The organism is Psychrobacter glacincola (assembly GCF_904846215.1).
Classification (GTDB): Bacteria; Pseudomonadota; Gammaproteobacteria; order Pseudomonadales; family Moraxellaceae; genus Psychrobacter; species Psychrobacter glacincola.
Genome location: NZ_CAJGZK010000023.1, coordinates 1 through 47,882, shown reverse-complemented (window position 1 = coordinate 47,882; position 47,882 = coordinate 1). Strand labels below are relative to the sequence as shown.

At 42.1% G+C, this 47,882-nt stretch carries 42 protein-coding genes, 3 tRNA genes and 2 pseudogenes; 25 read left to right on the top strand and 22 right to left on the bottom strand.

Features of this window, described 5'->3' with window-relative positions; genetic code table 11:
- Positions 1-101: pseudogene (locus JMW90_RS14110) on the top strand (IS30 family transposase); the annotation flags it as partial.
- Positions 102-365: 264 nt separating this feature from the next.
- Here the strand turns inward: JMW90_RS14110 and JMW90_RS11645 are convergent.
- A complete protein-coding gene (locus tag JMW90_RS11645; protein ID WP_201564378.1) occupies positions 366-1,178 on the bottom strand; it encodes an alpha/beta fold hydrolase in 813 nt (270 codons plus the stop codon).
- Positions 1,179-1,621: 443 nt separating this feature from the next.
- On the opposite strand from JMW90_RS11645, the gene JMW90_RS11640 reads away from it, so the two are divergent.
- Positions 1,622-2,419, top strand: a complete 798-nt coding sequence (locus JMW90_RS11640) for an enoyl-CoA hydratase/isomerase family protein (RefSeq protein WP_201564376.1) — start codon at positions 1,622-1,624, stop codon at positions 2,417-2,419.
- Positions 2,420-2,535: 116 nt separating this feature from the next.
- Here JMW90_RS11640 and JMW90_RS11635 read toward each other — a convergent pair whose 3' ends face one another.
- Positions 2,536-2,979 (bottom strand): PACE efflux transporter, encoded by a 444-nt coding sequence (locus tag JMW90_RS11635; protein ID WP_201564374.1) that lies wholly within the window; start codon positions 2,977-2,979, stop codon positions 2,536-2,538.
- A 423-nt stretch (positions 2,980-3,402) separates the two neighbouring features.
- The gene (acnB, locus tag JMW90_RS11630; RefSeq protein ID WP_201564372.1) at positions 3,403-6,006 is read right to left on the bottom strand and encodes a bifunctional aconitate hydratase 2/2-methylisocitrate dehydratase; all 2,604 of its coding nucleotides are present in this window, start codon (positions 6,004-6,006) and stop codon (positions 3,403-3,405) included.
- A gap of 627 nt (positions 6,007-6,633) precedes the next feature.
- On the opposite strand from acnB, the gene JMW90_RS11625 reads away from it, so the two are divergent.
- Both JMW90_RS11625 and lipA read left to right on the top strand, forming a co-directional pair.
- A complete protein-coding gene (locus JMW90_RS11625; protein WP_201564380.1) occupies positions 6,634-6,978 on the top strand; it encodes a carboxymuconolactone decarboxylase family protein in 345 nt (114 codons plus the stop codon).
- A gap of 216 nt (positions 6,979-7,194) precedes the next feature.
- Positions 7,195-8,238 (top strand): lipoyl synthase, encoded by a 1,044-nt coding sequence (lipA, locus tag JMW90_RS11620; RefSeq protein WP_201564370.1) that lies wholly within the window; start codon positions 7,195-7,197, stop codon positions 8,236-8,238.
- Between the two features lie 277 nt (positions 8,239-8,515).
- Here the strand turns inward: lipA and JMW90_RS11615 are convergent, their stop codons facing one another.
- Genes JMW90_RS11615 through JMW90_RS11605 form a run of 3 tightly spaced genes read right to left on the bottom strand, consistent with a single transcriptional unit; the run spans position 8,516 to position 12,108 of the window.
- Complete coding sequence (locus JMW90_RS11615) at positions 8,516-10,594, bottom strand: TRAP transporter permease (RefSeq protein WP_201564368.1); 2,079 nt, start codon at positions 10,592-10,594, stop codon at positions 8,516-8,518.
- Positions 10,566-11,111: a DUF1850 domain-containing protein gene (locus JMW90_RS11610; protein WP_201564366.1), complete on the bottom strand. Its 546-nt coding sequence runs from the start codon at positions 11,109-11,111 to the stop codon at positions 10,566-10,568. The genes JMW90_RS11615 and JMW90_RS11610 overlap by 29 nt, the downstream gene beginning before the upstream one ends.
- Positions 11,089-12,108 (bottom strand): TAXI family TRAP transporter solute-binding subunit, encoded by a 1,020-nt coding sequence (locus JMW90_RS11605; protein ID WP_201564364.1) that lies wholly within the window; start codon positions 12,106-12,108, stop codon positions 11,089-11,091. Before JMW90_RS11605 ends, JMW90_RS11610 begins: the two co-directional genes overlap by 23 nt.
- A 777-nt stretch (positions 12,109-12,885) precedes the next feature.
- On the opposite strand from JMW90_RS11605, the gene JMW90_RS11600 reads away from it, so the two are divergent.
- Positions 12,886-13,272 (top strand): hypothetical protein, encoded by a 387-nt coding sequence (locus JMW90_RS11600; RefSeq protein ID WP_201564362.1) that lies wholly within the window; start codon positions 12,886-12,888, stop codon positions 13,270-13,272.
- Between the two features lie 251 nt (positions 13,273-13,523).
- On the opposite strand, the gene JMW90_RS11595 is transcribed toward JMW90_RS11600, so the two are convergent.
- Positions 13,524-13,892, bottom strand: coding sequence for a hypothetical protein (locus tag JMW90_RS11595; RefSeq protein WP_201564360.1), 369 nt, complete (start codon positions 13,890-13,892; stop codon positions 13,524-13,526).
- A 199-nt stretch (positions 13,893-14,091) separates the two neighbouring features.
- A complete protein-coding gene (gene uvrB / locus JMW90_RS11590) occupies positions 14,092-16,203 on the bottom strand; it encodes an excinuclease ABC subunit UvrB (RefSeq protein ID WP_201564358.1) in 2,112 nt (703 codons plus the stop codon).
- Between the two features lie 184 nt (positions 16,204-16,387).
- On the opposite strand from uvrB, the gene JMW90_RS11585 reads away from it, so the two are divergent.
- Positions 16,388-16,807, top strand: coding sequence for a GFA family protein (locus tag JMW90_RS11585; protein ID WP_201564356.1), 420 nt, complete (start codon positions 16,388-16,390; stop codon positions 16,805-16,807).
- 339 nt (positions 16,808-17,146) lie between these two features.
- Positions 17,147-17,644 (top strand): DNA starvation/stationary phase protection protein Dps, encoded by a 498-nt coding sequence (dps, locus tag JMW90_RS11580; RefSeq protein WP_201564354.1) that lies wholly within the window; start codon positions 17,147-17,149, stop codon positions 17,642-17,644.
- Between the two features lie 242 nt (positions 17,645-17,886).
- On the opposite strand, the gene JMW90_RS11575 is transcribed toward dps, so the two are convergent.
- The 8 genes from JMW90_RS11575 to JMW90_RS11540 form a co-directional block, all read right to left on the bottom strand.
- Positions 17,887-18,588: a DUF2059 domain-containing protein gene (locus JMW90_RS11575; protein WP_201564352.1), complete on the bottom strand. Its 702-nt coding sequence runs from the start codon at positions 18,586-18,588 to the stop codon at positions 17,887-17,889.
- A gap of 39 nt (positions 18,589-18,627) precedes the next feature.
- Positions 18,628-19,725, bottom strand: coding sequence for a cation diffusion facilitator family transporter (locus JMW90_RS11570; protein ID WP_201564350.1), 1,098 nt, complete (start codon positions 19,723-19,725; stop codon positions 18,628-18,630).
- Between the two features lie 156 nt (positions 19,726-19,881).
- Positions 19,882-20,430, bottom strand: a complete 549-nt coding sequence (locus JMW90_RS11565; RefSeq protein WP_201564348.1) for an acyl-CoA thioesterase — start codon at positions 20,428-20,430, stop codon at positions 19,882-19,884.
- Positions 20,431-20,525: 95 nt separating this feature from the next.
- On the bottom strand, positions 20,526-20,936 hold the full coding sequence (locus tag JMW90_RS11560) for a DUF2177 family protein (RefSeq protein ID WP_201564346.1): 411 nt from the start codon (positions 20,934-20,936) through the stop codon (positions 20,526-20,528).
- Positions 20,937-20,974: 38 nt separating this feature from the next.
- Positions 20,975-22,333 (bottom strand): SAM-dependent methyltransferase, encoded by a 1,359-nt coding sequence (locus JMW90_RS11555; protein WP_201564344.1) that lies wholly within the window; start codon positions 22,331-22,333, stop codon positions 20,975-20,977.
- 225 nt (positions 22,334-22,558) lie between these two features.
- Complete coding sequence (locus JMW90_RS11550) at positions 22,559-23,635, bottom strand: DUF1365 domain-containing protein (protein WP_201564342.1); 1,077 nt, start codon at positions 23,633-23,635, stop codon at positions 22,559-22,561.
- Positions 23,636-23,678: 43 nt separating this feature from the next.
- Positions 23,679-25,385 carry an NAD(P)/FAD-dependent oxidoreductase gene (locus tag JMW90_RS11545; RefSeq protein WP_201564340.1) on the bottom strand — a complete coding sequence of 569 codons (1,707 nt, stop codon included), beginning with the start codon at positions 25,383-25,385 and terminating at the stop codon, positions 23,679-23,681.
- A 51-nt stretch (positions 25,386-25,436) separates the two neighbouring features.
- Entirely contained in the window at positions 25,437-26,174 is a 738-nt protein-coding gene (locus JMW90_RS11540; RefSeq protein WP_201564338.1) for an SDR family NAD(P)-dependent oxidoreductase, read from the bottom strand.
- A gap of 397 nt (positions 26,175-26,571) precedes the next feature.
- On the opposite strand from JMW90_RS11540, the gene JMW90_RS11535 reads away from it, so the two are divergent.
- From JMW90_RS11535 to JMW90_RS11505, 7 genes are all read left to right on the top strand, one after another.
- Positions 26,572-26,647 (top strand) — tRNA-Asn (locus tag JMW90_RS11535).
- A 275-nt stretch (positions 26,648-26,922) separates the two neighbouring features.
- Positions 26,923-27,855 carry an alpha/beta fold hydrolase gene (locus JMW90_RS11530; RefSeq protein WP_201564336.1) on the top strand — a complete coding sequence of 311 codons (933 nt, stop codon included), beginning with the start codon at positions 26,923-26,925 and terminating at the stop codon, positions 27,853-27,855.
- Between the two features lie 111 nt (positions 27,856-27,966).
- Entirely contained in the window at positions 27,967-28,788 is an 822-nt protein-coding gene (gene dapD, locus JMW90_RS11525; RefSeq protein ID WP_020443027.1) for a 2,3,4,5-tetrahydropyridine-2,6-dicarboxylate N-succinyltransferase, read from the top strand.
- Between the two features lie 390 nt (positions 28,789-29,178).
- The gene (queE, locus tag JMW90_RS11520) at positions 29,179-29,913 is read left to right on the top strand and encodes a 7-carboxy-7-deazaguanine synthase QueE (RefSeq protein ID WP_201564334.1); all 735 of its coding nucleotides are present in this window, start codon (positions 29,179-29,181) and stop codon (positions 29,911-29,913) included.
- Between the two features lie 194 nt (positions 29,914-30,107).
- Positions 30,108-31,217 carry a multidrug resistance efflux transporter family protein gene (locus JMW90_RS11515; protein WP_201564332.1) on the top strand — a complete coding sequence of 370 codons (1,110 nt, stop codon included), beginning with the start codon at positions 30,108-30,110 and terminating at the stop codon, positions 31,215-31,217.
- Between the two features lie 15 nt (positions 31,218-31,232).
- Entirely contained in the window at positions 31,233-31,868 is a 636-nt protein-coding gene (locus JMW90_RS11510) for a trimeric intracellular cation channel family protein (RefSeq protein ID WP_201564330.1), read from the top strand.
- Positions 31,869-31,970: 102 nt separating this feature from the next.
- Entirely contained in the window at positions 31,971-32,633 is a 663-nt protein-coding gene (locus JMW90_RS11505; RefSeq protein WP_201564328.1) for a trimeric intracellular cation channel family protein, read from the top strand.
- Between the two features lie 61 nt (positions 32,634-32,694).
- On the opposite strand, the gene recJ is transcribed toward JMW90_RS11505, so the two are convergent.
- A complete protein-coding gene (gene recJ, locus JMW90_RS11500; RefSeq protein ID WP_201564326.1) occupies positions 32,695-34,527 on the bottom strand; it encodes a single-stranded-DNA-specific exonuclease RecJ in 1,833 nt (610 codons plus the stop codon).
- 404 nt (positions 34,528-34,931) lie between these two features.
- Between recJ and JMW90_RS11495 the strand changes: the two genes are divergently transcribed.
- The 11 genes from JMW90_RS11495 to modB all read left to right on the top strand — a co-directional run bounded on the left by JMW90_RS11495 (position 34,932) and on the right by modB (position 44,911).
- Positions 34,932-35,447 carry a hypothetical protein gene (locus JMW90_RS11495; RefSeq protein WP_201564324.1) on the top strand — a complete coding sequence of 172 codons (516 nt, stop codon included), beginning with the start codon at positions 34,932-34,934 and terminating at the stop codon, positions 35,445-35,447.
- A 565-nt stretch (positions 35,448-36,012) separates the two neighbouring features.
- Positions 36,013-37,212: a globin domain-containing protein gene (locus JMW90_RS11490; RefSeq protein WP_201564322.1), complete on the top strand. Its 1,200-nt coding sequence runs from the start codon at positions 36,013-36,015 to the stop codon at positions 37,210-37,212.
- A gap of 383 nt (positions 37,213-37,595) precedes the next feature.
- The gene (locus JMW90_RS11485; protein WP_201564320.1) at positions 37,596-38,885 is read left to right on the top strand and encodes a molybdopterin molybdotransferase MoeA; all 1,290 of its coding nucleotides are present in this window, start codon (positions 37,596-37,598) and stop codon (positions 38,883-38,885) included.
- A gap of 231 nt (positions 38,886-39,116) precedes the next feature.
- Entirely contained in the window at positions 39,117-40,220 is a 1,104-nt protein-coding gene (moaA, locus tag JMW90_RS11480; RefSeq protein WP_201564318.1) for a GTP 3',8-cyclase MoaA, read from the top strand.
- A 61-nt stretch (positions 40,221-40,281) separates the two neighbouring features.
- Complete coding sequence (gene moaB / locus JMW90_RS11475; protein WP_201564316.1) at positions 40,282-40,812, top strand: molybdenum cofactor biosynthesis protein B; 531 nt, start codon at positions 40,282-40,284, stop codon at positions 40,810-40,812.
- A gap of 3 nt (positions 40,813-40,815) precedes the next feature.
- The gene (mobA, locus tag JMW90_RS11470) at positions 40,816-41,604 is read left to right on the top strand and encodes a molybdenum cofactor guanylyltransferase (RefSeq protein ID WP_201564313.1); all 789 of its coding nucleotides are present in this window, start codon (positions 40,816-40,818) and stop codon (positions 41,602-41,604) included.
- Between the two features lie 40 nt (positions 41,605-41,644).
- On the top strand, positions 41,645-42,151 hold the full coding sequence (gene moaC / locus JMW90_RS11465; RefSeq protein ID WP_201564311.1) for a cyclic pyranopterin monophosphate synthase MoaC: 507 nt from the start codon (positions 41,645-41,647) through the stop codon (positions 42,149-42,151).
- Positions 42,152-42,211: 60 nt separating this feature from the next.
- Positions 42,212-42,514, top strand: coding sequence for a MoaD/ThiS family protein (locus JMW90_RS11460; protein ID WP_201564309.1), 303 nt, complete (start codon positions 42,212-42,214; stop codon positions 42,512-42,514).
- A 61-nt stretch (positions 42,515-42,575) separates the two neighbouring features.
- The gene (locus JMW90_RS11455) at positions 42,576-43,067 is read left to right on the top strand and encodes a molybdenum cofactor biosynthesis protein MoaE (RefSeq protein WP_201564307.1); all 492 of its coding nucleotides are present in this window, start codon (positions 42,576-42,578) and stop codon (positions 43,065-43,067) included.
- A gap of 182 nt (positions 43,068-43,249) precedes the next feature.
- The gene (gene modA / locus JMW90_RS11450) at positions 43,250-44,158 is read left to right on the top strand and encodes a molybdate ABC transporter substrate-binding protein (RefSeq protein ID WP_201564305.1); all 909 of its coding nucleotides are present in this window, start codon (positions 43,250-43,252) and stop codon (positions 44,156-44,158) included.
- 51 nt (positions 44,159-44,209) lie between these two features.
- The gene (modB, locus tag JMW90_RS11445; RefSeq protein ID WP_201564303.1) at positions 44,210-44,911 is read left to right on the top strand and encodes a molybdate ABC transporter permease subunit; all 702 of its coding nucleotides are present in this window, start codon (positions 44,210-44,212) and stop codon (positions 44,909-44,911) included.
- 209 nt (positions 44,912-45,120) lie between these two features.
- Here the strand turns inward: modB and JMW90_RS11440 are convergent, their stop codons facing one another.
- From JMW90_RS11440 to JMW90_RS11420, 5 genes and pseudogenes are all read right to left on the bottom strand, one after another.
- Positions 45,121-45,891, bottom strand: a complete 771-nt coding sequence (locus tag JMW90_RS11440; protein ID WP_201564301.1) for a DUF5020 domain-containing protein — start codon at positions 45,889-45,891, stop codon at positions 45,121-45,123.
- Between the two features lie 841 nt (positions 45,892-46,732).
- Positions 46,733-46,809 (bottom strand) — tRNA-Asp (locus JMW90_RS11435).
- A gap of 54 nt (positions 46,810-46,863) precedes the next feature.
- Positions 46,864-46,939: transfer RNA gene (locus JMW90_RS11430), tRNA-Val, on the bottom strand.
- A 223-nt stretch (positions 46,940-47,162) separates the two neighbouring features.
- Positions 47,163-47,648, bottom strand: a complete 486-nt coding sequence (locus JMW90_RS11425; RefSeq protein ID WP_201564299.1) for a glutathione peroxidase — start codon at positions 47,646-47,648, stop codon at positions 47,163-47,165.
- Between the two features lie 88 nt (positions 47,649-47,736).
- Positions 47,737-47,882 (bottom strand): annotated as a pseudogene (locus tag JMW90_RS11420) (IS5/IS1182 family transposase); the annotation flags it as partial.

Genomic DNA, 47,882 nt, shown 5'->3' with positions numbered 1-47,882 from the left:
CTGATAATGAGATACAGGACATTGAGAATAAACTAAACAACAGACCAAGAAAACGCTTAGGGTTTAAAACGCCCAATCAGGTGTTCTATAATATAATTTAGCGTTGCACTTGGTATGTTAATCTAAGGCGTTAAAAAAGCCGTCATTCATTTTATGATAACGGCTTTTTTGCTACATTTTTTGCGATAATAAACGCTGTTATATCAGGTATATATAGTCAGTGAAAATTAATATCGACACATTATGTACTGCGGGTATCAATTTTTCTTGCTTGCTGTGCCTACGCAGACAGAGGCTGCAAAAAATTTGTACCAGCAGTACCGTAGCGTTTTTAGAGTATTTTGACTATAGATAAGCGATGAGTGCTACATAAAGTTTGCCAAAAATTTGTTAATCGCTTTATTCACTTGCTCCGGCTCTTCAACTGTTGAAGTATGCCCAGCGCCTTTAATCACCACCAGCTTAGAGCCTGCTATCGCAAAATGCATGCGCTCAGCTTTTGCATAGGGCGTTGCCACATCTTCATCGCCTACAATAATAAGCGTCGGCGTCTTTATGTCACTTAGCTGATCGTACGTTGCAGAGCGCTCAATCACACCAGTAGTCGCTTTTACGACTCCACCCTTTCGATTGCTTTGTAACATAGACAACCACTCTCTACGGTCAGCCTTACGCGACTTATCTGACAAAAAGCTGCTGCCAAACATAATGGGCATTACCTTTTGGCTGACGCGCTTCATGCCAAGCCAGCGAATGGCTTTAATCAGCTTGCGATATTGCGGTACGTTTTTTGGGTCTTCAGGATCAGCGGAGGTTTCAAGCAGCGTCAGCGATAGTAATAACTCAGGACGCTTTAGAGCGATACGTTGGGCAACAAACCCACCCATCGAAAGTCCTAAAAAATGACATTGATCAATATCTAGCGCATCTAACAACGCCAATGTATCCTCAGTTAAGGTTTCCATATCGTAGCCAGTTTTGGTAATTTCAGACTGACCTTGTCCCCGAAAATCAAACGCAATACAGCGATAACCCGCTTTAAAGTACTCGACTTGCTTGTCATACATACGCGTATTCCATAGCAAACCATGGGCAAACACCATGACAGGCTTTTGATTGTCATTCGGCGCGCTGTCTTCATAATAAATATCGACATTATTGACATGAATAATTGGCATAACCACTCCCTTGTTGGTTTAATAAATAAAAAATCAGCCTTTTAAAACCTGCCTTCTAGCATAATTCAACCCTCTTGCAGATAGTAGCCTTATTTTTGAATGATAGGTTTTATAGCTTTAGTCATACAGATAATAGCAAAAAATGTTATTTAAAACGTGTCTTAAGCGCGCACAAATCTCGCTTCTATAATAAGCTCAAGCTGCTATAGTAACTGACATTGCCCTATTTGTTTTACTTACTGCCGATATAGTTGTTCCAATTTTAAAAGAGTACAACACTACTGAGGTTAATTATTCGCAGCCTCTGTCTGCGCAGGCACAGCAAGCAAGAAAAATTAACCTCAGTAGTGCTTTATAACATGTATATTTCTTTTATTCAGGCATGACTATACCAGTATTTTATTGCAACCATTATCTAGAACATCATTTTAAGGATATCCAAAATGCCACAAGCTCTTGTCGAATACCAAGCAGAAAACCATATCGCTACCATCACAATGAACGATCCTAAAACCTTGAACGCCTTTAGCACGCTACTTAAAGATGCCATGATGGCAGCACTGACAAAGGCAGATGAAGATGAGCAAGTACGAGTCATTATTTTGCAGGGCGCCGGCAATAATTTTTCAAGTGGCGGACATATCGGTGAGATGTTAGAAACCGGTATGGAAAGCGAGGCATTGTCCACTAAGCTGAACTTTATGGTTGGCGAAGTGGCTGAGATTAGCTTAAAGCTGCGTGATATCCATAAACCAATTATTGCCAAACTAGAAGGTGCCGTGGCAGGCGCTGGGATGAACTTGGCGCTGACTTGTGACTTTCGGATTGCTAGCGATAATGCCAAATTTGTACAAGCTTTTGTCAATATTGGTCTGGTTCCAGATGCTGGTGGTATTTACTTATTGAATCAATTGATTGGCGTCGCAAAAACGACTGAAATGGTCATGCTTGGCGATAAGCTCAAAGCTGACGATATGGCACGCTTAAACTTGGTTAATGATGTGGTCAGTAGTGAGGAGCTTGATGCAAGCGTTTTGGCGTTGGCAACGCGTCTGAGCAATCTACCCGGAAAAGCATTGGCATCGATGAAACATATGATTAATACGCATGCGTATATGGGGCTAAATGAAGCACTGGATATGGAAGTAGATCAACAAACCATGCTAGCAAAAACCGATGACTTTAAAGAAGGTATTACCGCCTTTATGGAAAAGCGCAAACCAGTTTATCAAGGTAAATAGTACGTTGATGACATTGTTCTTTGCAATATTATCAAAAAGGCTACCAAGGTGCAGTCTTTTTTTGAATGAATTATATAATTAATGGACAAAACCATTTCCATTAACCTCTTTATTTATCAAGAAGCAGAAGCACTTTTATGTTGATGCGGTAAGGTAAATATTTTATCAAAACCCAAGGTAAAGAAAAAAGTATAGACCAAGAAAAACAGCAGTAACGCAGCTTCCATTATAAAGGCCTTTATAACACCAACATCGTACCAAATCATATATAGCGGTAGGCAAATCAGAACCAACCCGCCTTCAAAACCTATCGCATGAGCGCTGCGTACCAATAACGTGCGCTGCGTCACCTGCTGACGACGTTCCCAACTTTCAAACGCCGTATTATAAATGAAATTCCAAATAACCGCTGCCAATGAAACCATGGTGGCAATCGGTAGAGATTCTGCGGCGCTGCTGTTACTCAACAGCATAAGAACCAAGGTAGATGAAATGATAGCAATGATTTCAAAGACAGTCACATAGACGATGCGACGTTTGAGTGGGGATAAAGTAATCAACCAAAACTCCAAAGCACTTGAGCATAAACAAAAAAGTGCCTATAAAAGTATCGGTCCGTCCCGAGATATAAAAGAGAAGAAATTACAGAGCCACGGTTTCCGCCTGCTCTCATATTATATAGTCAGTGAAAAGTAATATCGACACATTATGTATTGCTGGTATAGTCAGAGAAAAGTAATATCGATACATCAAGTACTGCTGATATCAATTTTTCTTGCTTGCTGTGCCCGTGCAGACAGAGGCTGCAAAAAATTTGTACCCGCAGCACCGTAGCGTTTGTAGAGTATTTTGACTATACATAAGATAATAAAAGGAATCAGCCATTGCCCATAGCAAAAAACCCCGCATCATGACGATACGGGGTTTCTACTTAAATAATAATTGTAAAACTTCAAATCATTTAATTTAAGATTTGACCAAAATTAGCTCAGCTGAGCAACGTTGATCTTATCAGCTTCTTCAGTATAGTCTTCCATACGGTCGAAGTTCATGTATTGATACACCTCTTCGCCCATACTATCAAGCATGCCAGCGTACTGCTGATACTCTTCGTTGGTTGGTAATTTACCAAGTACCGCAGCAACAGAAGCCAATTCAGCAGATGCTAGATAGACGTTAGCACCTTGACCTAAACGGTTCGGGAAATTACGGGTTGACGTCGATACCGCAGTAGAATTCGGTGCGATACGCGCCTGATTACCCATGCATAATGAACAACCTGGCATCTCAGTACGAGCGCCGGCTTGTGCATAGATGTTGTAGTAACCCTCTTCCATCAACTGACGCGCATCCATCTTAGTTGGCGGCGCAATCCATAGACGAGTTTGCAAGCTACCTGCTGGAACATCTTTTAGCAATTTGCCGGCAGCGCGGAAGTGACCAATGTTAGTCATACACGAACCAATGAATACTTCATCAATGGTGTCACCAGCGACATCAGCCAATGTTTTTGCATCATCTGGATCGTTCGGGCAGCAAAGAATCGGCTCTTTGATTTCAGACATATCGATAACCATATCGATGGTATATTCTGCATCTTCATCAGCACGCATCAGGCTTGGATTGGCCAACCACTCTTGCATACCTTCGATACGACGGCTAATCGTACGTGCATCGCCGTAACCTTCTGAGATCATCCATTTTAATAATGTGATGTTCGACGTTAGATACTCGGCAACTGACTTTTCAGATAAAGTAATCGTACAACCAGCAGCACTACGCTCAGCTGAGGCATCAGACAATTCAAACGCTTGTTCAGCGGTTAAATCTTCTAAACCTTCGATTTCTAAAATACGACCGTTAAACTCGTTGATTTTACCTTTCTTATCAACGGTTAACAGACCTTCTTTAATCGCTTGATAAGGAATCGCATGGACTAAGTCACGTAAGGTGATACCGGCTTGACGCTCACCAATGAAACGGACACGGACCGATTCAGGCATATCAAGTGGCATAACACCAGTCGCAGCAGCAAAGGCGACTAGACCAGAACCGGCTGGAAATGAGATACCAATTGGGAAACGGGTATGCGAGTCACCACCAGTACCAACGGTATCCGGAAGTAGCATACGGTTCAACCACGAGTGAATAATACCATCGCCCGGACGTAAGCTTACGCCGCCACGGTTCATAATAAAGTCAGGAAGGGTATGCTGAGTTTCGATGTCAACTGGCTTTGGATAAGCAGCCGTATGACAGAATGACTGCATCACCAAATCTGCTTGGAAACCTAAGCAGGCTAAGTCTTTTAGCTCATCACGGGTCATCGGACCAGTGGTATCTTGACTACCAACCGTAGTGATTTTTGGTTCGCAATACATACCAGGACGAACGCCTGGCAGGCCACAAGCTTTACCAACCATTTTTTGCGCGAGCGTAAAGCCTTTACCGGTATCAACTGGCTCTTCTGGTTTAGCAAATACGTCTGAATGACCAAGACCCATATATTCACGAGCACGATTGGTCAGACCACGACCAACGATGAGTGGAATACGACCACCAGCACGAACTTCGTCAAGCAAGGTTGGCGAGTTTAGCTTAAAGGTTGAGAGTACTTCATCAGAGTCATGCTTGGTGATTTTGCCATCATAGGGATAGATATCAAAGACATCGCCCATATTTAGATTATCAACCGCTACTTTTTCGATTGGTAATGCGCCAGAATCTTCCATAGTATTGAAGAAGATAGGTGCGATATTGTTACCAAGGACTAGACCACCGCCACGTTTGTTTGGCACGTTAGGGATATCATCGCCCATGAGCCACAATACTGAGTTGGTCGCAGATTTACGGCTAGAACCGGTACCTACCACGTCACCAACATAAGCAAGTGGATGACCCTTTTGTTTTAGCGCTTCGATCTGTTTCATCGGACCAATAATACCCTCTTCGTCAGCAGTAATGCCGTCGCGAGAGTTTTTATGCATGGCTAATGAATGTAATGGGATATCAGGACGGCTCCATGCATCTTGTGCAGGAGACAAATCATCGGTATTGGTTTCGCCAGTGATTTTAAACGTCGTATAAGTCGTCTTTGCTGGTACAGCATCACGGCTCAAGAACCACTCAGCATCAGCCCAAGATTGAACGACTTCTTTAGCAATGGTATTGCCCGCTTCAGCTTTTTCAGTCACGTCATTGAACGCGTCAAATACGAGCAAGGTCTTTTTCAAAGCTTCAGCGGCTTCTTGCGCGACTTCTGCGTCATCTAATGCAGCAACGAGTGGCTGTACGTTGTAGCCACCTTGCATAGTACCTAAGATTTCGACGGCTTTTTTCTTACTTACTAGTGAAGAGGTCGCTTCACCTTTAACGATAGCTGCTAAAAATGCCGCTTTAACATAAGCGGCTTGGTCAACACCGGCAGGAATACGATTTTCAAGCAAGTCCATCAAGAACGCATCTTCGCCCGCTGGTGGGTTTTTGAGTAACTCAACCAATTCCGTTACCTGTTTCTCATTTAATGGAAGTGGTACAGTTCCTAGCTCAGCACGTTCTGCGACATGTTTACGATAAGCTTCTAACACAATAGTCGTCCTCGTCGGTTGGTAACCAGTACATCACGTGAGTAGTCAGTATGACCGCCTGCATTGATGTACTGCATTGAATAATTATCCGTGCAATCATAGCTCAAAACGCCTAAAAAGTTAATGGCTGAGCCGATAATAGCCGCATAATAAGGCGATATTGGATATTTATTATAAAAATAGTGCCATAAATAATATAACTAATGGTGCCTATATCATAAATCCTGAATTTTTCATACTGAGCACTTATCATATCGTTTAACATTCGAAATATATTGGTAGTAAAGTGCGGTTACAACTCCCTATTTACTTAAAAATCAATACAGCGCTGCTGCCTTAGGATCTCGTTATTGTGATACGTTGTTATGGTTAAATCGACTCAACTATATCTCGATTAACGGTTAAACAAAACACGCTCAACTGTTATAATGTTTGATAACAACACGCTCGTTATATAAACGCACACACCTATTAAATACAAAGGATTTAATCATAAAACCAAGGATGACAATGCCTAATAAAGAAAGTGAAGATCGCAATACCAATCACAGTATCGCTCATAATGCCAATCAAGGCACCAGTCAAAACGCCAATTATGAAAACGGTTTAAAAGTTCGTATCGAGGTTATGGGCGCAGCGCACGTCAAACGCTCGCTTGACTCAGCAACCCCATTTACCCAGCCATTACAAGACTGGATTATCGAGCACGCTTGGGGCACTACGTGGCAAGATGACTCGGTCTTACCGCGCAAATATCGCTCGCTTATCACGATTGGTTTTTTGATTGCGCAAAAAAGCCCAAATGAGCTAAAAGGACACATTCGAGGCGCCATCAATAACGGTGCCAGTGTTGCCGAAATTCGAGAAGTTTTGATGCACAGCTTGCCTTATTGCGGTGCACCCGCCACTCAAGAAGCATTTCGTGCCGCCATAGAAGTGCTAAATGACATGGACATTGATATCAATAAATAAAACTACGGTAAACGCACGCTTCGTAGTACCCTATTATTCATACAAGCCTTCTTATTATTCAGAGCCTTCTTATTAATAGCAGTCATTTTAGTCGTCGTCTTAACAAGATTGCCTAAAAGAATTTGATCAAATATCTGCTATAATAGCTCTATTCATAAAGCATTCTAATAATTCCATAAACCCTTATTCTATCAAGGGTTAAGAGAACATTTGATTATGACAAACGCCGTACAAACGCACACCCCTGCTGCCCGTGCAAAACCCAAAAAAGCCATTCAAGGCGAAAAGTTACGTGGCTACGATAAAGTTGCTCGTATCCCAATTAAAATCATCCCGACCATCGAGGCAAAGAAAAAGCCAGATTGGATTCGGGTAAAACTGTCCTCCCCTGCGGAAGTCGCACGTATCAAATCTACCTTACGCGAGCAAAAGCTCTATACCGTTTGTGAAGAAGCTGCCTGCCCTAACCTGCCACAGTGCTTTGCCGATGGTACGGCTACCTTTATGATTATGGGTGATATCTGTACGCGTCGCTGCCCGTTTTGTGATGTCGGACATGGTCGCCCAAATGAGCTAGATAAAGATGAGCCGCGTCATACTGCCGAGACAATTCAAGGCTTGGGCCTTAAATATGCCGTCATCACCTCTGTTGACCGTGATGATTTAAAAGATGGCGGTGCGATGCATTTCGTCGAAGTACTGAATGAATCGCGTGCGCTAAGCCCAAACTGCTTGATCGAGATTTTGGTTCCTGATTTCCGTGGTCGTATGGATATCGCGTTGGACTTATTAACTGAAACGGCGCCTGATGTTTTTAACCACAATATCGAAACCGTGCCTCGTTTATATAAAGCCTTCCGTCCCGGCTCTGACTATCAGCATTCGTTAGACTTGCTAAAAATCTATAAAGAACGTCGTCCTGATATCGCCACCAAATGCGGCTTTATGGTTGGACTTGGTGAAACAGAAGAAGAAATCTATAAGTTGCTTGATGATCTAAAAGCGCATAACGTCGATATGATTACAGTTGGTCAATACTTACAACCCAGCAAAGACCATGCCCCAGTTGATCGCTATGTGCATCCGGATGAATTCCAGCGTTATATGGACTATGGCAAAAAGATTGGCTTCTTTAATATTTGGGCAGGTCCTATGGTGCGCTCAAGCTACTTTGCTGATCGTCAATACTATGGTGAAGATTGCCCAGCACCTATTCGTAGCAAAAAGGCACTAGAGGCTGAAGGTAAGCTTGGCTGTTAAGTGACGGTCGTCATCACACTAAAAAAACATTTAACTTAAAATGCAAAAAGGGCGAATAACAGATATCTGCTATTCGCCCTTTTCTATACTGCTAATTTTTTTGTCTCACTTAAAGCATCAGCATATATAGTCAGGGAAAAGTAATATCGACACATTATATACTGCTGGTATCAATTTTTCTTGCTTGCTGTGGCTGCGCAGATAGAGGCTGCGAATAAGTAACCCCCGTAGTGTTGTAGTCTTTTAACAGTGGATCAACTATATGAGGTTTAAGCGCTTAGGCATTTAAAGCGGTTGGCGCCTTACTCCCTTTTATATTGAACGCCGCGATACCTAGTACTATTGCCCCTCCTATCATGCCTGTGACAAGACCAGGATAAATCAGCAGTAATGCACCTAATGCCAATATTAAGCGCGTAACAATATTCATATCACTTTTAAAATAACCCTCTAATGCCGCGCTGAGTCCAATCACACCAATGACCGATGTCACAACAGCAATAATAATATCAATAACAGGCGGCAATGGAAACTCTTTCGCCGTGACGGCAAGATCTGTTGGGTCAATCATCAACATCGCAGGATTATAAATAAACATAAACGGGACGATAAAACCTGCTAACGCCAGCTTTAATGATAAGTATCCTGTTTTCATCGGATCACCACCCGAGATACCAGCACCAGCAAAGGCTGCCAAACAGACTGGCGGGGTAATATTAGCAAACACACCAAAATAGAAAACAAACATATGCGCTGACAAAATAGGAATATCAAACCCAGCTAGAGCAGGCGCTGCCATAGTTGCGGTAATAATATAAGCAGGGATAGAAGGCAATCCCATTCCTAAAACCATCGAAGCTAGCATGGTCAAAATCAATGTGAGCAATAACGACCCTGCGCCCAAGGTGACGATTGAGGAGGTCATTACCGTACCAAAGCTTGTCAAGCTGACGACGCCAATGATGATACCTACAACCGCACAAGCCGCCATAACGGCTAATGACTGGCGTGCGCCGTCTTCTAAAGCACCCAAAATATCCTTAAAGCCCATACGTGTTTCTTTGCGTAGCATACTGATGACAACAGTAAAGCCAATGGTATAAGCCGCAGCATAACCTACAGGAACATTTTGTATTAGTAAATAAATTAGAAATACGATAGGCAACAGCATATGACCGCGTGCTTTTAATACCTCTTTTACTTGTGGCAGACTCTCTTTTGCCATGCCTTTTAAGTCACGGCGACCTGCGCGAAAATGCACCTGTGCGATAACGCCTAAATAATAGAGAATGGCAGGTAATAATGCTGCCAAAGCAATGGTACTATACGGTAGACCTGTCGTCTCCGCCATAATAAAAGCACTGGCACCCATGATAGGCGGCAATATCTGACCACCGACCGACGCACTTGCCTCTACGGCTCCCGCAAAATCTTTATGATAACCGACCTTTTTCATCAAGGGGATGGTAAACGCACCTGTACTAACCACGTTTGATAAGGCTGAACCATTGATACTGCCCATAAAGCCACTTGAGATCACAGCAACTTTAGCAGGTCCGCCCTTTTTATCGCCTGCCAGCGCCAATGCCAAATCATTAAACAGCTGACCCATTCCAGAACGCGCTAAAAATGCCCCAAAGAGAATGAATAAGAAGATAAAAGTGACGGATGCACCGATTGCGACCGAATATAAGCCTTCTGTTTTTAAGAATAACTGACCAAAAATATCCCCCAAATCATAAGGGCGTGTGAGTAGCCTATCAGGCATAAAATCCAAATGACTGATAAAGGGGTATAGCAAAAATACAGAGGCTAGTATGGGCAATATCCAGCCTGTGATGCGCCGACTGCCTTCAAGAACGCAGATGACCGTAATAATAGAAAATATCACATCGACCGAATTTGCCATACCGCCGCGACTGGTGACAATATCTTGATATTCATAAATAAGATACGTCATCCCAGATAAGGAAAAGATAAACCAAATCCAGTCATACCATGCCACTTTCTTACGGCTGCTCTTTTTGCTGGCAGGGAAAATCAAGAAAATCAAAGCGAAGCCAACACCCACATGCACAGAGCGCTGTAGTAGTGACGGCATTGGGTTAAAGGTGATATATAAGTGAAAAATGGAGTAGAAAATACAGATTGCAGCGATAATATACTTCACTGGACCTTGGGTGATATGACGAGTAATAGACTCTCGATCGTATTTTTCTAATATTGCCTGTGTGACACTAGGATCAACGTCATCGTAATTCTCAATATCTTCAGGCGCATTTGGCTGAGTTGCCAACTTAGCATCATCACTGACGTGAGGCTTATCGCTACTGTGATCCATCACTTGGGAGTTCATGACAAAAATCCTTATTGAATCTATCGATTGGACTATATGCTTTTGGCATGATAGTTACTTCTGAATAATCTAGTACCAGTTGATGAATAAGAATGCGCTGACCGGCATAATCAATCTCACCTTGAGTCAGTCTTGATACAACCCAGTTGAGATGGGGAAACCTTTGATTGATTTGATAGCCGACATAGCCCTCTTTTTTTATAGGAGCGACATTTTCAGTCGATGGTGTACCAGCACCAAATGCTTGAAAGTAGGTAGTGGTTAATAGCAAGCCATCTGCTTCACGAAGATACTGCTCCTCCCACCACTGTTTTTCTACTGAATGAATCCAGCGCAATTGAAAATTGGGTTCGACAAAATAGCAGACTAGGCTATCGCTATCAGCAACGTCCGCTACTCGTACTTCGATGACAGATTGGCGGCTAAAGATTGCCCATAGTACAAACAAAGCCAGCGCAGCAATAGCTGCTGCGCCAGTAACCCACCATACTCGTTTATTTAGCTGCTTTCTCATCATAGTATTTTTTGGCACCAGGATGAATAGGAGCAACCATACCGACTTGGGCCGTCTCTAAACTGATATCGCTCGCCGCTTGGTGAGCATTCTTTAGCCCATCCAAGTTTTCAAACAACGCTTTTGTCAGCTTATAGCCATCATCTTCCGAGATATCAGAGCGTACTAACAAGGCATTCATGACGGCTGTGGTTGGAATAGCAGCAGCATTACCATAGGTACCGGCAGGAATCTCAAAAGTCTTAAAGTAAGGCTTGGTCTCAATAATCTTTTTGAGCTTATCTTGATTGATGGTGACTAGCTGCAACTTAATGCCCTGCTCTAGCTCTAATAACGAAGAGTTCGGTAAGCCACTACTGAAAAATGCCGCTTCAATTTTGCCAGCTTTCATTGCATCTGCGGCATCTGCAAAGCCTAAATAATCAACTTTGACATCATCATAGGTAATCCCAAAACCTTCTAACAAGGTTCGAGCATTCACTTCGGTACCAGAGCCTTGATCACCAACCGCAATACGCTTACCTTTTAAATCTTCAATGTTTTTGATGCCAGATTTCTCTGAAGCAACCAACTGAATCACGTTGGGATACAGGACAGCAATTTGCTGAATGTTGGTAATAGGCGCCTTAAAGTCATTTTTGCCTTCGACTGCATCAGTGACGACATCACTGAGCGCCAGTACCATATCTACTTTACCTTGGGTCAATAGATTGACGTTTTCTACTGAAGCACCTGTCGTTTGAGTCTTGGCATTGACGCCAAAAGTCTTGGCATAAATCTCTGCCAAAGATGTCCCGATAATATTATAAGGACCTGAAGCGCCGCCTGTAGCGATAGTAACAAATTTGGTTTCAAGCTTGTCGTCTGCTGTGGCAGCGGTATCTGTAGTAGCACCGTCAGTAGCTGCACTATTATTAGCCGCTTTGTCTGAACAGGCAACCAGCGTCATACTGGCTGCAATCATTGCTGCAAGTAAAGGCATTTTATAAATAGACTTCATTATTTTCTTCCTTGATAAAATAAAGCAAATGGACTTATAAGAGTATGACTCAAATATGATAGCGTTATCCATATTCGTCATACCAGCAACATACTATTTTAGATGGCTTTTTATTCACTCTGTTGTCATGAGCTCACCATAAAAAACAGTCTATCTAATTAAAACATGAGAAGCGCTATATTGCTATATTGTTTTCCTCGCTAGCCCTTATCCTGATTATTGATTGAGATTTATTCAGAATTGAGCCCTACTATTTACTAAAGACTGTCCTTTTGTTTCGCTAAGCGATACTAAGTTTCATATTTTAAGTTATTAAAACAAACTTTAACCGCCTTGTAAACCTTTATGTCTATAAAGCATACGCCCTACTGGAATATTTATCACGGCTTTTCCCATGACATCATTTGATATAAGAACAATCATTGAGATATTCTAATAGCACGTTCATATTTCCTTTGTCATCAATATTGAGTTCTAGTAAGATGACTTTTTATCTGTTCTGATGTATATCATGCAAATATTGCAAGGCATAGTCAGTCCTAGATAAAAGAAGTACAAATGTTATAAAGCACTACTGCGATTAATTTTTCTTGCTTGCTGTGCCTGCGCAGACAGAGGCTGCAAATAATTAACCCCAGTAGTGTTGTACTCTTTTAAAAGTGGATCAACTATATAGGTAGCAAAAAGCAAATTATAGGTTTTGGTGTGTCTGCTCAGCACGATATAAAATTTTAAATATGTCCCCTCATAATACTGATCAATCTGAAAGGAAATCTGATGAAAAAATTATTCGCATCAACAGCATTATTGGCAACATTTGCGTTAGCGGGCTGTGCCACAACGGGCGGCAATACCAATGCTGGCACAGCAATGGGTACAGCAAACGAGATCGGTATGAACGTTTTTAAAGCGGCTATCGACAATCAATGTCGCAGTCAGATCGAACAGCAGAACGCGTGGCGTATTGCCAGTGTCGCTATGACCCAAGCGCAAGAAGAAGCTGTCAAAGGTAGAGTTTGCGGTTGCGTCAGTGAGCAAGCACCGCAGCAAGTCAGCATCATTGAATTGGGTAATGCAGCCATAGACCCACAATATCGTGTGCAATTAGTGGCTCGAGTCGTCGCGAAGTCACTGCAGAGTTGTTACTCTAGCATCGTTAAATAAGCAGCTTCTATAAAACGAGATACAGTCAATTCATTTTAAAAACGATACAGTGCTATTGGCTATAAATTTTTTGCAGCCTCTGTCACGCCTGCGAACAGCAAGCAAGAAAAATTATAGCCAATAGCACGTTATTACAATCGTATCGCTTTTCTTTTGAACGAACTATAGCGTTAAGCAATAAAAAAAGGACGTTATTCATATAACGTCCCTTTTTTATCAAGCACAATAGTACTTATTTATGCTTTAACTCTTTAAACGCTTCCACCATTTGATAGGCTCTGAGGCACTACTACGGGTAGAACTCTATGGCGAAAATATTTAGATTTACTATCAAGGATTTTATTCACCTCTTTGACCAAGTCATGAATGATGTCATCATAAATTCCGTGATTCAGTTCTGTCTCAAACGAGGTAAATGGATGCTTACGAGCGGCTGATCTCACATCCGTTATACCTTGCTTAGTATAAAAAACATTGACTCGACCATCACTGTTTAAAATGCATTTTAATTGACCATCATCAACCATAATCTCTATCGTCTCTGGCATAAAAATGTAGTCATCCACATCGAGCAATTCTTTCTCTATTCCTCTTTTTAATAACGCCTTTATATCGAACATCAATACATCCTTAAAATTCAAAAATCTTTCAACGTGACTTACTCAAAATAGCTATCACGTAAGTTATACTTCGTTGATCTATTATATGTAAAGCCGCTGTATGCCCCTATGGCAGAATAGTTGTCACCCCTTAAAAAACTAACCACATGGGAGCGACAGCCCTGCTCTTTTCCATTTTACACCTTACTTTCTAAACTTTCTAAATCAAATGCGCCTTCAATTCCAATACTTTATCGCGAGTCTTCGCGGCATCTTCAAACTTCAAGTCACGCGACATCTGCTTCATAAGCTTCTCAAGACGATTGATTTCTTTAGCCAGCAAATCAGGACTACGTAAGATACTGATATCGACGTCAGGCAGATTGCTCTTAATTGGAATCATCTGATTATCATTGGCATCATGGTCATCACCTGTATCGATTTTATCCGTGATACTACGGCGCGCGCCTGTTGGCGTGATGTTATGCTCAAAGTTAAAGGCCACTTGTTTTTCGCGGCGACGATCCGTCTCATCAATCGCTTTTTGCATACTGTTGGTAATACGGTCAGCATAGAGAATCGCTTTACCATTAATATGACGCGCAGCACGACCAATGGTCTGAATCAAGGCACGCTCAGAACGCAAGAAGCCCTCTTTGTCCGCATCAAATATCGCCACCAATGATACTTCGGGCATATCAAGACCTTCACGTAGTAAGTTAATACCGACCAGCACGTCATGTACGCCAGTACGCAGCTCATGAATAATCTGCATACGCTCAAGGGTATCAATATCTGAGTGTAGATAAGCGACTTTGACATCGTATTCTTTAAGATAACTGGTCAAATCCTCCGACATACGCTTGGTCAAGGTAGTGATTAATACCCGCTCATCTTTTTCACGGCGCTTGGTAATCTCAGATAGCACATCATCGACTTGCGTTAATACGGGACGAATCTCAATCTCAGGGTCAATCAAACCGGTTGGGCGCACCACTTGCTCGACCACTTGCTCGCTATGTTCAAGCTCGTATAACGCAGGCGTGGCGCTGACATAAATGGTCTTGGGTTTGATACGCTCCCATTCTTCAAACTTCATCGGGCGGTTATTCATCGCACTTGGCAGACGAAAGCCGTAATTAACCAAGTTCTCTTTACGCGATCTATCGCCTTTATACATCGCACCAATCTGCGATACCGTCACGTGCGATTCGTCAATAAATAGCAGCGCATCTTCTGGAATGTAATCAAACAGCGTCGGCGGCGCCTCTCCTGACGGACGACCGGAGAGATGCTGCGAGTAGTTTTCAATACCGTTACAGTAGCCAAGCTGCTGAATCATCTCAAGGTCATACTGAGTCCGCTCTTTGAGACGCTGTGCTTCAATCAGCTTGTTATTTTCACGGAAATACTCTAAACGTGGCTCAAGCTCAGCGCGGATAGTATGACTGGCAGCTTCTAACTTATTGCGCGGCGTCACATAATGCGATTTTGGATAAATGGTAATACGCGGCACCGTACGCACCGTTTTGCCCGTTAAAGGATCAAACCATGTGATTTTTTCCACTTCATTATCAAACAGGTGCACACGTACCGCCAGCTGTTCAGACTCAGCAGGATAAATATCTAGTAGCTCACCGCGCAGACGATAAGTACCCCGCCCGAAGTCTAATTCGTTACGCGTATATTGCATCTCAACCAGACGCTTAATCGTCGCAGTGCGGTCTATTTTGTCACCGACGACAACGTGCAGCAGCATTTTCAGATAACTCTCTGGATCGCCCAAACCATAGATGCATGATACCGAAGCAACGATAATCGCATCACGACGCTCTAGCAAAGCACGCGTCGCTGATAGACGCATCTGATCAATATGATCATTAATAGCGCTGTCTTTTTCGATAAAAGTATCACTGGCAGCGACATAGGCTTCTGGCTGATAATAGTCATAATAACTGACAAAGTACTCAACCGCATTGTTGGGGAAGAATGATTTAAATTCCCCATATAACTGCGCAGCAAGCGTCTTATTATGCGCCATGATAATGGTTGGACGTTGGGTTTCAGAGATGACTTTTGCCATGGTATAGGTTTTACCAGAACCCGTCACACCCAATAACAACTGCTCATCCATGCCAGCATTGACACCGTTAACCAGCTTTTTTATCGCTTGCGGCTGATCGCCTGCTGGCTCAAATTCGGTGACCATCTCAAAGGCACGACTTGATATTTGCGTACCAGACGCATTGACACCACTAATTTCAGCTTCGCCCTGTAGCTGAGTGGCCAATTGGTTTAACTGACGCGACGAGCGCGGTTCAGGCATTCGCATAATGGTTGTCTTCCTGATATTTATAAAAGGTTATAAGAGGTTAAGTTTCTAACAAGATGGGGTTAAATCTTTATTTTTAAAGGTCATTTATCGCGCTAAACACCTACACATAGATGCAAAAACCCTCAATAAAAAATATAGAAACTCAGGTATAGTTCAATGACAATCAATAAAGGAAAGAGTTATGAAAGGTCACTGTCTGTGCGGTAACGTCACCATCGAATTAGAAGATATTAATACCTTTGAGGCTTGCCATTGCACGATGTGTCGCCGTTGGGGCAGCGGACCATTGATGGCGATACATAGCCACTCAAAACCTGATATTCAAGGTGAAGACTCAATGACGGTCTATCCCTCTTCAGCATGGGCGGAGCGTGCTTTTTGTCATAAATGCGGCACCAATCTATACTATCATCAGTTGGGCTCTGAGACTTATGTCCTATCGCTTGGGTTATTTCAAGAAGATCCGAACCTGACTTTTGAAAGTCAGATTTTTATAGACAAAAAGCCTGACTATTATGAGTTTGCCAATGACACGGTAAACTTGACCCAGCAAGAGCTGTTTGATAAATTCGCAGAGAAAGGCACTAGACCAAAGGATTGAGTATTTATAGGGTTTAGAATATCTATACTTAGCTCCTCATCTTAACGTCAACTAAATCAGATTTTAATAAACTCAAACATGCTGCTGTGTGCACCGATTGTTATCAAAGCGTCTATTTTAGCTATTAAATTTACAAAGATTTTCATGATTAACAAACTCATTACACGACCCTTGTATAAAGCCTAAATGTCGGGGTTCCATCTGTTATTTAAGCTGTTATTATCGATAATGAATTTACAAGCAGTCAGCAACACCTTAATAAATAAAAATTTAAAGAGTTGTTGATATAGATATTAATCAAAAACCTAAATTAATTAAAATAAAATACTGGAGCAAAATATGAGAGAACGTTACGCAAGTGGTATCGACGATAAAACTGCTAAAAAAATGATCGATTTGTTGAATGCTAACCTAGCAAATCTGATTGATTTGAGTATGGACAGCAAGCAATGTCATTGGAATTTGCAAGGTACTGGCTTTATTGGCGTGCATCAGTTATTAGATGACACTTATGGGCGCTTAACGGAAGCTTATGATACGGTCGCTGAACGCATTGTTATCCTTGGTGGTAAAGCCAATGGTATCTCTAAGCGCGTCGCTGAAGACTCTATACTAGAAACTTACCCGACTGATATCACTGACGTTGACCAGCACGTTCGTGAGCTGACCAATCGCTATAAGGCTATTGCTGCGTCTTTGCGTGAAGGGATTGATGCCGCAGGCGATGCAGGCGATGAAGACACCGCTGATTTATTGACTGAAGTGAGCCGTACTGTTGATAAAGATGCTTGGTTCATCGGTGCAAATGCCCCTAAAAAAGATACCTCTAAAAAATAAGAGCGTCTCAATGTAAGATTAACTTATTTGCTAAATAGAAAAAGGTCACCTCTATGGTGACCTTTTTTATGTTTGATGATTTTGACTATAGTCAATATCGATAAATCGCATACTGCTGATATTAATTTTCTTTACTTACTGTGTCTACGCAGACAGAGTACGCAAACACAAACTGCAACAAATTTATACCCGTAATGTCGTGGCTTTTTTAAGGTATTTTAACTGCATCTATAAAATATACTTTAAAAAATACCTTTTACAATTTGCTTCATCTGCGGCAACAACTCACTTAACTGACTTTCAGTCTCTGAGGTATCTTGCGGTAAGGCTTGCTTTAAAAAAGCGGCGGTAATTTGTGGCTGTTTTGCTAAGATATTTTGACCGACAGCGGTGTCGTAAAATTTGATTTGGGCATCCACTTCCGCTTGCGTATAGTAGGTTTTTGCTGCACTGATATAAGCTTGCGTTAAGGTTTGAATATCTGCCGTATTACCTATCCCATTGGTCATGATTTTAGCATATTGACCTAAAACACTTTGGATCTGATTTTGTAGCTCGCGTTGACGCTTATTTAATGGTTTATCATTTATCTGTTGATTCTGAGTTTGCGTATTGATTGCCTTGATAGCCGCCTGCTTACCATCGACGATAGATTGTATTTGCTCATCAATGTGCATCACCTGCATGAGCTTAATGATAGAGACATCAGTCGGTAACGGGCTGTTGACTCTTTCTAATTCATTAATCTTACTAACAGTATAGGGTACTGCTATAACCGTTTTTGAGTGTTGAATTCGATTGGCATCACTGTGTACGATTAACTCTGCATTGGCTTGCACAGCAGTAGTTGACATCAAAGTCGCTACTACTAGTGCCAATAACGGCGATACTACTTCTGAGCGGCGATTGGGATTTTTGGTTAGAGGTTTTAAAGGAATTTTCATATCATGTTCTCATTCTTATTATAAGTTATAGATTATAGATTATAGATGTTCATTATCAGGTAAGCGTAAGATTTCAGCGTTAGGGACAGACAAGGTCAAAATAGCTTCTTGAAACAATGCCTGACTGCGAAACTGGTTTTCTATACTTTCAAATTTATGTGCAATTTCTTGCTCGTGTTGATTGCCAGCAATATCGACCGCCGCGACCATAAATATTTTTTTGGGTCCTACCCACTCCAAATGCAAGTAAGAAACGCTATCAATATCTGGATGCTTGATAAGCTCTGATAAAATATAATCATGCATTTTTTCTGAGACTCTATAACCAACCAAAAAATCACGATTGCGACTGATTAAAAAGACTGCCACTACGGCCAGCAATATACCGACAATGATAGACCCAAGCGCATCCCAAAATGGTTCGCCAGTATAGGCGTGCATTGCCATAGCAGCTGCGGCCACAACCAACCCAATGACTGCCGCCAAATCTTCAAAGAACACACCGCGCAAGGTGGGGTTGGAGGTGTCCATCACATAACCGATGGCACTGACATTAATCGCTTCGCCATGTTTTTTACTTTGCAAATACGCTTGTGTTAAAGAAAATCCTTCAAGCACAAAGGCGACTGCCAAGATAATAAAACCAATGGTATAGTTGGTTTCAGTCTCAACGGCATTCCACTCGGTAATGCCAGTATAAATAGACACCACTGAACCTGCCATAAAGACGCCAAACGCTGCAATCATCGACCATACATACGACTCTTTACCGTAGCCGAGTGGATGGCTTTTGTCAGCAGGTTTGACCGACTTTTTCTCTGCAACGATTAACAGTGTACCATTGCCCGCGTCTGCCCAAGAATGAGCAGATTCCGCTATCATAGAAGCAGAACCCGTCATAAACGCCGCTACCGTTTTTGCAATCGCAATAATAAGATTGGCACCAACTGCAATCAATACCGTTATTAGTGAGCTTGATTTTTTGTCATCATGGCTTGGCGCAGATGTAGAGTGGTCAGAGTGAATGTTATCTGGAGCATTGAAGGGGTTTTGAGCGCGAGAGCGGCCGATGCCGCGCGTATCAGCGCGCGGCATTGGATCATCTCTTGGATTGGATTCTGGTGGTTTTACACTCATCTGAGTCTCAATAAATGGATGGTTTAAGGTATTAAATCAGACTCGCTATAGATGAGACGCTGGCTGATTTATTAGTTACTTAAGCTTCCATTTACTATAGTCAAAAAACCTGTTCTTATCAGTAATGTTTTGGTGAGGCTTTGTTTATTGTCTGCATCAATGAGCAGATTTTTCATTTGCTATTTTTTTAGTGAATTTATTGATGTCACAACTGATACGTTGTGAGCCTTCCATACGTAACTTTTTGCGCTCTAATCCTGCGTCAAATCGGCATTGTTGCATAGCATCTTTAATCTCAATCTCAGGCGCCGGTGTTGGCCTACCTTTATCATCAATCGCGACCATCGTAAAGTAGCAGCTGTTGGTATGGCGGATTTTACGCGCACGGACGTCCTCTGCCTCAACCCGAATACCGACCTCCATTGAGGTTTTGCCGACATAATTAATACTAGCTGCAAACGTTACCAACTCGCCAACATAAATAGGCTCACGAAACATCACTTGATCAACCGACAAGGTCACTACATAACTACCACTATATCGACTAGCACAGGCATAAGCGACTTGGTCCAGCATCTTAAGCAAATCCCCCCCATGGACATTACCAATAAAATTGGCCATATCAGGTGTCATCAGTACTGACATATATAGCTCATGGTTTAATGGCACTCTTTCAGCCGTGGAGCTGGTGTTATATTGCGACATAGTGTTCCTTAACGGGGTAAAAATATTATTAAGTGTTATTTATACAGCAGCAATGGCCACAGCGCAAATGTAGTCAATTCATATTAAAGAACAAACTAGCTTAACCAGTGAAAACGATAAGCGAGCCATGCCACGATAGCACTCACGGAACCCGTCAAAATACCGCCCCAAGCAAAATCAACCAAAGCGGTGTCCAGAGTAAAGCCTTTATATAACGCTAAGCTGGTAAAGTCATAAGTACCGTAAGCCATCAGCCCTATTAAAGCACCCAATATGAAAATATGGTGAATCGGCGCATTTGATCTGATTTGTGGATAGAGGATAATAATGCACAGCACCAACAGGTAAAACAGGTAAAACACCCCAGCGGCAGTCATATTTGGCTCATCGGCAAGCAAATGCCCGATACGTTTTTCATAAAACATACCCTTCATGGTCGTAAGCCAAACCGCATCAATGCCCAAAAATATGGCAAGAGAAGCAAGATAGATATAAATATAACCCATAGTAAGATCCTTTTATAATGGAATAAAAATGCAGCGTATTAATGCGATGTATCAATGTTGTTTGGCTTGACCGCGGTGACTTGCACGACTCCAATCGTACGTTCCAAAAACCCCCCTTCGCAATAGCAAAAATAAAACTCCCACAGACGAATAAACGCTTCATCATAACCGAGCGCTTTTATCTCTTCACGCTGTGATATAAAGGCAGTACGCCAATCTCGTAGCGTGAAAGCGTAGTCAAAACCGTAATCGTGCAATTGCTTGATGACCATATCGGTCTGCTCAGTAAACTGCGTCGTTAATTCTTGATTGGACAATAAACAACCACCGGGGAAAATATGCGTCTGAATAAAATCGACAGATTTTATATAATCCTGATAATTTTGATCATTAAAGGTAATGGCTTGCAGCACCATCAATCCTGTTGGCTTAAGTAGAGTATTACATTTGGCAAAAAAAATCGGCAAATATTCATGTCCAACTGCCTCAATCATCTCGATACTGACCAATTTGTCATACTGTCCTGTCAGCTCACGATAGTCTTGCTTTAATAGGGTGATTTTATCAGTCAGCCCAGCTGCTTTGACACGGGACTGCGCCTCTTGATATTGCGCGTCCGAGATAGTCGTCGTCGTAATTTGACAGCCATAATGCGTTGCTGCATAAATAGCAAAACCGCCCCATCCCGTACCAATCTCTAGCACAGTATCTTCGGGCTTCAGTTGTAGGCGCTCACAAATCAGCGCCAGTTTATGCTGCTGCGCCTCAGCCAATGTCGTATCTAGCGTTTTATAGACTGCCGATGAATACATCATCGTATCGTCTAAAAAACGCTGGTACATGTCATTACCCAAGTCGTAATGCGCTAAAATATTAGATTTTGAGCCAGATTTGTCATTACTGCGCAGTTTATGATTTGCCCGCTCAAAAGTCTTACTAATACCAGCAAAGCGGCTCTCTAACTGATTGAGCACCGCCAAATTACGCGCTGCCAGTCGAATCAAACCTGTCAGATCGTCCGTATCCCATTCGCCATTGATATAACTGTCCGCAAGCGCAATAGAGCCGCCAAATAACAGCTGACGATACACACTACTATCATGAATCTTAAGTGTCACATCTAATGGGTGACGACCGATAGCTGAGCTGCTTATGTTGTCAGCAGAGGGTTTGCCAAAACGATGCGGCTCAGATTCCTGTCCAGTAAAATCCTCAATAATAGTGATACTGCCAAATTGAATATGCGTCAAAGCACGGAATATGGCTTTTCTGGTTAGATAATTGACACTATTACCGACTGGCTGCAAAATAGCACTTTCGCTAACCGTTTGACTCATACGAGCGATAATTTTTCCTGTTTTTGATGCGGGTGCCCTGCTGGTTGGTCTTGCTGACATCGTCTACTCATCCTTATATAAATGCTCAATAGTAAGCACTTTAAGTTAAATCTTGAATCCTTGAAGCCTTGACATAATAGAGTCAGTTCAAAATAAAAGCGCTACGATGGTAATAACATGCTATTGGCTATAATTTTTTCTTGCTTGCTGTGCCCATGCAAACAGAGGCTGCAAAAAATTTATAGCCAATAGCACTGTATCGTTTTTAAAATGAATCGACTATAGTTACTGCTTACTTTTATTATTGCCATCATGCTGCTTGCTATCGGCTAATGTTTCATCGTAATTGATATAGGGTACTTTTTTAATGGCATAGAGTTTAAAAGCATGCCCATAAATACGCATTAAAGACGTTATATTCATTAGTGGATTTTTACGCAAGCTATCGCGAATCGTTGTCGCTGTCATTGGTACGCCTGACATTTTTATACCGGTCTTTAATACTTCACCGCGCTTGTCACTGATGTTGATGGCAATACGAATATCCAAACACTGCTTTGACAACGTGGTTGCCTCAGTTTTCACTTCACTGATGACAGTATTTTTTATCGCTCTTTTAATCGTTACGTGCCACTGATATTGCTGGTCAATGGGATTAAAAGGTGAGACATGAAAACTTTTATCATGACAAAACTCAGTATTTATCCCCTCTAATAAAAACCCATAATAATGGCGTTTGTCCCATGGTGTATTGGATACTTCTGCCAATAGATGGCTAGGTTTTTGCGCTTTATCAAAACCCAAATAAAAATTCACTGGACTAAAATATATACCTGCATTGCGGCAAACGAGCATGCCAATCATATCGCCTGTTGGCGCACTGCCTGTCTGTGTGGTAAACGCTTGTCTTAATCGCTGCTCAAGCGCTTGAGCAGCGATTAAAAATGCGTGTTTATCTGGTGTTTTGCCTTTGGCTGACGGTTGGCTGTTATGATTAAAATATTTATTTTTACTTAGGCTATCCTTATCTTGTCCGCTTAACCCTTGTAAATAATCCTCAGCATAAAACTGCTGTAAGGCTTTTTTTGTTCCAGAAAATAGCAATAGTTTGTTAAATGGCAATTTTTTCAGGATTTTGTTGTCGATAAATGGTCTGATATCTACTTCTGGTAATGCCTGACCTGCTGCTAATGCCGTAATATTAATACCCCAATAACGATAAGGATAAGCGAATTTATGCATACTCGGTAGCAATCGACTGTGCCATGTTGTGCCATGAAATATTTGGTGTGGTAAACCCTTAGCATCATCTGACAACGCAGGCTCTACGCATATACTATTAGACTGTTCTGATGCTGGCATGCTTATTACCTTCAATGAGTAACGCTATGTTTAGCGACTACAGCTACTTATCTTTACGACGAGCAAAAAAAACCGATTTCTTCTTTTTAAATGCTTTAGCCACCGGCTCTAACGTTGCAATGTATTGCACCAACTCTTGATTGGTCGTAGCAGTGGCTATCTGACGCTTTTTGAGTTTGGGTAATTTTTTATCTGCTTTTATTGGCAAGTCTTTGTAACGGAACGGCGTATGAGCGCTTTTAGCATCAGGCAAATGGATTGGGTCAACGGTATCTTTGATATCGATGTCGCATCCTAGGGCCTGACAGACACGTAGAGCGCTTCTTACACCGTCTTCATGGAAACCATTAAACCAATAAGCACCGCAAAAATGGGTATGTGAACCGCTACTACCAGAAATACTTGACCACTGTGCTTGCGCGGCAATCATCTCGTTATTAAACACGGGATGACTATAGTCTATACGCTTGATAACTTGGCTTTCATCCACCTCATGATTGAGTGTCACTAAATAATTGTGCTTTTTGGTTAAGCGCTGCAGGATATTCATATGATAGGTCAATACTGGCTTTGTGGCACTTTGCGGTAGCGCTTTGCTGTCCTTATTTGCATCTTTATTATCGATTAAATAGTTCCAGCTTGCCCATGCCAGCGAGTTTTTTGGTAAAACTGAGGTATCGGTATGTAGAACCGCTGTATTACTGGTAAAGACAAATTTACTTAATGTTTTCTGCTCAACAGGATTGGCGTCTGTTAATATTTTGAGTGCTGTATCTGCATGGCAAGCAAAGATAACTTCATCAAACACAAGTGTTTGCGCCTTATCATCGGTTTTATCCATAACCTTCAACATCACTTTGTCATCTGCGCGACTGATCGACTGTACAGGTGTATTGACGCGAATGCTGCCACCTGCTTTTACAAAACGTGTGACCAACTTATTTACATACTGCTTAGAGCCGCCTTTTATCGTAAACCACTGTGGACGATTGACCACATCGAGCAAACCATGGTTGTCAAAGAATTGAGCGAAGAACACTAAGGGGAAGTCTTGTACGTCGCGCATACTGGTCGACCAAATGGCAGATACCATCGGTAATAAATAATTATCCTTGAACAAGTCCCCATATTTTTTAGTATCTAGATACTCGCCTAGCGTTTGTTTGGTAAAAACAGCAATATCCTGCCCCTGCTCCCGTGCCTTATCATAATCTTGGCATAGCTGACGCACTTGTTTATTGAACTGCAAAATATCAGTGATAAATGCCCAAAACTTGGGACTTAAAATATTCTTACGTTGCGACAATAACGTGTTGAGCGTATGACCATTATATTCAAAATTACGGGCACTGTTTCTGACTGAAAAGCTCATATCCGTTGCTTGAAAAGGTACTTGCAGCTCGTAAAGCAGGCGGAAAAAATTGGGATAGGTACGCTCATTAAAGACGATAAAGCCAGTATCTATCGCACTTTTCTCAACCGTGCTTCGCTTTGCTTTTTTACCATCTTGTAGCGTCACATCGATAGTATTTACATGCCCGCCAATATAATCACTGGCTTCAAATACGGTGACCTCAAATTGCGTTGCCAAATAATGAGCACAAGTTAAACCTGATACCCCTGAGCCAATAATAGCGATATTTTTTCTGACTTGTGCATCATTCTTATCCTCTGAATGACGGCTTGTGGCCTTAACAACGGCTTCTACTTGATTAGATAGCTGCTTAGATTTACGGCGCAAAAACGGCATAAAATATTCCTAGTTATTTTCTTTATAGGTGTTCAAAAATAGTAAAACTGGCTATTTTTTATTGATTTTTGTACTGACCTGTTGCCACACCAAATCAGGTAATGTTCCTAATACTTTTAATGGCAACGTCAGTTTTTTGGGAAATTCAATGACGTCATGACCACTCTTAATTCCAGCACGAATCGCTTGACTTGCCTGCTGTGTCGTCTGTAGAAACGGCATCGGGAAATCGTTTTGCTTGGTCATTGGGGTCTCAACGAAACCGGGTACTACTAAGCTCACCGATACACCATGCGGTGCAAGACTAATCTGCAAAGTTTTCATTAAATAATGAATAGCTGCTTTTGAGCTGCCATAAGCCTCTGCACGGGCAAATGGCACGTAAGCCGACGCTGAGCCGATACCCACCAAGCGCCCTTTTGATGCCATCAGCTTTGGCAACACTCCTTCGATAGCATGCGATAACGTGCCCATATTCACTGTGACAACCTTCATAAACGCCGCGCTATCAAAATCAGGCATATCTAAATATTCGCACATGCCAGCACCGCAAATCGCCAAATCAATCTTACTGATTTTGTCAAAAGCCGTTAATACCTTTTCGCGATCCATCAGATCAACCTCAACCGTCTCTGCTCCTAATGATTTAAGCGCAGACAAGGCTTCCTCATCACGACCGACGGCATAGACATGGTGTCCCTCTACTAGATAATCTTTTGCTAGCTGATAACCAATACCAGAGGTCGCACCCGTAATCACAATATGTTGTTTCTTAGCAGTGTCTGTCATCGCAAATATCCTTTTTAGTCGCTTGAGGCTTTATACTTCGGTCGGCTTTGATCAATCTTTATTCTATAAGCCTTTAACAGTTATATAGCTATGATTAAGCTGACGCCATTAGCATTATTTTATTAACCAATAGCTCAGTTCATTTATCAAAACTAAATAATTATAGTATAAGCAAGTGCCTTTATTTGTTGTTGCTTCGCAAACAGATTTATATCAAAGATATGACGCAAATTGGCTCGACAAATCCTTTATGACAGCGCTAGTATTTCTAATCTATAAAAATATGCAAAAAAAAGCTTGACGTATTTTTTATCTTTGCTAGAATACGCCCCACTTAGCAAGAACTCACTAGAGATTCTCTAAGCTTGTTGTAAGCGATTAAACACTTACCGCCTATTCTCCAATAGCTCAGTTGGTAGAGCAACGGACTGTTAATCCGTGTGTCCCTGGTTCGAGCCCAGGTTGGAGAGCCATATTTTAGTAGTAAATTTTTTGAGTCATCTTTGATTCGATTATGGCATTTGCCAAGACCCTCATCACTTTGATGGGGGTTTTTTTATGGCTGCTATTTTTGTAGCTGTCGTTTAAACATCTGGACTATAACACCCATTGAACGCCAAATAACATACTAATGTTGCCAAATTTCGCAATTAGAGTGGTTGTAGCAATAACTTATCCCTATAATAAAGTTCTAAAAAATATATAATCTATCTCATCATACCCTTAACCATTCAAGGACTGGATTTTTATGAGTAATACCGCACAAATCACCTCCTCTGACAACACCCATTATCTGCATCATACCTTTTTTGAGCCGAGCCATAGTGATACTGCCATTAGCGCAACTTTGCTGATTGTACATGGCATGGCAGAGCACAGCGGGCGCTATGCAGACTTTGCGCAATTTTTAGCCGATCACGGTATTGCGGTCGCCACTTATGATCAGCTTGGTCATGGAAAAACCGTCAAATCTGCCAAAGATTTGGGTTTTTTTGGTGAAGAGCATCCTGTGCAGTCATTGTTAAAAGATGTCATCGTCATGGCGGACAGCTTAAAAGTGCGTCATCCGAATGTACCTCACTTCGTCATGGGTCACTCTATGGGCTCGTTTATCGTACGTAACGTCCTTAAGCACCATGCGCGTAACTTTACCGGCGCTATCTTGATGGGTACAGCTGATGCCAATCCATTGACCAAAGTATTGCTACCAATCAATAAGTTACTGGCAAAAGCGGCGCCTAAAAAGCCAAATACCCTGTTTGCTAACGTGATGAATAAAGTACTCAATAGCAAGCTTAACAATCGCATTTCTTCATCAAATTTTGCGTGGTTGAGCGAAGACCCTGCCGCCGTTGAAGCTTATGAAGCCGATCCATTGACGGGTTTTGACTTTACCAATAACGGCTTTATGACCCTCTTTACATTGATGGACGCAGGCTTGCATAAAAACTGGGCGATGACGATTGCCAAAGATTTTCCGATGTTATTGATCAGCGGAGAAAATGACCCCATCGGTGATATGGGTCGCGGCATTCGCAACATTGCCAATCGCTTAGACAGACAGCATTTTGATCATGTCTCTGTGCAGCTCTACCCTCATATGCGCCATGAGCCGCTCCATGAACAGAACAATACGCTAGTTTATCAAGACATTTTAGACTGGATAAATAGCAATACTTAAGACCATGAACCCTTAAACTTATAGTATCGTCTATCACGTTTGCTAAAAGTTGCCAAATTAGCGACAATACGGCAAGTTTTTTATTTACTTTCATCAATTTTAGGAATGTTTATGTCATTACAACAAACCATCGAACAAGCTTTTGAGAATCGCAATGAATATAGCCCAGCAACCATGCCACAAGATGTCCGTGATGCCATCAATCAAGTACTTGAGCAGCTAGATAACGGCACTTTGCGCGTTGCAGAAAAAAAGGATGGTGAATGGGTCGTCAATCAGTGGGCAAAAAAAGCCGTCTTGCTATCGTTCCGCCTCAATGACAACTACGTTCAAGCAGCGGGCGAGCATGTCCAGTTTTATGACAAGGTACCAACGAAATTTGCGGATTGGACAGAAGCGCAGTTTAAAGAAGCTGGCGTACGCGTCGTGCCGCCAGCCGTTGCGCGTAAAGGCTCTTATATCGCGCCAGGCGCCGTATTAATGCCATCGTATGTCAATATCGGTGCTTATGTTGACCAAGGCGCTATGGTAGATACCTGGGCGACCGTTGGTTCATGTGCTCAAATCGGTAAAAATGTCCATTTATCAGGCGGCGTCGGTATCGGTGGTGTTTTAGAGCCATTACAAGCCAACCCGACCATCATCGAAGACAACTGCTTTATCGGTGCGCGCTCTGAAATCGTTGAAGGCGTTATCGTAGAAGAAGGCGCAGTGATCTCTATGGGTGTCTATATCGGTCAGTCAACGCGCATCTATGATCGCGAAACAGGTGAGATTCATCGTGGTCGCGTACCAGCAGGCTCAGTCGTTGTGCCAGGCAGCTTGCCTTCTGAAGATGGCACGCATAGCTTGTATGCGGCTATCATCGTGAAAAAAGTGGATGCACAAACCCGCGCCAAAACATCAGTCAATGAGTTACTACGTTTGGCTTAAATACTTAGCCTAAATACTTATAATCCGTTCAAAGTAAAATAGGTACAGTCACTAAAACGTATCGCTGGTATAAATTTTCCTCGCTTGCTGTGCACTGCGTCAGACAGAGGCTTCGCAAAATTCATCCCAGCAACACTATATTTCTTTTATAGTGGATAGACGATAGCCTAGATACTTAATGATGATTATTTCTCGTTTTGAAAAAAGATGCTGAAGCTTTGTGCTCCAGCATCTTTTTTGTTGCTGAATAGCAGCTTAATAGAGGACTTTACGTTATAATCTTCGTCTCGTTTGGGCACTGAATTTCCGAGCGTTAGACAGATTATTAAACCTTTTTTATTTGATATGTGCTCGATGGCACAATCAATCTTTAACTGTATTTGAAATATTATGAGTGAGTTATCTTTACGCACGGCTGTCATCCCTGTCACTGACCCTGAAGCTGGGTTACGTTTGACGGAGATTTTCTATTCCTTACAAGGTGAAGCCATCACCTCAGGGTTGCCGACGATATTTGTACGCTTGACCGGCTGTCCGCTTCGCTGCGTCTATTGCGATACCGAATATGCCTTTAGTGGTGGCGAACGTCAATCGCTTGAGACCATCATGGCAACCATTGCAAATTTCCCTTGCAAGCGTATTTGCTTGACCGGCGGTGAGCCTTTAGCACAGCCCAATGCCATTGAATTGATGAAGCGTTTATTGAATGATGGCTATGAGATTTCTCTTGAAACCGCAGGCGCACTGACGGTTGAAAATGTTCCGCCAGCGGTCAGCAAAGTGATGGATTTAAAAACCCCAAGCTCAGGTGAAGTCGATAAAAACTTATGGTCAAACCTCGATTATCTCACTCAACATGACCAAATAAAATTTGTCATCATGAACCGCACCGATTATGACTGGGCAAAAGCCAAAATTATCGACTATAAGCTAAATGACTTGGTCGGTACGGTATGGTTTTCACCGATGTTTAATGTCGCGCAAGAAGACACGGTAAACGATACCAGTCCAGAAGTGCCGGTGTTGGCGCGTGAGCTTGCTGAATGGATGTTAGCCGACGCCCTGCCCGTGCGTTTTCAATTGCAACTACATAAGATTATTTGGGCGGATGCCAAGGGCAAATAGTCTCTAAAATCTGAATGGACACTTAAATACATATAGTCAAAATACTCTAGAAACGCTACGGTACTGCTGGTACAAATTTTTTGCAGCCTCTGTCGGCTAGCTACAGCAAGCAAGAAAAATTGATACCAGCAGTACATAATGTGTCGATATTACTTTTCATTGACTATAGCAAGCCAAGGAATAAAGGGATAGGTATGGTCAAACTCATTTTATTGGGCTTATTAGCGGGCGCGTTTTTTAGCTCCACCTTTATTCTAAATGAGATGATGAGTAGTGCCGGTGGACACTGGTTTTGGTCAGCAAGCCTACGCTATTTATTTATGTGGCTCATCATTACTGTTCTGATTGCGATGCAGCATGGTTTTGGACGTATTAGAGAGTTAGGCGCTATTTTCTTTCAGCATTGGCGGTTTTGGTGTATCACTGGCAGTATCGGCTTTGGCGTGTTTTATACTGGCATTTGTTATGCTGGTGACCACGTTGCAGGTTGGGTGGTTGCCGCAACCTTTATGTTCACAGTCGTAACAAGTCTATTGGTCTTAGTGGCATTTGGACAGAGATTTGATAAAAAGTTTATCATTTATGCCTTATTGGTCTTTATTGGTGTAGTCATGGTCAACGTCAGTGAAGGCTTACATGCGTCTACGCTCGCCGATACCGTACCTATGGCTGATATGCTGCTATATGGCGCGCTGCCGGCGCTGGTTGCAGCATTCAGTTACCCGATTGGCAATCAGCTGGTGTGGCAAGTGTCTCATAATTCGCGCAAACACAGTGCTGAGCGGCAACAGGCTCGTGATAATCTTCAGCTAAAGGCTACTGATGGTAACACTGATATTCATACCCATACCCAACGCATCATTACCGAAGCCCCTATATTACCTATCGATAGACATGCTGCGTCACGCTTGCAAAATCTCATCGCCCGTATTCCTGCTATCGAGACAACCTTATTACAAAATGCCTTTAATAAAGTCTGGCTAATGACCCTCGGTAGCTTGCCGTTTTGGTTACTGTTAGGCTTAATAATACGTCCTGAGCGACCAGCGACCACACAGGTTTTTAATACGTTGTTAGTGGCAGTACTTGCAGGTGTGGCGGCGACGAGTATATTTTTATATGCCCGTGAGCAAGCGGTGACATCGAGTGAGGTGGCAGGCGTAGATTCTACCCAGGCCAGTGAAGTGATATTTGCTTTGATTGGCGGCATGTTATTGCTGAATAATGCCCTTCCTTCGACACTGGGCTTGGTGGGTATTGCGCTTATCATTCTGGGACTGATATTATTTGCAAAAGATGGTTAAGGCTCAAGTACAGCGATGATAAACACCTTTATTTTCCCTGATATCCTGCTGTATGTTTTGGATATGTTTGGTATCATCGCCTGCGCTATCGCCGGCACCTTGCTCGCGCAGCACAAAGGTTTTGATATTGCAGGCTGTATATTGGTCGCGCTAGTCAACGCTATCGGCGGCGGCACATTGCGCGATATGGCACTTGATCGCCATCCGCTGTTTTGGATGACAGATCTCAATTATGTCATTGTTATTACTGCCACCTCTCTTATCTTACAAATATTTTTTCATCTGTATCATAAGATTGATAACGCGCTTAAGTTCTTTGATGCCATTGGTTTGGCAGCCTTTAGTGTGATTGGTTTTAAGGTGGGATTGGCGCAAGATTTAGCGCCAATGATTGCCATTATGATGGGGGTCTGGACAGCCATTATTGGCGGTCTATTGCGTGATATCATTTGTAATGAGATTCCGCTCGTCCTACAGCGTGAGATTTATATCACTGCCAGTATTGCAGGCTCATTGGCGTATTTGGCGCTCGACTACGGCGGGCTGGATACGACGATAAACGAATTTACCATGTTATTTATTATCTTTGCCGTGCGTATGCTGGCGCTTAAATTCGATTGGCATTTGCCTTCCATTCGCTTGGTCGATTAACGGATTAGCCGGTTTTTACGATTAACGAAGAAAATAGCAGTACCTTAATTTCAATACTTTAATCTCAGTACCTTATTTTCAGTGCTTTAATGAGAATAACTCATGCCGACCATTGCCTTAGATTCTGACCTGATTACTACTTTTAATCCGCGCTCACTCATTTATCTGTTCGATATGATTGGTATTGTCGCTTGTAGTATTTCAGGAACGATATTAGCCAAGCATAAAAACTTCGATGTATTTGGCTGCTTACTGGTATCGATTGTGACGGCTATCGGCGGTGGTACCGTGCGTGATGTAATCTTGGATCGTCATCCCCTGTTTTGGATGGTAGATATGAGTTATTTGACGGTCATTACCATCTCTTCAATCTTGATGCAGATATTCTTTCACCCTAACTCTAGACGCGTTGATACGTTTCTTAAACTCTCCGACACCATTGGTCTGTCAGCCTTTACCTTAATCGGCATCAAGGTGGCTGATAGTATGGGCACAAATGTGCCGGTGGCATTATTACTTGGGGTTATCACGATTATTGTCGGCGGTATCATCCGCGATATGATTTGCAATGAAATTCCGCTGGTACTACAGCAAGAGATTTATATCACCGCCGCTTTAACAGGTGGTATCCTTTACTTTGTGCTACTTAATCTTGGCGTGATCGCTTGGATTGCTGATATCTCAGCAATGGCAACGATTTTTACCTTACGCATGCTTGCTATTCGCTATGATTGGCAGTTTCCGGCCATTGAATGGAAATATTAAAGCATAGAAATATTGACGCTTAGCGACTATTAGCGCAGTTACTATCTGTACCGTTAAGTCACTAGTTTGCTTCGACCGTCTCTTTTACAAGCGCCAAATCTTTTATCATCAACTGCAAACTTTGTTTGCCATTCCACTCATTGATATCCAGCTCAAACAATATATGTACTTTTTCGGCGCGATAATCCCAAACACTGCTATCAAAATTAAATTGAATGGCCTCAATCGGATACTGTACATCAGGATAACGTAGCGATAATTTAAGGTGTTTGTCTTTTAGTACCTTATAGTTTAATACTTCAAACACTCCATCAAATATCGGCGGCGCAAATCCATGCCCCCAAATACTAGATTCTGCCAGATGCTCAGCAAACCATAAGCTAAAATCACTTGCTTGCAAAGCACCATCGGTGAATTTTTGCTCAGCGAATACCTCATCATCCATCTGTGCCAACACCGCGTTAAATGCTGTCACAAAGGCATCAAAGTTACCTCTTTTCAACGTCAGTCCAGCTGCCATGGCATGACCGCCAAAATGGCTGATTAAATCAGGATAGCTCTCGGCAACTTGTTCAATGGCATCACGAATATGTACGCCTGCGATAGAACGCGCTGAGCCTTTGATAGCATCGTCATCGCCTGTGCGTTCAGTATCCGCCGGCGCAAAGACAATGCTCGGCAGATAATGACTTTCTTTTAAACGTCCTGCAACGATACCGATAACCCCTTGATGCCAGTCATCTTGATACAACACAATACTGCGGGTATTGGTGGTCTTCTTCTCGAGTTTATGCTGAACGATAATATCATCGCTTTTCTCAGCATCAACTTCAGCTTCAATACTCGTATCAGCATCAGCTAATGCTTGGACGATGCTATCTGCTTGCGCTCGCATCTCACCTTCTACTTGGCGACGCGTACGGTTAAGTTGCTCAAGCTCTTGCGCCAATCGCTGCGCCGTTGCCCAATCATCTGCTAACAAGCACTCAATACCGATGCGCATATTATCCATACGACCAGCGGCATTAATACGTGGACCTAGTACAAAACCAAAATCTTGCGCGTGTAGCTTTTTGGGGTCGCGACCCGCTTGCTCGAGCAATGCCAATATACCAAGAGAACCACGCCCCTGACGAATGGCGTTCAGCCCATGATGGACTAAAATACGATTATTTTTATCGAGCACACCAACATCAGCAATCGTCCCAAGTGCGACTAAATCCAAATATTGACTGACTTGTACGGTGGATTTACCAGCTTCACGGCGCAGTTTTGCCAGTCGTCCAAGTACATAAAATGCTACCCCAACGCCCACCAAGGCTTTACTAGCAAAATTGCAATCAAGCTGATTGGGATTGACCACGGCTTCGGCAGGTGGAGTCTCTTTGGTCGTAAGATGATGGTCAGTGATAATGACAGTAATGCCATCAGCTTGCGCGCGCGCCACGCCTTCATGGCTTGAGATACCATTATCTACCGTGACGATCATTTGCGGCTGATAAGTCTCAATACCCAATTCAACAATCTCTGGCGTCAAACCATAACCGTATTTAAAACGGTCAGGTACTAAAAAATCCACCTTGGCACCCATGGCGGTCAGCGCACGCATCATTAGCGCGGTACTAGTCGCCCCATCACAGTCAAAGTCACCAACGATAAGGATACGCTGACCCTCATCAATGGCGACATCTAGTAAACATACTGCTTCAATGATACCTTTTAGCTGCTCAGCAGGTAATAGACCAGCGAGCTGAGTCTCAAGCTCATCGGGCTGCACGATGCCACGACCGGCATATAGGCGAGCAAGCGTCATTGATTGGGCGGCAAGGGGTTGCAACAAGGCTGGCAACTCGTCGATGCGAGTGCTGGTATAACGGGGAGTTAAATTTAGCATGAACGTATTCTACTGGCTTTAGTAAGTGCTCACAATATTAATTTAGAGGAAATTTCAGCATATCGGTGCACGGTTAGAGGTTGCTTATGCCTGCATCATCACGTAACTTATAGCGTATAACTCATAGCGTAATTTAAGCGCACCTAGATCATGTATTTATTTTCAAACTGCTACTTTTACCGTATGGCTTCATTTACAAAAACGGTGTAGATTAACCCTATTTTTCAGCATTTTGCTACAAAGCAGCGATTGTATGGTGTTTATAAATCCATAAAATGGTAGGCATCTTATAAACGCCGCAGTTGCTTGTTATCTATCCCATGTTTCATGCTTTATTATTCACTGTCTCTCTTTTATTTACTTTTTCTTTTAATTGCTTTTTCTAACTAATTTAAGGATATTTCATGAAAACAACCCCGTTAGCTGAAAAATTACCCAATACGATTGATCCAAACTTGGATCTTGAGCAAGTCAAAAAAGAATGTATCGCCATGGTCAAAAGACGTGCCAGAATCTCTGCTGGTGTTGCCATTGTACCGGTACCATTTTTTGATGTGGCAATTGATGCGAGCATGCTCACGATGCTGCTACCTGAAATCAGTGAGCGCTTTGGTTTACTCGAAGATCGTCAAGCAGCGGTAGACCTAGAGTCACGAGCTATTCACTGGAGTGCGTTAAAAGATCGTACAGTCGATTTTGCAGGTCTGATGGCAACCCGTGGTATCGTTAAAAAGACAGTGCAAGGTTTTGGTGGTCGTATCGCTGCTAAGCAAGTGACCAAATTTATCCCACTTGGTGGTCAACTGGTCGCAGGCACAATCGGCTATATGATTTTTAAGAAGATCGCCACTGACCATATTAATGAGTGCTATAACTTAGCCAAAGACATTCAGCAAAAGCAACACGGTAAAAATGTCTAAAAAGCTATTTTAAATAAAGAATTTATTTATCCCTTAAAAAAGCCCTGTATCTAGCAGGGCTTTTTTGCGTTTCTTATTTAGTCACCCATGGAGCTTTTAAGTCATTGATTTATGTATGTGGACTTTGCTCAAACGAACCCCTTCGTCTGTAAAGTAAAATTAGATTGTGCGACAGAAACGTTGGCAATAGAAATCAGCCCAATAGTATTACATATTGATGTTAGAGCAGAGATAGGATACTATAAGATTCATTTTAAATGAATCTTATAAAAACCGGTGAATGATTTGACTGCTAACTGCTTAATTCCTGTCTGTTATAGTTGATCTACTTTTAAAAGACTACAGCACTACTGGGATTCATTGTTCGCAGCCTCTGTCGGCTAGCTACAGCAAGCAAGAAAAATGAATCCCATTAGTGCTTGATAATATTCGTATTTCTTTTATTTAAGACTGACTATATTGTCTCATTCAAGCGTCTCAAAAGTCTGATTACTATTATTAATTTCGTTCATCAACCTTCACTCACTAAACATTATCAATGTGAATATTCACTAAAGGATCCACAATGGCGTCACTACAAACATTAGCAATCGTCAAAGCAACGGTACCGGTACTCGAAGAGCATGGAACAGCGATTACTACTGTGTTTTATAAGAATATGTTTCATGAGCATCCTGAGCTACTTGATATTTTTAATGAAACCAATCAAAAACTTGGTCGTCAACAGACTGCACTGGCAATGACGGTTTTGGCAGCAGCCAAGCATTTGGAAAACTTAGCGACGTTATTGCCGCAACTAACGCAAATCAGCCATAAGCATCGCGCCTTACAAATCCTGCCAGAGCACTACCCTATCGTTGGTAAACATCTACTTGCTGCCATCAAGGAAGTGTTGGGTGATGCGGCAACTGACGATATCCTTACGGCTTGGGCAGAAGCTTATGATGAAATTGCCTCGATATTTATCCAAATCGAGCACGGTATGTATGAGCAAGCAATGTGGCAAGGCTTTGCACCGTTTACAGTGACGGCAAAAGTGGAAGCAGCGACTGATATCGCCGCCTTTACCGTTGTCCCAGTAAATGACCATTCAGTAAACAATCAGACTATCGATCTGAGCAAAATTAAACTGTCTGCGGGTCAATACATTACCGTAAAAACAGACCCAGCAGACAGCGATCATATTGCCCTGCGTCACTACTCTTTGTACTCAGCCAATAATGATCAAGGTATCCAGTTTGCAGTTAGACGCGACAATCGCAATGAGCATAACGGTCTAGTGTCTAATTATTTACATGATCATCTGGCCGTCGGTGATACAGTTTTATTGTCGGCACCGGCTGGTGATTTTGAGCTGAATCAGGCGTTGATGCAGCAAAACGACATTCCCTTGGTACTGATCAGTGCAGGCGTTGGCGTAACACCGATTTTATCCATGTTAGAAGCTCAAGTTACCGTTAATCCAAACCGTCCTATCGTTTGGGTTTATGCTTGCCAAAACCAAGAGCATCATGCTTTTGCTAGTGAAGTTAATAAACTGTTGGCTACTGCGACAAACGTAGAAAAGCACATTTTTTATTTTGAGTCTGGACAAATTCTTGATGAGGCTTGGCTTAGCAATTTACCCAAACTTGCTGATATGTATGTTTGTGGTTCCATGCCTTTTATGGAGAGCATTATTGATAGTCTAGTCATCCTTGACCATAGCCTTGATAACATTCATTACGAACCCTTTGGTCCCAAAATGAGTATAGAGCTGGCTTAAGGTTATAACTGTAAACCTCTACAATACAGCCTAATACGCACCCAATAACCTTGCCAAAACTTAAAGACAAATCCTTTAATATAGAGGCAAGGCTTACGTCAAATCCTATCGTCGATTCAATTTAAAAAGAATACAGTACTGCTGGGATAAATGTTACCAAGCCTCTGGAGTGCAAAGCGCACAGCAAGCGAGAGAAATTTATCCCAGCATATTGCTATTCTGAGCGTAACTCTTTTATATTGAACTCACTATATCAAGATGATGATTAAGCAAAAGAATACCTTGTGTGGCTAATCAATCCCCTGTCAGCCATGTCATTCTTATGGTATAACGTATCTCTGATACTATAAACAGTTCAACATTAATAAGATGAGTATAGGTTTATGATTACGGTTGAAGGACTTATAGCTGAGATCCAGCAGCGTGTAGAGAATTATAATAATAACGACTATCCGCTCAATAAAAGAGCCGTCGCTAACTACGATTTATTAGACAGCCATAATCACATACTGGCTGAAGATATTGTTTCGCCTTTTTCGGTACCGAGACAGAACCTGTCGGCGATGGATGGTTATGCGATTGCTAAAAATAGCAAGCTTGCAACAAATACTACCATCACCATCATCGGTGAATCGCAAGCTGGCAGCCCTTATAATGGCGATGTCCAGTCAGGTCAAGGGGTACGTATTTTTACTGGGGCGGTGGTACCTGATGACTGTAATACCGTCATCATGCAAGAAAACACCAACTTTGCTGAGATAAGAGATAGCATTGATAAATCACAGCCATACCCTATTATCCTTAGTCAAACTGCCCAGTCTGATGACAATATTCGCAAACAAGGTGAAGAGATTGAAGCTGGCGAAGCCGTTTTACTCAAAGGTAAGCGCCTAAATCCTGCTGATATCAGTTTATTGGCGAATTTGGGTTTTGATAAAGTCAACGTCTATCAGCCCTTGACGGTTGGTGTGCTCGCGACAGGCGACGAGCTGGTTGCAATTGGTAATGCGCTTAAAAGCTTGGCGCAGATTTATAACTCTAATACCCCAACTCTTAAAAGTCTGCTCTCTGATTTACCTATAAATATTCGTGATTATGGGATTATCGCTGATGATTTAGGCAAAACCACTGAAGCGGTGACTCAAGCGATGCAAGAGTGTGACGTACTGATCTCTACCGCTGGCGTATCCGTTGGTGACTATGACTTCTTGACCACCGTCATTGAGCAGCTCGGCAAAATCAATCACTATAAAGTGGCGATGAAACCCGGTAAGCCGTTTGTCTTTGGTGAGCTGACGCACAACCTTGCCAAGCCCGTCTTATATTTTGGTTTGCCTGGCAATCCTCTATCGACGATCGTTGGTACGCTGCAATTTGTCATTCCTGCTTTGTGGCAGATGGCAGGCGCGGCTCATTCAGAGCGACCCATGCAATTAACAGTCATGGCAACGCTTAAAAATGATGTTAAAAAGTCAGCGGGACGTATGGACTTCCAAAGAGGCATTCTGACCCAAAATAAAGCGGGCGATTTTCAAGTTGAAAGCTTTACTAAACAGCAATCGCATCGTATCAAACAGCTGAGTCAGGCCAACTGCTTTATTGTACTCGCTCAAGATGCAGGCAATTTATCCGCTGGTGCCTCTGTACAGGTACAATCCTTCCCTTGGATATAGTGAATGACGCTTAAAAATGATACAGTGAATTAACGTCTATACCATAGACCGTGAGAAACTTAATATTTATTATCTGATAACTACTACTTTGGTGGTAGTTATTGAGTAACTTACGGTTGATTGTTATTTGACGTCAAGCTGTCATAATTTTATCTAACTATCATATTCCACTCTCAACCTGAGGCAACGCTTAAAAGTCCACAATATACTTTATATTAATGGTAATCACCTATGAACCATCTTGCCCCTACCGTAGGAAATGCTCAATTGTATTCGCCTACTGCTGCACCTACTTTTTTTGATGGTCATTCACCATCGAAATTGGCGGTCTTGTCTACGCATTCTGCAGTGACCCTCTTTCAACCATTAACAGACGGTTTTGCACGACGTCTGACCTATTTGCGTTTATCAATTACTGATTTCTGTAATTTTCGCTGTGAGTATTGCCTGCCAAATGGCTATCAAGGCAAACCACCACAAGATGAGCTTAGTGTCACCGAGATTGCCACGTTAATACGCGGTTTTGCTCAAGTAGGTACCAAAAAAGTCAGAATTACCGGCGGTGAGCCGTCTATACGCCGTGATCTGGTAGAGATTATCAAAACGGTTAAAAATACCAAGGGTATTGAAACGGTCGCCATGACCAGTAATGGCTATAAGCTTGGCAAGCATTTGGCAGATTGGCACGCAGCTGGACTGAATCAGCTCAATATCAGTATGGACAGTTTTGATGCTGCTACTTTTCATAAAATGACTGGCTTTGATATGTTGCCACAGCTTTTAGCTGATATGGATACCTTGCTTGCGACCACCGATATTAAACTGAAAATAAACAGTATTCTGATGGCCGAAACTGCTTTTGAAAACTTAATGAATGCCATCGACTATGTCAAAGACAGAGCGGTCACTTATCGCTTTATTGAATTCATGCAGACCAGTGATAACAGCGATTTGTTTTTTGCTCAGCATGCGCAAACCGACATCATTACCAATTATCTGATAGAACACGGCTGGCAGACCCATGAGCGCGGCAGCAACGATGGTCCAGCAATAGAATACAGCCATCCTGATTATCAGGGGCGCATCGGACTGATTGCCCCTTATGCTGCCCATTTTTGTGACAGCTGTAATCGCCTGCGAGTTAGCAGTCAAGGTAAAGTGCATCTGTGCCTATTTGATCAAGGCAATTACGACATACGTGAGCATTTGCAGCAAGATGATGTTGCAGGACTGGTCAGTACCTTACACAGATTTATGCCGATTAAACCTGAGCATCATCATCTGCATGATTCTAATAGCGGCATGATGAATAATTTGTCGATGATTGGCGGTTAGAGTTATCTATAAATTGATAATAATTTTTGAAATGACGCATTATATTTATTAAGGAATATCCATGAGCAAGATTCAAGCACCCTTTACTCCACTCAATATCGCTGTCTTAACGGTTTCTGACAGTCGTACTCTGGCAGAAGATACCTCAGGGCAGTATTTGGTCGATCAACTAACCGCAGCAGGGCATCAACTTGCCGATCGTCAGCTGACTACCGATGATATTTATGAGATTAGAGCCGTGGTCAGTGGCTGGATTGCAGAGCAAGATGTGCACGCAATTATCACCACTGGCGGTACGGGGTTTTATATCAGAGACAGCATACCGGAGGCAGTCAGCGTTTTGTTTGATAAATCGGTCGACGGTTTTGGCGAGATGTTTCGCTTAATATCAAAAGACGATATTGGCATGTCTACCATCCAATCTCGCGCCGTAGCTGGCATGGCAAATGGTACCGGTATTTTCTGCTTACCCGGCTCATCAGGTGCCTGTCGCACTGCATGGGAAGGTATCTTACAAGAGCAGCTCGATAGCCGCACGCGTCCTTGTAATTTCGTCCCCCACTTTATGCGCACCAATCCCGGTCATGATTGATTAATGGTCAATATTGCGGATAGCTCAAACACAGCTAATAAGGTAAATGATGCAGATAACTCAAGTAATGTAGTTGGATTAAACCACTTAGCAGGTATCGTCATCTTGGCAGGCGGCGCATCCAAACGTATGGGATCACCAAAAGCTGAGTTGATGCTACCGACCAATGAGCGCTTGCTTGATTATCATGTCAGGCAAGCGCTTAAATTAAGTGCAGCATTGACGAGCAACGTACCTATTATGATTGCAGATAATGGTCGTGGTTTTGCTATCAATCTAGATTTGATTGAAAAAAATCCGCAAGTGCCAATCATTCATATCACTGATTATCTGTCTAGCAACAACTTTTCTGCTAATGATCACGAACCAATCGAAACCGGCGGCGCATTGGTCGCCATTGAAGCAGCATTGCAATATTTAATGAGCCCAATGACAATGACATTGACCAATGCAGCAAATGCGCACGCATCTTGGCTGATAGTCATTAGTTGCGATAGCGTGATTGCTGCAACCGACTTATGGCAAAAACTGCAACCTTATATGGCACAAGCTACAGATAAGTCCGTCATTTGTCTCACCGATGATCAGCATTTATACCCATTATTGGGTATTTATCGTTTAGATATTGAGCCAGATTTAAAGCATTATATTGACAATGGGCAGCGGCAAGTAATGAGGTTTATTAGGCCTGTTGTGCAGCCTGTAGCGTTTTCAGAAGATTGGCGACTTCTTACCAATTTTAATACGCCTAAAGAGTTTGAGTGTGCCTGTATTACATTAAACGATTTATAGAAGATTTATTGAGAGACAATAACTTTAAGAGACATGAGAAATGATTCGTGACAGTCAAAAAACCAATCAAACGGCTCTGTCGCATTTAGATAGCGACGGCGATATCACCATGGTCGATGTCAGCGGCAAAACGCCTACGACAAGAGAAGCTTGTGCGTTTGGACAAGTGGTTTTCCCCGCAGATATTTATCAGCAAATCAAAGCTGCTGATGGCATGACCAAAAAAGGCAGCATCACGCAGACTGCTCATATCGCAGGCATCATGGCAGCCAAACGCACCCATGACCTGATTCCGCTTTGCCATCCCCTGCCATTAGATAAGATTGGTTTAACTTTTGAATATGATGACCGTCAAAATAGCATTACTGTCACCGCCACTGTCAAAGTCACCCATAAAACAGGTGTAGAAATGGAAGCACTAACAGCGGTTAGTGTCGCCTGCTTGACCATTTATGATATGACCAAAGCCATCTCGCACGACATCATCATCAATAATATTCATCTGATGAATAAAACGGGCGGCAAATCCGACTATCAGCATGCGTAAGTACGCATTATCGATATGATAGATATAAAGCTTGGTAACTAATAAATAATGGAGACTTTCATGAGCACTTTATTAGAAAGCAATACCAATACTGACATCGATAACAATATCAGTACTATGATGGATATCACCGTTTTATACTTCGCAAGTTTGGCCGATGAAGCCCATTGTCATGAAGAAAAAATCACAGTGCCACAGTCGACGTCATTAACTGGGTTGTACGAGCAGCTGCGTCAAAAACATCGCTTTAGCCGTCCGCAGTCGGAGCTACGAGTGGCAGTCAATGATTACTTTGCCAAGTGGACAGATGAGATTAATCATGGCGATAGCGTGGTTTTTATTACACCCGTCGCCGGCGGTTAATAGCATTTAGGCGCTTATTTATATCGCTAACCATTTTAAAAATAACAAACAGAGACAGTATATGGTAGACCAAGTACATGGGCAGTCGATGAGCATTAAGCGTAGCATCGATGAGGCTTATCTTATCGCTGAACGTGATGGCTTTGCGCTGTTAGATATCGATATCGATGAAAGTCGGCTTAAAAGCACGCTCGATGATGGCAGTTGCGGCGCCTTTGTATGCTTTGAGGGACGCGTTCGCAACCATAATAATGCCAGTAGCGTCAATCGCTTGACCTACTATGGCTATGAGGAACTTGCACTCAATCAAGGGCGCGCCATTATTGAAGAGGCCAAAAAGCGTTTTGAGATTACTCATGCTATTGCTATCCATCGTATCGGTGCTTTAGAGATTGGCGATGTGGCGATTTGGGTTGGGGTGGTTTCCGCTCATCGTTACCCTGCTTTTGATGCCTGCCGCTGGATATTAGATACTATTAAAGCGGATATTCCGGTTTGGAAGCAAGAATATTACCAAGATGACTCTACTAAATGGCTCAGCAATAATGGCTGATAGCTTAATAAAATTTAGCTTTAAAATAAATTAAGCCATAAAAAATATTTTTTAGTAATAATAAATATATTGGCTAAAAAACCAATTGTTAAGCTCAAAAATATAAATAGATAATGTATACTTCAAAATTACTATCTTTTTACTGACTATTGTTCTTTTTTTTAAATTAAAGGATATATACTATGCAATCAAATGCTCATTATAAAACATCTACTCATTTGTATTATTTAAAAGTATTGAAGTCTATAGCAACATTAGGTGCTTCGGCATGTTTAGCGTTAGCACTGAGCGCTTGTAGCAAAGAAAACAGCACTACTGAGACTGAAGCGGTTACCAATGATACTGCGCAGACCACTCAGCCAACTGAATCTATCCGCATAGCTGCCGCAGCCAACTTATCTGATGTATTGCCTGATATCATCGAAGGTTATAAGGCGGATAGAAATCTGCCAGACCAAGAAATAGAAGTCACTTTTGCCTCATCAGGTAAGCTTTATTCTCAAATTATTTCAGGTGCACCATACGATATTTTTTTATCGGCCAATCAAGACTTCCCCGCGCAACTGCTAGATGAGATGTTTAAAGGGGATACAAGCCATACGCCTTTTACTTATACCCAAGGTCAACTGTCCATTTATAGTGCCACAAAATCTGTTGGTGGACTCAACCAAACCACATTGACTGACTTACTTAAAAGGGAGGACAAGAGCAAAATCACCATTGCCAATCCTGAGCTTGCCCCTTATGGTGAATCTGCCAAAGTCTATTTAGAATCACAAAATCTCTATGACGCCCTAACAGCACAAAAACGCCTCATCCAAGCTGAAAATATCGGTCAAGCCTTCCAGTATGCTCATACTGGTAGTGTCGACTATGGCTTTGTTGCGCACTCACAAGTCATCGCGATGAAAGCAACACCAGAGCATTTTTATCTCCTACCACCAACGTCTTATCCTGCTATCTTGCAAGACGGCATAGTGACTACTAAAGTAACTACTAATAAGGCAAACGCAACAGATTTCATCGACTATCTGCGTTCTCCTGCAGGACAAGCTTACTTCTCTAAGGCGGGTTATTTAGCGGTTAGCTAATATAGCTATGGCTGTTATTAATCAATAAAAAGGTAAAAAAACAGTAACGCTATGATGTCCTCATCTCTTGTCTTAGATATGCTGCTTCCTGTGTGGGTGAGCCTCAAGCTCGCTGGTATCACCACCTTATGCTTGCTTGTGTTCGCAACCCCATTAGCCTATTGGTTGGCAAGGCCCAGTCGCGGTCATATTGTTGGACGCATCAAAATCATGCTCATGGGGGTGATTGCCATGCCGCTTGTCTTGCCGCCTACCGTGATTGGATTTTATTTGTTATTGCTGTTAAGCCCCAATTTTGGTGTCGGCAAGTGGCTGTTGCAATACAATATTAGCGCCTTTATTTTTACCTTTGAAGGGCTGGTCATCGGCTCTATTATTTACTCACTGCCTTTTTTTGTTCAGCCTGTCTACGCGCAGTTTTTACGCATTCCAATCAGTGTCATGGAGGTTGCAAGCCTACTAGAGCCTAGCCGTTTCAGACGCTTTATACGGGTAGCATTACCGCACGCTCGTATCGGTATCATTCTTGGTAGCTTAATCAGCTTTGCGCATACCATTGGTGAGTTTGGCGTGGTACTGATGATTGGTGGCAGTATTTCGGGTGAAACCAAAGTGGTCTCTATTGCTATCTACGAGCAAGTAGAGGCTTTGAATTACGAGGCCGCGCACGTCATGTCTGCTATTCTCATCATAATGGGCATGGTCATGGTGGCACTGATTGCGAGTGTCAGTCGGCTCTATCAACGCTCATAAGCTCATGAGTCAAATTTAAAATGTATGCGATTTTTTAGCATCCTTCATTTTTTTCGTAAGCCAATCTTACTTTCGATTTTATTCACATTCACAACAAAAACCCTCATCCAACCGATAAAGTTAGCATGAATTTTGTCCATTACACCTACTTATAAAAAAAATCCCCATTCAATATGAATAGGGATTTTAGATGTGTTCTAAGCTATGATTTAAAAATGATATTTTACCAGTGCACTTGGTGCATGTTCGTCAACACCAGTACCGAATTTATTGTTCCAATAACTGTATTCCATACCGACTTCTAAGCGATTATCGATACCCAGTGTTTCTTGCAAATTGTATTTGATTTGTGGGTTGATACGAAGGCTGTCTTTTTTATCATCATTATTAAAAGAATAATCAACATAGCCATCAATGACGAAGTTGTTCTTTTCCCAACCATAAGTCAAAGTGATCTGTTGGTCATCAGCATCACTAAAGGTATCATTATTAAACGCATGGTAAACTGAGGCCGATGCATATTTCATACCATCGATAGGGATATTTAAATCCGCACCAATACCCACTAGATAGTTGTCTTGGCTAAAGCCGTTACTGTTCGAGCCAAACTCATACTGACCAGCTAAGTTGACTTGTTTGATAAAGCTGTTATCAAACTTTGCCAGCTTATACTTCGGCGCAAGCTCACCATAAGTTTCTCTAAAGTCTTTACCCGCAGCATTTTCTTCACCTTGAAGACGGTCAACAAAGAAAAATACGCCACCCCAAGTATGAGTAGAAGCATGCTCTAGAGTCATGACTTTTAAGGTCTCGTCAGGCACCAATTCATAATCAGAACCATATAGTCCAGTTATGCTGGTATCACCAAATAGCATTTTAGCATTAGCGCTGCTCATTGCGCCCAAAGCAGTAATGGCAACAAGTGCACAGGTAAGCGGCTTAGTAATTAGTGGTAGGCTTACAGATGAATGATCACGCACAGTAGTATTCCTTTATTTACAGTCGTTGGTGCCTAGCAGCATGGCTATCAACGGGGTTTAACTTCCTGTTAAAACGCACCCGTACTGCTAGAGGGGAAAAGGTTATTAGCTTTCAGTAAAAATAAAACATCATCAAAGCAGACATCAATGCTAATAAAACTGCATAAATTATTTCAATAATTCCAATTTCGGCAGCAATTATTAACACTTTGAAACAGTTAAACATGTTTTATGAGGACTGACAACTGCATTTTGACGTCAGATATCAGTAAAAAACGCGTCCTAAGTTATTGATATCAGCTAAGTTTATGATTTTATTAAAATAACTGACTAAATGGTCAGGAACATTAATTTTGTAAAGGAGGGAGAAATCTGGTTACTGTAGAGAATAATCGGCTAATGAAGCGGTTGGATAATTTTCAGACATAAAAAATCTCAAGCAAATGCATACTTGAGGCAAACCTTGCTTAGATTAGAAAGTCCAAATACCATCAGCATAGAACAAACTGATCAATAAGCATAAATTTTGGGAATCAGTTACCACAACCGACTTTTGACAATATTCGTCACAAAATGGTCACCGTTTGGTCACTGAGCAGGTGATCACTGAGCACTTGTCCTCAATTTGCTCAAGCCAGTTTATCTATTGATAAGCTTATATTGGGTGCGATAAGAGAGAGTCAGTTAACTCTGATGGGATAATAGAGATAGAATCACCAAGCCTTATAAACAAAGGCTTTAAAGAGAAACTCAGACACAAAAAAACCTCAAGTAAACTAATACTTGAGGCGAAACTTGCTTAAACTTAGCGTCTAAATTCGTTTTAGCTTTTTACTAAATATGGCGCAGCGGACGGGACTCGAACCCGCGACCCCCGGCGTGACAGGCCGGTATTCTAACCAACTGAACTACCGCTGCTTAGGTCATCTTTAACGTTTCACCTGTATGAAGAGGTCCACTTCGCTAAAATAGTGGTGGGTGATGACGGATTCGAACCGCCGACATTCTGCGTGTAAGGCAGACGCTCTACCAACTGAGCTAATCACCCTTCGAACAATTGCAATGCAATTTATTCCACATCAACCGAGCTCTAAGTTTGTCACTAAGCTCTGCTGCTGTGGGAGTGTATTATATAGATTTACACATTGCTGTCAAACACTATTTTGATATTTAGCGCGGTTTTTTGCTTATTTTAGTGATTAAATTTATAAGCATCTGTTTTCATTCATTTTATAATTTCGCAAAATATCTAATATTTTTTACATCAGCAATTACTTTGCAGCCAGCGCTCGTTCTATATCATCTTTGAGCGCTTCAGGTTTGGTCGTTGGTGCATAACGATCAATTACCTGCCCTTTACTGTTAATCAAAAATTTGGTGAAATTCCATTTGATGCCGTCTGTGAGTAGTCCACCTTTTTGATTTTTTAGCCATTTAAATACAGGATGTACATCGCTACCATTAACATCGACTTTTGCCATCATCGGAAAACTCACACCGTAGTTCTTTTGGCAGAATGCGCCAATTTCATCATTATTAGCAGGATCTTGATTGCCAAATTGGTTACAGGGAAAGCCGATAATAATCAAACCTTGATCTTTATAGTGCTGGTACAGCGTTTCTAATCCTTCAAATTGCGGCGTAAAACCGCACTTGCTGGCTGTATTAACGATTAACAACATCTGACCTTCATAATCAGAGAAGTTTTGTGTCGTTCCGTCGATACGCTCAGCACTAAAATCATAAATAGTAGTCATTATTCATCCTTAAATCAGTTATTCGTTTATTTTGTTATCAAACATTAAATACTGCGTTATGTAAGATACTATAGGGGCTGTATAGAATTCAAATCAGCGGCAGCCAAATAAAGACACAGGCTAGAATCACGGCAGCCTCATAGCTGGCTTTAAGTTTATCATAGCGTGTAGCAACACCTCTGAAGTGTTTTAACCTAGCAAAGGCGTTTTCTACCAAGTGGCGACAGCGATATA

Excerpts from the sequence above, each read along its gene's own strand:
- JMW90_RS11545 (WP_201564340.1), bottom strand. The coding sequence starts at position 25,385 with ATGCCGTTTTTGCGCCGTAAATCTAAGCAGCTATCTAATCAAGTAGAA.
- JMW90_RS11515 (WP_201564332.1), top strand. The coding sequence starts at position 30,108 with ATGGTCAAACTCATTTTATTGGGCTTATTAGCGGGCGCGTTTTTTAGC.
- JMW90_RS11530 (WP_201564336.1), top strand. The coding sequence starts at position 26,923 with ATGAGTAATACCGCACAAATCACCTCCTCTGACAACACCCATTATCTG.
- JMW90_RS11550 (WP_201564342.1), bottom strand. The coding sequence starts at position 23,635 with ATGCCAGCATCAGAACAGTCTAATAGTATATGCGTAGAGCCTGCGTTG.
- JMW90_RS11460 (WP_201564309.1), top strand. The coding sequence starts at position 42,212 with ATGAGCACTTTATTAGAAAGCAATACCAATACTGACATCGATAACAAT.
- JMW90_RS11615 (WP_201564368.1), bottom strand. The coding sequence starts at position 10,594 with ATGAACTCCCAAGTGATGGATCACAGTAGCGATAAGCCTCACGTCAGT.
- moaA (WP_201564318.1), top strand. The coding sequence starts at position 39,117 with ATGAACCATCTTGCCCCTACCGTAGGAAATGCTCAATTGTATTCGCCT.
- modA (WP_201564305.1), top strand. The coding sequence starts at position 43,250 with ATGCAATCAAATGCTCATTATAAAACATCTACTCATTTGTATTATTTA.
- JMW90_RS11540 (WP_201564338.1), bottom strand. The coding sequence starts at position 26,174 with ATGACAGACACTGCTAAGAAACAACATATTGTGATTACGGGTGCGACC.
- moaC (WP_201564311.1), top strand. The coding sequence starts at position 41,645 with ATGATTCGTGACAGTCAAAAAACCAATCAAACGGCTCTGTCGCATTTA.
- moaB (WP_201564316.1), top strand. The coding sequence starts at position 40,282 with ATGAGCAAGATTCAAGCACCCTTTACTCCACTCAATATCGCTGTCTTA.
- JMW90_RS11625 (WP_201564380.1), top strand. The coding sequence starts at position 6,634 with ATGGGCGCAGCGCACGTCAAACGCTCGCTTGACTCAGCAACCCCATTT.
- JMW90_RS11485 (WP_201564320.1), top strand. The coding sequence starts at position 37,596 with ATGATTACGGTTGAAGGACTTATAGCTGAGATCCAGCAGCGTGTAGAG.
- JMW90_RS11555 (WP_201564344.1), bottom strand. The coding sequence starts at position 22,333 with ATGTCAGCAAGACCAACCAGCAGGGCACCCGCATCAAAAACAGGAAAA.
- JMW90_RS11425 (WP_201564299.1), bottom strand. The coding sequence starts at position 47,648 with ATGACTACTATTTATGATTTTAGTGCTGAGCGTATCGACGGAACGACA.
- dapD (WP_020443027.1), top strand. The coding sequence starts at position 27,967 with ATGTCATTACAACAAACCATCGAACAAGCTTTTGAGAATCGCAATGAA.
- JMW90_RS11505 (WP_201564328.1), top strand. The coding sequence starts at position 31,971 with ATGCCGACCATTGCCTTAGATTCTGACCTGATTACTACTTTTAATCCG.
- dps (WP_201564354.1), top strand. The coding sequence starts at position 17,147 with ATGAGAGAACGTTACGCAAGTGGTATCGACGATAAAACTGCTAAAAAA.
- JMW90_RS11640 (WP_201564376.1), top strand. The coding sequence starts at position 1,622 with ATGCCACAAGCTCTTGTCGAATACCAAGCAGAAAACCATATCGCTACC.
- JMW90_RS11560 (WP_201564346.1), bottom strand. The coding sequence starts at position 20,936 with ATGGGTTATATTTATATCTATCTTGCTTCTCTTGCCATATTTTTGGGC.
- JMW90_RS11575 (WP_201564352.1), bottom strand. The coding sequence starts at position 18,588 with ATGAAAATTCCTTTAAAACCTCTAACCAAAAATCCCAATCGCCGCTCA.
- JMW90_RS11605 (WP_201564364.1), bottom strand. The coding sequence starts at position 12,108 with ATGAAGTCTATTTATAAAATGCCTTTACTTGCAGCAATGATTGCAGCC.
- mobA (WP_201564313.1), top strand. The coding sequence starts at position 40,816 with ATGGTCAATATTGCGGATAGCTCAAACACAGCTAATAAGGTAAATGAT.
- JMW90_RS11595 (WP_201564360.1), bottom strand. The coding sequence starts at position 13,892 with ATGTTCGATATAAAGGCGTTATTAAAAAGAGGAATAGAGAAAGAATTG.
- queE (WP_201564334.1), top strand. The coding sequence starts at position 29,179 with ATGAGTGAGTTATCTTTACGCACGGCTGTCATCCCTGTCACTGACCCT.
- JMW90_RS11510 (WP_201564330.1), top strand. The coding sequence starts at position 31,233 with ATGATAAACACCTTTATTTTCCCTGATATCCTGCTGTATGTTTTGGAT.
- JMW90_RS11610 (WP_201564366.1), bottom strand. The coding sequence starts at position 11,111 with ATGATGAGAAAGCAGCTAAATAAACGAGTATGGTGGGTTACTGGCGCA.
- uvrB (WP_201564358.1), bottom strand. The coding sequence starts at position 16,203 with ATGCGAATGCCTGAACCGCGCTCGTCGCGTCAGTTAAACCAATTGGCC.
- JMW90_RS11600 (WP_201564362.1), top strand. The coding sequence starts at position 12,886 with ATGAAAAAATTATTCGCATCAACAGCATTATTGGCAACATTTGCGTTA.
- JMW90_RS11565 (WP_201564348.1), bottom strand. The coding sequence starts at position 20,430 with ATGTCGCAATATAACACCAGCTCCACGGCTGAAAGAGTGCCATTAAAC.
- JMW90_RS11455 (WP_201564307.1), top strand. The coding sequence starts at position 42,576 with ATGGTAGACCAAGTACATGGGCAGTCGATGAGCATTAAGCGTAGCATC.
- JMW90_RS11495 (WP_201564324.1), top strand. The coding sequence starts at position 34,932 with ATGAAAACAACCCCGTTAGCTGAAAAATTACCCAATACGATTGATCCA.
- JMW90_RS11570 (WP_201564350.1), bottom strand. The coding sequence starts at position 19,725 with ATGAGTGTAAAACCACCAGAATCCAATCCAAGAGATGATCCAATGCCG.
- JMW90_RS11490 (WP_201564322.1), top strand. The coding sequence starts at position 36,013 with ATGGCGTCACTACAAACATTAGCAATCGTCAAAGCAACGGTACCGGTA.
- recJ (WP_201564326.1), bottom strand. The coding sequence starts at position 34,527 with ATGCTAAATTTAACTCCCCGTTATACCAGCACTCGCATCGACGAGTTG.
- modB (WP_201564303.1), top strand. The coding sequence starts at position 44,210 with ATGATGTCCTCATCTCTTGTCTTAGATATGCTGCTTCCTGTGTGGGTG.
- JMW90_RS11585 (WP_201564356.1), top strand. The coding sequence starts at position 16,388 with ATGAAAGGTCACTGTCTGTGCGGTAACGTCACCATCGAATTAGAAGAT.
- JMW90_RS11645 (WP_201564378.1), bottom strand. The coding sequence starts at position 1,178 with ATGCCAATTATTCATGTCAATAATGTCGATATTTATTATGAAGACAGC.
- lipA (WP_201564370.1), top strand. The coding sequence starts at position 7,195 with ATGACAAACGCCGTACAAACGCACACCCCTGCTGCCCGTGCAAAACCC.